This is a genomic window from Leifsonia sp. 466MF, assembly GCF_900100265.1.
Taxonomy (GTDB): Bacteria; Actinomycetota; Actinomycetes; order Actinomycetales; family Microbacteriaceae; genus Leifsonia.
Genome location: NZ_LT629696.1, coordinates 1,411,022 through 1,468,159, shown reverse-complemented (window position 1 = coordinate 1,468,159; position 57,138 = coordinate 1,411,022). Strand labels below are relative to the sequence as shown.

51 protein-coding genes and 4 tRNA genes (2 of these 55 only partly in view) are annotated in these 57,138 nt (G+C 69.9%); 23 read left to right on the top strand and 32 right to left on the bottom strand.

Going from position 1 to position 57,138, the window contains the following annotated elements; genetic code table 11:
• Positions 1-444, top strand: partial view of a GNAT family N-acetyltransferase gene (locus tag BLR91_RS06990; protein WP_089876147.1) — the 3' portion only. The gene continues 150 nt to the left of window position 1, outside the view; 444 of the gene's 594 nt are visible here — the last part of the coding sequence; the start codon falls outside the window, past its left edge; it ends in the stop codon at positions 442-444.
• 62 nt (positions 445-506) lie between these two features.
• Entirely contained in the window at positions 507-1,760 is a 1,254-nt protein-coding gene (locus BLR91_RS06985; protein WP_089876149.1) for an FAD-dependent oxidoreductase, read from the top strand.
• 758 nt (positions 1,761-2,518) lie between these two features.
• Here BLR91_RS06985 and BLR91_RS06975 read toward each other — a convergent pair.
• From BLR91_RS06975 to BLR91_RS06965, 3 genes are all read right to left on the bottom strand, one after another.
• Positions 2,519-2,590, bottom strand: a tRNA-Val gene (locus BLR91_RS06975).
• Between the two features lie 26 nt (positions 2,591-2,616).
• Positions 2,617-2,687, bottom strand: a tRNA-Cys gene (locus BLR91_RS06970).
• A gap of 67 nt (positions 2,688-2,754) precedes the next feature.
• Positions 2,755-2,827, bottom strand: a tRNA-Gly gene (locus BLR91_RS06965).
• A 169-nt stretch (positions 2,828-2,996) separates the two neighbouring features.
• Between BLR91_RS06965 and BLR91_RS06960 the strand changes: the two genes are divergently transcribed.
• Positions 2,997-3,072 (top strand) — tRNA-Val (locus BLR91_RS06960).
• 86 nt (positions 3,073-3,158) lie between these two features.
• Here BLR91_RS06960 and BLR91_RS06955 read toward each other — a convergent pair.
• On the bottom strand, positions 3,159-3,458 hold the full coding sequence (locus BLR91_RS06955) for a hypothetical protein (RefSeq protein WP_089876150.1): 300 nt from the start codon (positions 3,456-3,458) through the stop codon (positions 3,159-3,161).
• Positions 3,459-3,525: 67 nt separating this feature from the next.
• On the bottom strand, positions 3,526-3,912 hold the full coding sequence (locus tag BLR91_RS06950; RefSeq protein WP_157694652.1) for a hypothetical protein: 387 nt from the start codon (positions 3,910-3,912) through the stop codon (positions 3,526-3,528).
• Between the two features lie 85 nt (positions 3,913-3,997).
• On the opposite strand from BLR91_RS06950, the gene BLR91_RS06945 reads away from it, so the two are divergent.
• Both BLR91_RS06945 and BLR91_RS06940 read left to right on the top strand, forming a co-directional pair.
• Entirely contained in the window at positions 3,998-4,387 is a 390-nt protein-coding gene (locus tag BLR91_RS06945; protein ID WP_157694653.1) for a hypothetical protein, read from the top strand.
• A 47-nt stretch (positions 4,388-4,434) separates the two neighbouring features.
• Positions 4,435-4,782, top strand: coding sequence for a hypothetical protein (locus BLR91_RS06940; RefSeq protein WP_089876156.1), 348 nt, complete (start codon positions 4,435-4,437; stop codon positions 4,780-4,782).
• Positions 4,783-4,812: 30 nt separating this feature from the next.
• Here BLR91_RS06940 and BLR91_RS06935 read toward each other — a convergent pair whose 3' ends face one another.
• Genes BLR91_RS06935 through BLR91_RS06925 form a run of 3 tightly spaced genes read right to left on the bottom strand, consistent with a single transcriptional unit; the run spans position 4,813 to position 7,485 of the window.
• The gene (locus BLR91_RS06935) at positions 4,813-5,265 is read right to left on the bottom strand and encodes a hypothetical protein (protein WP_089876158.1); all 453 of its coding nucleotides are present in this window, start codon (positions 5,263-5,265) and stop codon (positions 4,813-4,815) included.
• A 49-nt stretch (positions 5,266-5,314) separates the two neighbouring features.
• The gene (locus BLR91_RS06930; RefSeq protein ID WP_089876160.1) at positions 5,315-5,989 is read right to left on the bottom strand and encodes a helix-turn-helix domain-containing protein; all 675 of its coding nucleotides are present in this window, start codon (positions 5,987-5,989) and stop codon (positions 5,315-5,317) included.
• On the bottom strand, positions 5,986-7,485 hold the full coding sequence (locus tag BLR91_RS06925) for an APC family permease (protein ID WP_231918839.1): 1,500 nt from the start codon (positions 7,483-7,485) through the stop codon (positions 5,986-5,988). The genes BLR91_RS06930 and BLR91_RS06925 overlap by 4 nt, the downstream gene beginning before the upstream one ends.
• A gap of 197 nt (positions 7,486-7,682) precedes the next feature.
• Here BLR91_RS06925 and BLR91_RS06920 point away from each other — a divergent pair, with 197 nt between their 5' ends.
• Genes BLR91_RS06920 through BLR91_RS20410 form a run of 3 tightly spaced genes read left to right on the top strand, consistent with a single transcriptional unit; the run spans position 7,683 to position 11,792 of the window.
• Positions 7,683-9,185, top strand: a complete 1,503-nt coding sequence (locus BLR91_RS06920; protein WP_089876163.1) for an APC family permease — start codon at positions 7,683-7,685, stop codon at positions 9,183-9,185.
• A gap of 10 nt (positions 9,186-9,195) precedes the next feature.
• The gene (locus BLR91_RS06915) at positions 9,196-11,238 is read left to right on the top strand and encodes a primary-amine oxidase (protein ID WP_089876165.1); all 2,043 of its coding nucleotides are present in this window, start codon (positions 9,196-9,198) and stop codon (positions 11,236-11,238) included.
• The gene (locus tag BLR91_RS20410; protein ID WP_089876167.1) at positions 11,235-11,792 is read left to right on the top strand and encodes a hypothetical protein; all 558 of its coding nucleotides are present in this window, start codon (positions 11,235-11,237) and stop codon (positions 11,790-11,792) included. Before BLR91_RS06915 ends, BLR91_RS20410 begins: the two co-directional genes overlap by 4 nt.
• A gap of 78 nt (positions 11,793-11,870) precedes the next feature.
• Here the strand turns inward: BLR91_RS20410 and BLR91_RS06905 are convergent, their stop codons facing one another.
• The gene (locus tag BLR91_RS06905) at positions 11,871-12,161 is read right to left on the bottom strand and encodes a hypothetical protein (RefSeq protein WP_089876169.1); all 291 of its coding nucleotides are present in this window, start codon (positions 12,159-12,161) and stop codon (positions 11,871-11,873) included.
• 35 nt (positions 12,162-12,196) lie between these two features.
• Positions 12,197-12,430 (bottom strand): PLDc N-terminal domain-containing protein, encoded by a 234-nt coding sequence (locus tag BLR91_RS06900; RefSeq protein ID WP_089876172.1) that lies wholly within the window; start codon positions 12,428-12,430, stop codon positions 12,197-12,199.
• Between the two features lie 126 nt (positions 12,431-12,556).
• Here BLR91_RS06900 and BLR91_RS06895 point away from each other — a divergent pair, with 126 nt between their 5' ends.
• Complete coding sequence (locus tag BLR91_RS06895; protein ID WP_089876174.1) at positions 12,557-12,904, top strand: hypothetical protein; 348 nt, start codon at positions 12,557-12,559, stop codon at positions 12,902-12,904.
• A gap of 10 nt (positions 12,905-12,914) precedes the next feature.
• Here the strand turns inward: BLR91_RS06895 and BLR91_RS06890 are convergent, their stop codons facing one another.
• From BLR91_RS06890 to BLR91_RS06870, 5 genes are all read right to left on the bottom strand, one after another.
• Positions 12,915-13,388, bottom strand: a complete 474-nt coding sequence (locus tag BLR91_RS06890) for a type II toxin-antitoxin system PemK/MazF family toxin (RefSeq protein ID WP_089876176.1) — start codon at positions 13,386-13,388, stop codon at positions 12,915-12,917.
• Positions 13,312-14,556, bottom strand: coding sequence for an ammonium transporter (locus BLR91_RS06885; protein WP_089876178.1), 1,245 nt, complete (start codon positions 14,554-14,556; stop codon positions 13,312-13,314). The genes BLR91_RS06890 and BLR91_RS06885 overlap by 77 nt, the downstream gene beginning before the upstream one ends.
• Positions 14,557-14,657: 101 nt before the next feature.
• Positions 14,658-15,941, bottom strand: coding sequence for an ammonium transporter (locus BLR91_RS06880; RefSeq protein WP_020077433.1), 1,284 nt, complete (start codon positions 15,939-15,941; stop codon positions 14,658-14,660).
• A 206-nt stretch (positions 15,942-16,147) separates the two neighbouring features.
• Complete coding sequence (locus BLR91_RS06875) at positions 16,148-16,582, bottom strand: SufE family protein (protein ID WP_018191273.1); 435 nt, start codon at positions 16,580-16,582, stop codon at positions 16,148-16,150.
• Between the two features lie 34 nt (positions 16,583-16,616).
• Entirely contained in the window at positions 16,617-17,516 is a 900-nt protein-coding gene (locus BLR91_RS06870) for a sulfurtransferase (protein ID WP_020077432.1), read from the bottom strand.
• 137 nt (positions 17,517-17,653) lie between these two features.
• On the opposite strand from BLR91_RS06870, the gene zapE reads away from it, so the two are divergent.
• Complete coding sequence (gene zapE / locus BLR91_RS06865; protein ID WP_089876180.1) at positions 17,654-18,706, top strand: cell division protein ZapE; 1,053 nt, start codon at positions 17,654-17,656, stop codon at positions 18,704-18,706.
• Here the strand turns inward: zapE and BLR91_RS06860 are convergent.
• Positions 18,703-19,926 (bottom strand): alpha/beta hydrolase family protein, encoded by a 1,224-nt coding sequence (locus BLR91_RS06860; protein ID WP_089876182.1) that lies wholly within the window; start codon positions 19,924-19,926, stop codon positions 18,703-18,705. The genes zapE and BLR91_RS06860 overlap by 4 nt on opposite strands.
• Before the next feature lie 100 nt (positions 19,927-20,026).
• On the opposite strand from BLR91_RS06860, the gene BLR91_RS06855 reads away from it, so the two are divergent.
• The 4 genes from BLR91_RS06855 (at position 20,027) to BLR91_RS06840 (ending at position 25,256) form a co-directional block, all read left to right on the top strand.
• The gene (locus tag BLR91_RS06855; RefSeq protein WP_020077430.1) at positions 20,027-20,638 is read left to right on the top strand and encodes a DUF3000 domain-containing protein; all 612 of its coding nucleotides are present in this window, start codon (positions 20,027-20,029) and stop codon (positions 20,636-20,638) included.
• Positions 20,631-21,827, top strand: a complete 1,197-nt coding sequence (locus BLR91_RS06850) for an HRDC domain-containing protein (protein WP_018191278.1) — start codon at positions 20,631-20,633, stop codon at positions 21,825-21,827. Before BLR91_RS06855 ends, BLR91_RS06850 begins: the two co-directional genes overlap by 8 nt.
• 74 nt (positions 21,828-21,901) lie before the next feature.
• The gene (locus BLR91_RS06845; RefSeq protein ID WP_089876184.1) at positions 21,902-23,110 is read left to right on the top strand and encodes a thiolase family protein; all 1,209 of its coding nucleotides are present in this window, start codon (positions 21,902-21,904) and stop codon (positions 23,108-23,110) included.
• Positions 23,111-23,117: 7 nt separating this feature from the next.
• Positions 23,118-25,256 (top strand): 3-hydroxyacyl-CoA dehydrogenase NAD-binding domain-containing protein, encoded by a 2,139-nt coding sequence (locus BLR91_RS06840; RefSeq protein WP_089876186.1) that lies wholly within the window; start codon positions 23,118-23,120, stop codon positions 25,254-25,256.
• A gap of 108 nt (positions 25,257-25,364) precedes the next feature.
• Here BLR91_RS06840 and BLR91_RS06835 read toward each other — a convergent pair whose 3' ends face one another.
• From BLR91_RS06835 to dut, 8 genes are all read right to left on the bottom strand, one after another.
• On the bottom strand, positions 25,365-26,345 hold the full coding sequence (locus tag BLR91_RS06835) for an aldo/keto reductase (RefSeq protein WP_089876188.1): 981 nt from the start codon (positions 26,343-26,345) through the stop codon (positions 25,365-25,367).
• Positions 26,342-26,743 (bottom strand): MerR family transcriptional regulator, encoded by a 402-nt coding sequence (locus tag BLR91_RS06830; protein WP_018191282.1) that lies wholly within the window; start codon positions 26,741-26,743, stop codon positions 26,342-26,344. The genes BLR91_RS06835 and BLR91_RS06830 overlap by 4 nt, the downstream gene beginning before the upstream one ends.
• 193 nt (positions 26,744-26,936) lie before the next feature.
• Complete coding sequence (gene dxs, locus BLR91_RS06825) at positions 26,937-28,892, bottom strand: 1-deoxy-D-xylulose-5-phosphate synthase (RefSeq protein ID WP_089876190.1); 1,956 nt, start codon at positions 28,890-28,892, stop codon at positions 26,937-26,939.
• A gap of 77 nt (positions 28,893-28,969) precedes the next feature.
• Positions 28,970-31,798 (bottom strand): aconitate hydratase AcnA, encoded by a 2,829-nt coding sequence (acnA, locus tag BLR91_RS06820; protein ID WP_089876191.1) that lies wholly within the window; start codon positions 31,796-31,798, stop codon positions 28,970-28,972.
• 139 nt (positions 31,799-31,937) lie between these two features.
• Positions 31,938-34,313 carry a cation-translocating P-type ATPase gene (locus BLR91_RS06815; protein ID WP_089876193.1) on the bottom strand — a complete coding sequence of 792 codons (2,376 nt, stop codon included), beginning with the start codon at positions 34,311-34,313 and terminating at the stop codon, positions 31,938-31,940.
• A gap of 37 nt (positions 34,314-34,350) precedes the next feature.
• Entirely contained in the window at positions 34,351-35,163 is an 813-nt protein-coding gene (locus BLR91_RS06810) for a DUF3159 domain-containing protein (RefSeq protein WP_089876195.1), read from the bottom strand.
• Between the two features lie 9 nt (positions 35,164-35,172).
• The gene (locus tag BLR91_RS06805) at positions 35,173-35,781 is read right to left on the bottom strand and encodes a DUF3710 domain-containing protein (protein WP_026307200.1); all 609 of its coding nucleotides are present in this window, start codon (positions 35,779-35,781) and stop codon (positions 35,173-35,175) included.
• Positions 35,782-35,846: 65 nt separating this feature from the next.
• Positions 35,847-36,305, bottom strand: coding sequence for a dUTP diphosphatase (gene dut / locus BLR91_RS06800; RefSeq protein WP_018191288.1), 459 nt, complete (start codon positions 36,303-36,305; stop codon positions 35,847-35,849).
• 40 nt (positions 36,306-36,345) lie between these two features.
• Here dut and BLR91_RS06795 point away from each other — a divergent pair, with 40 nt between their 5' ends.
• Positions 36,346-36,792 (top strand): DUF3093 domain-containing protein, encoded by a 447-nt coding sequence (locus BLR91_RS06795; RefSeq protein ID WP_089876197.1) that lies wholly within the window; start codon positions 36,346-36,348, stop codon positions 36,790-36,792.
• 11 nt (positions 36,793-36,803) lie between these two features.
• On the opposite strand, the gene BLR91_RS06790 is transcribed toward BLR91_RS06795, so the two are convergent.
• The gene (locus tag BLR91_RS06790; RefSeq protein ID WP_026307201.1) at positions 36,804-37,097 is read right to left on the bottom strand and encodes a DUF4193 domain-containing protein; all 294 of its coding nucleotides are present in this window, start codon (positions 37,095-37,097) and stop codon (positions 36,804-36,806) included.
• Positions 37,098-37,300: 203 nt separating this feature from the next.
• On the opposite strand from BLR91_RS06790, the gene sepH reads away from it, so the two are divergent.
• Positions 37,301-38,473, top strand: a complete 1,173-nt coding sequence (gene sepH / locus BLR91_RS06785; protein ID WP_089876199.1) for a septation protein SepH — start codon at positions 37,301-37,303, stop codon at positions 38,471-38,473.
• Here the strand turns inward: sepH and BLR91_RS06780 are convergent.
• A complete protein-coding gene (locus tag BLR91_RS06780; RefSeq protein WP_089876201.1) occupies positions 38,470-39,594 on the bottom strand; it encodes an alkaline phosphatase family protein in 1,125 nt (374 codons plus the stop codon). The genes sepH and BLR91_RS06780 overlap by 4 nt on opposite strands.
• A gap of 84 nt (positions 39,595-39,678) precedes the next feature.
• Between BLR91_RS06780 and BLR91_RS06775 the strand changes: the two genes are divergently transcribed.
• The gene (locus BLR91_RS06775; protein WP_089876204.1) at positions 39,679-42,165 is read left to right on the top strand and encodes a DNA gyrase/topoisomerase IV subunit A; all 2,487 of its coding nucleotides are present in this window, start codon (positions 39,679-39,681) and stop codon (positions 42,163-42,165) included.
• Positions 42,166-42,269: 104 nt separating this feature from the next.
• Here the strand turns inward: BLR91_RS06775 and BLR91_RS06770 are convergent, their stop codons facing one another.
• Positions 42,270-44,366 (bottom strand): DNA gyrase/topoisomerase IV subunit B, encoded by a 2,097-nt coding sequence (locus BLR91_RS06770; protein WP_089876206.1) that lies wholly within the window; start codon positions 44,364-44,366, stop codon positions 42,270-42,272.
• Between the two features lie 215 nt (positions 44,367-44,581).
• Here BLR91_RS06770 and BLR91_RS06765 point away from each other — a divergent pair, with 215 nt between their 5' ends.
• The 3 genes from BLR91_RS06765 to alr are packed head-to-tail and all read left to right on the top strand — an operon-like array spanning position 44,582 to position 46,650.
• Entirely contained in the window at positions 44,582-44,818 is a 237-nt protein-coding gene (locus tag BLR91_RS06765; RefSeq protein ID WP_018191296.1) for a DUF7455 domain-containing protein, read from the top strand.
• 54 nt (positions 44,819-44,872) lie between these two features.
• Positions 44,873-45,577, top strand: a complete 705-nt coding sequence (locus BLR91_RS06760) for an alanine racemase (RefSeq protein WP_089876208.1) — start codon at positions 44,873-44,875, stop codon at positions 45,575-45,577.
• The gene (gene alr, locus BLR91_RS06755) at positions 45,574-46,650 is read left to right on the top strand and encodes an alanine racemase (RefSeq protein WP_089876210.1); all 1,077 of its coding nucleotides are present in this window, start codon (positions 45,574-45,576) and stop codon (positions 46,648-46,650) included. Before BLR91_RS06760 ends, alr begins: the two co-directional genes overlap by 4 nt.
• A 77-nt stretch (positions 46,651-46,727) precedes the next feature.
• On the opposite strand, the gene BLR91_RS06750 is transcribed toward alr, so the two are convergent.
• The 5 genes from BLR91_RS06750 to BLR91_RS06730 all read right to left on the bottom strand — a co-directional run bounded on the left by BLR91_RS06750 (position 46,728) and on the right by BLR91_RS06730 (position 52,662).
• On the bottom strand, positions 46,728-47,444 hold the full coding sequence (locus BLR91_RS06750; RefSeq protein WP_089876212.1) for a type 1 glutamine amidotransferase: 717 nt from the start codon (positions 47,442-47,444) through the stop codon (positions 46,728-46,730).
• Positions 47,441-48,715, bottom strand: a complete 1,275-nt coding sequence (locus tag BLR91_RS06745; protein WP_089876214.1) for a MurT ligase domain-containing protein — start codon at positions 48,713-48,715, stop codon at positions 47,441-47,443. Before BLR91_RS06745 ends, BLR91_RS06750 begins: the two co-directional genes overlap by 4 nt.
• Before the next feature lie 4 nt (positions 48,716-48,719).
• The gene (locus tag BLR91_RS06740; RefSeq protein WP_018191301.1) at positions 48,720-50,093 is read right to left on the bottom strand and encodes an RNA polymerase sigma factor; all 1,374 of its coding nucleotides are present in this window, start codon (positions 50,091-50,093) and stop codon (positions 48,720-48,722) included.
• Between the two features lie 236 nt (positions 50,094-50,329).
• Positions 50,330-51,661, bottom strand: a complete 1,332-nt coding sequence (locus BLR91_RS06735; RefSeq protein ID WP_018191302.1) for an MFS transporter — start codon at positions 51,659-51,661, stop codon at positions 50,330-50,332.
• Positions 51,662-51,732: 71 nt separating this feature from the next.
• Positions 51,733-52,662, bottom strand: a complete 930-nt coding sequence (locus BLR91_RS06730; RefSeq protein ID WP_018191303.1) for a proteasome assembly chaperone family protein — start codon at positions 52,660-52,662, stop codon at positions 51,733-51,735.
• Positions 52,663-52,781: 119 nt separating this feature from the next.
• Between BLR91_RS06730 and BLR91_RS06725 the strand changes: the two genes are divergently transcribed.
• The 3 genes from BLR91_RS06725 to sucB form a co-directional block, all read left to right on the top strand.
• On the top strand, positions 52,782-54,266 hold the full coding sequence (locus BLR91_RS06725; RefSeq protein WP_089876217.1) for a leucyl aminopeptidase: 1,485 nt from the start codon (positions 52,782-52,784) through the stop codon (positions 54,264-54,266).
• 106 nt (positions 54,267-54,372) lie between these two features.
• Positions 54,373-55,746 (top strand): dihydrolipoyl dehydrogenase, encoded by a 1,374-nt coding sequence (lpdA, locus tag BLR91_RS06720; RefSeq protein WP_029043022.1) that lies wholly within the window; start codon positions 54,373-54,375, stop codon positions 55,744-55,746.
• A 79-nt stretch (positions 55,747-55,825) separates the two neighbouring features.
• Positions 55,826-57,138 carry the 5' portion of a 2-oxoglutarate dehydrogenase, E2 component, dihydrolipoamide succinyltransferase gene (sucB, locus tag BLR91_RS06715; RefSeq protein WP_089876219.1) on the top strand. The gene runs 262 nt beyond the window's last position, so the window shows 1,313 of its 1,575 coding nt (coding positions 1-1,313); it begins with the start codon at positions 55,826-55,828; its stop codon lies beyond the right edge, outside the window.

The window sequence follows — 57,138 nt, the reverse complement described above, 5'->3', positions numbered from 1 at the left end:
TACGACGGTCCGACCTTCAAGCATCGGCTCGTGGCGGAGGGCGTGGCCCACGCCGCGCTCGTCTTCGACGGCGACGATGCGATCGCCTGGTGCGAATACGGCAGTCCCGCCGAACTGCCGAACATCTACCACCGCAAGCAGTACGACGCCGGCGAGACCCGTCCTGCGCCGTGGCGCATCACGTGCTTCTTCGTCGACCGCGACCACCGTCGCGAGGGGGTGGCCCGGGAGGCACTGGATGGGGCGCTCGAGCTGATCGCGCAGGCCGGTGGCGGCGAGGTGGTCTCGTTCCCCAACGAGCTCGCCCCCGGGAAGCGGACATCGTCGTCGTTCCTCCACAACGGCACGAGGGCGATGTTCGAGAAGGCCGGATTCACCTTCGAGCGGCACATCGGCAAGAGCAAGACGGTGATGCGCATCACGGTCCCGCCGTCGGCGGACTGACACAGGCACCTGCGACGAGGTCTCTCCGCTCTCCGTCGATCGTGCGCTCGTACACTCGGCACATGCGGACGCATGACGTGATCGTGATCGGTGCCGGGTTGGCGGGTCTGCGCTGCGCCGCCGAACTGGCGGCCCGCGGTCGCGAGGTGGTCGTGCTCGAGGCAGCGGATCGGGTCGGCGGACGCCAACGGACCGACCACGTCGACGGCTTCACCCTCGACCGCGGCTTCCATGTGCTGAACACCGCCTATCCGGCGGTCCGCGCGGCGGTGGACGTCGACAGCCTCTCCGTCGCGGCGTTCCCGACAGCGGTCCGGGTACGTCGCACGGACGGCTCGATGGGCACTCTCGCGCATCCACTTCGGCACCCGGGTCTGATTCCGGCGACACTCGCCAGCGGTCTCGTCACACCGCGTGACCTCGTCGGCCTCGCCCGGTGGCTCGGTCCCCTGGTCCTGCGGCCGCGCGCGACGGTCTCCCGCCCCGACCGCACCGTCGGCCGGGGCTGGGACGAGGCCGGTCTGACCGGGGCACTCCGTACTCAGGTGTTGTCGCCGTTCTTCTCAGGTGTTCTCGCCGACTCCTCTGAAATGACGTCGGACACGTATGTCCGCCTGCTCGCACGATCGTTCCTTCCGGCTGCTGCGGGCCTCCCCCGCGAGGGCATCGCCGCGCTTCCGAACGCGCTCGCTTCGCGCGCTCGTGCGGCGGGTGCGGACATCCGGCTCGGCCGCGCGGTGAGTCGACTGCGCCGGCGCGACGGTCGATGGGATGTGGATGCGCTCGGGGAGGAAACCGTGCGGGCGCGCGACGTCGTCGTGGCGGTGGCTGCGGAGGCCCTCACGGGGCTCGTGGACGCGTCCGCCCCATCCACACGGGGCTTGCAGACGTGGTGGTTCGCGGCGGACGAAGCTGCGGTCTCCGGGTTGCTGACGATTGATGGGAGTCGCGAGGGCCCGATCGTCAATGCGCTGGCGATCTCCGCCACGATCCCGGAGGCGGCGCCGTCGGGCCGCCACCTCGTGCAGGCGACCTGTCTGTTGGACTCAGGTATCGGGGCGCGCGAGGGAGACGTGCGCGCCCACCTCGTCCGGCTGTACGGCCGGGCCGCGGCGTCGTGGCTGCTCCTCCGCCGCGACGACATCCCGCACGCGCTGCCCGCGTTGCCCCCGCCGATGCGACGCTCGTCTCCCGCTCGCGTCGGCCCTGGCCTGCATCTCGCGGGCGACCACCGCGAGTCGCCGTCGATCCAGGGCGCGCTTCAGTCGGGTCTGCACGCGGCACGGTCGGTGCTGGCCGGGCCGCTGCCGGTTTGACGCAGGAGACGTTCGAGTCCGCGGTTCGCCGACCGCGGGCTATGAACCGCGATGGTCGCCGGCACGAGCGCTAGCATCGCGCTGTGTCCTCCGTTCTGCCGCGATCATCGTGGCGGCAGCCGTACCGCTGGTGCTGCTTCTCCTGCCGAGGCGACCGCACGTGGACTCGAAGGAGCGGAACAGTGTCGTCAGCACGCTCCCATCGTGATCGTGGGGTCACGCGCATCCCGATCCGGCGCGCGCTGGCGGCGACCGTCGGCGTCCTGGCCACGACGCTCCTCGCTGGTTGCGCCCCGCTGTTCTCCGTGTGCTCCATGCCCGACATCCGACCGCCTCACATCACCGTCGACGCTGCGACCTGGCTCCGCCTGCATCCCGGTGGCACGGTTCACGCCTGCTACGCCGGCTCGTGCGACGACGAGGACGGAGTCAGACCGTCCTTCGAAATCGTGGTCCCTCGCACCGCGGATCTCCGGAAGCAGCATGACCTTGTGGTCACGTTGACCGATCGGACAACGACGACGACTCAGACGGCGCGGATGGCGCTCGAGCTGATCCCAGGGCAGAAGGGTGCCCCGTGTCCCATGCCGGACCAGTGGAGCCGCAGGGTCCTCGTCGGGACGGACGGGAAACTCCACGTGGGCGGGGCCGACGACGGCCGCCTCATCGTCCCCACCCCGGCGGAAACGGCCAGCCCGTGATCCGTCGGAACCATCCGGAAACGACGAAACCCCCGGGTCTCCGGGGGTTTCTCTCTGTGGGCGATACTGGGATCGAACCAGTGACCTCTTCCGTGTCAGGGAAGCGCGCTACCGCTGCGCCAATCGCCCGAGCCTGAACGCGAAGCTCAGGATCGAGGTGGATACGGGATTCGAACCCGTGTATACGGCTTTGCAGGCCGCTGCCTCGCCTCTCGGCCAATCCACCGAACGCCACAACACGGAAAAACCCGTACCGTACCTGAGAGGCCCGATCCGTAGACCGGGCCGACTCGAGCGGATGACGAGACTCGAACTCGCGACCCTCACCTTGGCAAGGTGATGCGCTACCAACTGCGCTACATCCGCATTTCGCCCCGCAGTTCCCTGCGGCACTTGAAAGACTCTAGCCGATCCGGAGGCGCAAGACAAAACCGGTTACGCCCGCCGGGTGTGTCGCCTGCGGCCGCGTTCGGGTGCCCCGGGTCGATGTGCATCGGGGCCCCGGAGTCGGCTAGTATCGAATCTCGCAGCACACGGGCGATTGGCGCAGTTGGTAGCGCGCTTCCTTCACACGGAAGAGGTCATCAGTTCGAGTCTGGTATCGCCCACCAGAGAGAACCCCCGGTCCGCCGGGGGTTTTTTGTTTCTTGTTCTGGGCCGAACCCGTAGAGCACGCGCGGCTGCCGGAACCGTGAAGTCAGGATCCCGTCTCCCTCGTCGGTGAGCCATCATCTCGGACCGTCGCATCATCGGCACCCTCCGGCGCTGCCGGCACTTCTGTCGCCGAGTGTCGGAGCACCCACACGAGCGAGATCCAAGCGATCGCAGCGGCCAAGACGAAGAACATCCCGATGAGTAACCACCACCAGTCGCCTCGGCGCAACGCGAGGAGCGGTTCGATGCAGGCGAGGGCGGTGTAGAAGATCGCCATCCACCACGAGCCCGCGCGCGAGGAGGTAAGGATCCACCACGGCTTCTTCGACGGCGCACCGGTCACGGATCGGACTCTATGCCTGGAGGGGATGAACGTCGACGGTGTCGGCGCCCGCCCCGCAGGTACTGAGTCACCCGGATGATGCCAGCGGTGGTGTGAGCAGCACCGCGACGACCGCGAGAATTGCCACCGTGACAATCACTCCGGTGAGAACCACCAGCCACACCCTTTGTCCGGCTGTGCGGGCTGCGAACCCGGAAGCAATAGCTGCTCCGGCGAGCACTACGAGTGACATGAGTCCCCAGATCTGCGCCTTCACAATCGTCTCGCCGCCGTTGGCCTCGGCGATGCTGCTCCGGTAGGGGCCGGGCCAGCCGTAGTGGAGCGCATGCTGCCACTCCCCGTACGCGGACACGGCCGGGACGACGAGGACGACGGCCGCAGCTCCGAAGATGAACGCGGCCGCGCGGGCACGGTTGAGTTCCGCGTTCGATCGACGTGAGGGCACGTTACTCATCGTCCAGACGCTATCGCTCGTCCCCGCGCCGGGCCATTCGTGTCTCCGCCCGCTACCCCGGTACTTTGTTCGAGGGGGGACATCGATGAGTGGATTGCGTGGCCGCCTCGGCGGGGCCTCTGTGCTTGCGGCGTCGCTCGCGTGTGCCCTCTCCGGATGCCAGATCGGCGACTACACCGCCGTTCCGCGCGACTGCGAAGCCATCGCCGAGCCCTTCGCCCGCTGGCTCTCCGACCAGCCGCTCGTGACCTCCGCGACCGTCGTCTCAGCGGAGGCGGTCCTTGACACGGACAGCTGCGACCTGACTTTGCGTGCCGTCGTCCCCGACAGCGCCACGAAAGCCCAATTCCTGCCGCTCGGCCGAGCGATCCAGCGGCACCTTCCGGCCCACGCCTCGACGACGGTCGAGATCGCCCACGGCGAGTCCACCGAATTCGTCGACTTCCGGACGGATCTGGACGACATCAGCTGGTGAAGCGGAGCGGTGGACGCGTGCAAACTTCTTCAGCAGGATGAGTCTCTATGGAGAGTCTGCCCGAGGTCGCCGCGATCGTCGGCTGCGCCTGGATCTGTCTGATCGCGACCGCGCTGATCGTCTTCCGCGTCCGGATTGTCACGCTCCTCGAGCGTGCCGTGCCGCCGAACGATCGCACCGAGACACAGCGCCGCGAGGCGAGAATCGGAGTGGTCCTCGTCGCCGTGTTCGCTCACGTGCTGGCCGCAACGGTGGCCGCGATGTCGCTCCTTCCGGCCGGCGACAAGGCGTGGCCACTCGCCATCGGACTGCCCGTCGCTGCACTCGTCAGCGTGCTGTACTGGCTTCGGTTCGCGAACGCCGGACTCTCCCTCACTGCGTGGCTGCGGCGGTGATCGCAGCGGCCAGACGGCGGAACGAGGCGACTACAGGTCGGCGGGAACCGCTGGGTTGAGGCGGTTCAGTGCCTGGAGCATCGGCGTGAAGTCCTGGCGCTGTGCGGAGACCACGACGGGTGGGTAGCCGCTCCCGCGTAGCACGCACGTGGACGGCGCACCGAAGAATCGGCCGGCGCGCTCGATCCCATCCACCGGGATGCTGCCGCTTCGGAGCGGCGCTCGCCAGTTGAGGGTGCGGCCGACGAGTTCGACCCGGTACGCGACTCGGAAAAGCCACCAGTACGTGCTCCAGCCGAGCGCAAGGATCCACAACGCGCCAAACCACACCGGTGGCCCGGGCTGCCCGCTGATGGTGCGAACCGCGAGGAAGATTCCGGCGATCACCAACACGGTCATCACGAACAGCGCAAAGGCGATCTGTAGGACCGGCTGGGACCAGGTCACGTCAGCGCTCTGGTGATCGGTATCGCGCGATGTCATGCTGCCTTCCCATCAGAAATCTGCTCCCGCAGGGTATCAGCGCCCCGCCTCACACCCGGCTGAGCAACGGCCCGAGCCGCACCGCTGTGTCGGCGACCAGCGACACCAGCCCGTCGCGGTCCGCCAGGCGCGCGGCCGGGAGCGCCAGCGCGAGGCCGGCGACCAGGCGCTGGTCGTCGCCGCGCACCGGGACGGCGAGGCAGCCGAAACCGGGGACGAGCTCGCCTTCCTGCGTCGTGAACCGGGTGGGTGACGGCACAGACCGCGCGGCCTGCTCCGCCAGGAGGAGCCGGCCGAGGGCGGAGACGCTGAGGTCCGATTGGATGCGCTTGGGGTCCGAGAGCGGGAAGTCCGGGTCCACGTCGACCGGCACCACTCGGTCGGCTCGGTAGACGGCCAGGTGGACGCCACCGCGGATGCGCCCGCGCAGGTCGGCGACTGCTTCCCGAGCGGTGGCGGCCGCATCCTGTGCCTGAGCGACATCGGCCAGCTCGGCGACCTTGCGGCCCAGGGCGAAGCCGCGGAGGTCGGGCATGCGCACGAGGTACTCGTCCTGCACCAGCAGATTCAGGATGCGGTACGCCGTCGCCCGCGGCAGGCCCAGGCGCGCGGACAACTGCTGCGCGGTGATTCCGGGCCCCGCGCGCGCGACCTCCTCCAGCACCGCGAACGCGCTGTGCACCGCGCCCGGCTGTCGTCCGCTCAGCTCCGGGATGGCGTTCATGGCGCCCCGCCGAGCACGTCCCCCATCGTCGGCTCGTCGTACAGGCCGATGCGGCGAAGCGCGTCCGGCCTCCGGCGTCGGCACACCGCCCACAGTCCGAACGCGACGGCCGCCACCCCGGCCAGCAGCAGGACGGCGAGGGCGCGGTCGCCCGTGACCTCGAGCCAGAGGTCGAGCGCGAGCGCTGCCACGAGACCCGCGGCCGCGACCGCAGCGGCGACGGCCGGACCGACGGTCAACTCCCCGATCCGGCGCAGGAAGAACGGCGTCGCGACGCAGACGAGCGCGTACGCGGTCATGTACCCGGCCGCCGCGCAGACGACCACGACGCCCATCGCCTGCCACGCCCCCATTCCGGCCAGCACGAGGACAGCGGGTACGGCGACCTCGACCGCGACGCCCACCGCCAGCGCGACGTGCGGGGTCCGGAAGCGGCGATGCGTGCGCCCGAGGGCGCGCGGCGCGATCCCCTCGCGGCCGAGGGAGAACAGGACGCGGGCGAGAGCCGTCGTCGAGGCAAGGGCGCAGGCCAGGAAGGAGCAGGCGAGCGCCGCATCCAGCAGCAGGCCGATCCACTCGACCCCCGCGCGCGCCGCCAGGTCGTTCACCGGGCTGTCGCTGGCCACCAGGTCGCCGCCGAGCGCCTCGAAACCCGCCAGCTGCGTGTATGCGGAGAGCAGGTACAGCAGTCCCGCCGCGATCACGGTCCAGCGGATGGTGCGCGGGATGGTCGCGAACGGCCGCCGCGACTCCACGCCGAGCGTCGCAGCGCTCTCGAAGCCGACGAAGGCGGTGACGGCGACGGTCGTGCCGGCAGCGAGTTCCGGGATGCCGACCGAGCGGGGCAGCGCGACCGCCGCGAACGACGAGCCGGGCACGCGGACGAGCAGCACCACGATCAGCACGAGGATGCCCACGATCGACAGCAGCTCGATGACGAGCGTGACCCGGGTCGACAGCCGGATGCCGCGCCACAGCACCAGCAGGCAGACGGCACCGAACCCGGCCAGCAGCAGGAGCACCAGCCCGCGCGAGCCGGTCACACCCGTGACGGCATGAGCGAGCAGCATCAGCCCGTAGTACGCGGCGCCCAGCAGGGCGAACATCGCGACGAATCCATAGCCGACGATCATCGCGGCACTGGTCGCGAACCCGGCCCGAACCCCCAGGCCGCGCGCGGCGAACGTGTAGAGGGAGCCGGTGGCGGCCATCCGCCGGGTGAACTGGTTGACGGCGTACGCGACGAGCGCCATCAGCACGCCCGCGAGAAGGAACGCGAGCAGCGTGCCCGATCCGGCACGCGCGGCGACGAGCACTGGGCAGGTGGCCGCGGCAGCGGAGGGGGCGACGGCGCCGACCGACTGGGCCAGCACATCCACGAAACCGAGGCTGCGCCGGTCGAGGCCGGCCATCGGCGAGCGCGCAGCCAGGCCGTCGACCGGTGTCGGGTCGGCGATCGCTCGGCTCAGGGCCGTCACGGGGGGCTGTGCTGTCACGGTGTGCTCCTCGCCCGCGAGGCTACGGCGGGCGTGTTGCGTCCGCGTTTCGTCGGCGTCACGGGCACGTGACCCCCGAATGCGACACGGTCCGTCCCATTCGGCGAGCGCCGACTCTTCACAGCGGCGGAACGACCGCGCAACACCGTCTCGCGAGACTGGCGGCACCCACCCTCTCACTCCCCCTGGAGGAACCCATGACGGCTGCACAGGAGCCCCAGGCTCTGCTCGGCGATCCGATCGCCATCCGTGGTCCCGGCGCCGCGCGCCAGCTCTCCGGCCGGCTCGGCGTCGGCTCGATCGTGTTCATGGTGGTCGCCGCTGCGGCGCCGCTCACCGTGATCGGCGGCGGCTTCCCGGTCGGCGTGCTGCTGGGCAACGGCGCCGGCGTGCCGAGCATGTTCGCGATCGGCGCCGTCATCCTGCTGTTCTTCGCCGTCGGGCTGAGCGCGATGAGCCGGTTCATCCCCCGCCCGGGCGCGTTCTTCACCTATGTCGGCTACGGGATGGGGCGCCCGCTCGGCCTCGCCGCCGCCTATCTGGCGCTCCTCACCTACACGACCGTCCAGGTGGCGGTGTACGGCTACCTCGGCGCGACGCTGGAATCGTCGGTCGTCGCGCTGCACGGCCCGGACATCCCCTGGTACGTCTACTCCCTCGCGATGATCGCGCTGGTCGGAGTCCTCGGCTACCGGCACATCGAGCTGAGCTCGCGCGTGCTCGGCATCCTGCTCATCGCGGAGGTCGGGATCGTCATCGTCCTGAGCTTCGTGATCATCGGGACGGGCGGCGCGGAGGGCCTGTCGCTCGTGCCGTTCGAGCCGAGCACCGTGCTTTCGGGCTCCCCCGGCATCGGACTCATGTTCGCCCTCGCCGGCTTCATCGGGTTCGAGTCGACGGCGATCTTCCGCGACGAGGCCAAGGAGCCGGAGAAGACCATCCCTCGGGCGACCTACATCGCAGTGATCGCCATCGGCGTCTTCTACACGTTCGCCTCGTGGGCGCTGGTGATGGGATGGGGCCCCGCGAAGATCGTGGATGTGGTCGCGGCCGACACCGGCGGCTTCATCGTGAACACTGCCATCCACTACCTCGGATCCGTCGGCGGGGTCATCGTCAACGTCCTCCTGATCACGAGCCTGTTCGCCTGCGTGCTCTCCTTCCACAACGTGGTCACGCGGTACCAGCACTCGATGTCGAACGCGTCGGTGTTCCCGGCGGCGATCGGGCGCGTCCACGGCAAGCACTCGTCTCCGTACGTGTCGTCGCTGGTGCAGACCGCGACCGCGGCGGTTCTGATCGTGGCGTTCGCGCTGTTCCGCCTCGACCCCGTGCTGCAGGTGTTCACCTGGTTCAGCGGCATCGCGACCCTCGCGATCGTCGTGCTCATGGCACTGACCTGCCTGGCCGTCATCGTCTACTTCGCCCGGAAGAAGACCGGTGCCGGTCTCTGGCGCACGGTGATCGCTCCCGTCATCGGCCTGCTCGGCCTGATCGGGGTGACACTCATCATCGTCGACAACTTCCCCCTGCTCATCGGCGATGTGGATGCGAAGGGCACCCCGGTGGTCGGCCCGCTGTCCATCGCCTTCTTCGCCGCCATGCTCGCCGTCCCCGTGATCGGCGTGGTGCAGGCACTCATCCTGCGCCGCAGCAAGCGCGCCGCCTACGAGAACATCATCGACACCATCAGCGCCTAGGAGACCTGACATGACGACCGAACTGCCCCTGACCCTTCCCGACGACGACACCACTACCCCCGGTCCGCTCTCCAGCCTGACGGCGGCCGAGATCGAAGCCGTGGCGCGCATCCTCCGTTCGGCCGGCGCCGTCACAGACACGACCCGCTTCGTCTACGTCGGGCTGCTGGAGCCCGACAAGGCGGATGTGCTGGCCGCGCTGGCGGGCGACGCACCGACGCCGGATCGCGAGGCGCGCATCCTGCTGCTCGACGTCGCCACCGGCGAGAGCGTCGACGCCGCCGTCTCCCTCACCCGCGACGAGGTCATCGCGCTCGTGCCGATCGACGGCTCGCGCGGCCAGGTGCCCATCCTCGAGGAGGAGTTCGAGGCGATCGGCGGCATCCTCGCCGCGGACGCCGGCTGGCTGGCGGCGCTCGAGAAACGCGGGCTGGTGAGCGAGCAGGTCGTCTACGCTCCGCTCTCCCCCGGCTCGTACGACATCCCCGGCGAGGAGGGCCGACGGATCATCCGCGTCTTCGCCTTCCGGATGGACCACGCCGAGGACCACCCCTGGGCGCACCCGGTGGACGGGCTGTGCGCGTACGTCGACGTCATCGCCCGCGAGGTCACCCAGGTGGTCGACGCGTTCGAACTCCCCGTCCCCGAGGAGCCGGGCAACTTCCACCTGGAGTCGGAGCGCCCCGCCCCGCTCGACACGCTCAAGCCGATCTCGATCACCCAGCCGGAGGGACCGAGCTTCGCGGTGGACGGAGACACGGTCACCTGGGCCAACTGGTCGTTCTCCCTCGGGTTCGACGCCCGGGAGGGACTCATCCTGCGGAACCTCGGTTTCGCCGACCCCGACCAGGGCGGCGAGGTGCGTCCGGTGGTCTACCGCGCATCCATCGCCGAAATGGTCGTGCCCTACGCGGACCCCTCGCCGACGCGGTACTGGCAGAACTACTTCGACACCGGCGAGTACCTGTTCGGCCGGTTCGCGAACTCGTTGACGCTCGGCTGCGACTGCCTCGGCGAGATCCGCTACTTCGACGCGGTGCTCTCGGACGAGTTCGGCCGTCCGAAGACGATCGAGAACGCGATCTGCATGCACGAAGAGGACTACGGGACGCTGTGGAAGCACACGGACCTGTTCACCTCGGCGAACGAGGTGCGACGGTCGCGGCGGCTCGTGATCTCGTTCTTCACCACGGTCGGCAACTACGACTACGGCTTCTACTGGTACCTGTACCTCGACGGCACGATCGAATGCGAGGCCAAGCTCACCGGCATCCTCTTCACGTCGTCCTACGTCGAGGGCTCGGCTACCGCGAGCGAGGTGGCGCCGGGACTCGGTGCGCCGTACCACCAGCACCTGTTCTCGGCACGGCTCGACATGATGGTGGACGGGTTGGCGAACGCCGTGGAGGAGGTGGATGCGGTGCGCCTGCCGGTCAGCGAGAGCAACCCGTACGGCAACGCCTTCACGAAGCGCGCCACGCGCATCCTGAGCGAGGCGGACGGCGCTCGGGAGGCGGACGCGTCCGTCGGCCGCACCTGGCACATCGTCAACACGGAGAAGTCCAACCGGCTCGGCCTGCCCACCGGGTACGTGCTCCACGCGGAGCAGAACCCGACGCTGATGGCCGACCCCTCCGCCACCGTCACCGCCCGGGCCGCGTTCACGACGAAGCAGCTGTGGGTGACGCAGTACGCCAGCGACGAGCGCTACCCCGCTGGCGAGTTCGTCAACCAGAACCCGGGAGGCGACGGCCTGCCCGCCTACATGGCGGCGGACCGCCCGCTCGACGGCGAGGACATCGTCCTCTGGCACACCTTCGGGCCGACCCACTTCCCGCGCCCGGAGGACTGGCCGGTCATGCCGGTCGACTACGCCAAGTTCACGCTCAAGCCGTATGGCTTCTTCGGCCGGAACCCCGCCCTCAACGTGCCGGCCGAGGCGCCTACGCACTGCGCGCCGGGGCACCACGGGCACGGGGACGCGCACGCGGGGCACGGCAGGCACGGCGACCACGCGCACGGCGATCACGGCGACCACGCGCACCACGGATGATCGAGGCTCTGCACCTCGGCAGCATGCTCCCGGCCACGCTGGGGGCATGCTGCGTCGCGGGGAGCGCCGATCGCCGCTCCCCGCTCGCGTGGTTCGGGATGCTGGCTATGCTCGCGGCGATGGCGGACACGATGCTGCTGCCGCATCCTGTCGTCGCCCCCGTGGTGTGGGCGGCGCTGCTGGTGGCGACGGGGGTCGCGACGGCGGTGGCGCTTCGGTTGCGGCCGGCGGGTCGGGGTGGTGCGGGGGACGCGCAGGCGGCGCATCCCGCGCATCCCGCGCATCCAGCCCGGACGATGGCGCTGCACCGCGCGCTGCAGGCGATCCTGATGGGCGGGCTGATCGTCGCGGCGGGGGCGCACCATGGCGCGGCGGGCGGCGGACACTCCGCGCACGGGGTGAACGTCATCGCTGCACTGGGAGTCGCCGCACTCGCCTTCGCGGTGGCGTCCGGGCTCCTGGCGTTCCGGCGGCGGCTCCCGCCGCTCCCGCGCGCCGAGGCGGCACTCGGGGCGGCCTCCGTCGCGCTGATGTCGCTGCCACTGCTCGCGTAGCGCCGCCCGCGCCACATTCGTGCCGAATGTGCGGAAAGGCGCCGCCAAAACGCACATTCGGCACGAATCTCGGCGCGCTCAGCTCCGCAGCGTCGGCCAGCGGCCGTCGTCGTCGAACGGTTCGAGCTCGACGAGCAGCGTGCCGTCCTGGGCCAGACACGGCGGCAGGTGCTTCACGTCGTCGTCCGCGGTCTGCTCCTCCGTTTCGCCGGTGCGACGGTCGTACCAGCCGTGCAGGTGGTCCCAGGTGGCGAAGAGGACGAGACGGTGGTCCGCCTCGTTGTCGACCCATGCGCGGGTGATCGTCGGGATGCCCGTCTCCCGTGCGATGCGGCGAGTGCTCTTAGCACTCAACGTCTGGATGCTCATAGCCGTCAGTGGGGAGCGTCTTATCGGTTCCCCACTCAGCCCGCCTGCGTCGGCGGTGTCTCCTGTCGCAGCGACCGTCGCCCGATCGTGAACCAGAGGATCGCTCCGAGGAGCGGCGCCAGCGTCACCAGGAGGAGCCACCCGACGGTCGGACCGGCGGCGGCGCGCATCGCGGCGATCTGGATCACGGCGATCAGCCACAGGACGAACGGGATGACGAACATCCCGAACAGGATCAACACATGCCATCCGGCGAGCCCACTGAACACGAATCCCCCGTTCGTTCGGTGACACGACACTACCGGACGACCGATTCTCGCAAACGCCCTCCCGCGACCCTGTGGAAAGCCGGGCGTTATCCACTACGCTGATCGCATCGACGATCGGGGGATATCGTGCCGACGCTTATCGAGGAGTACGACCGGGACCGCGCCATCCACCTGCGGGCCCGCTGGCTGATGGTGGGCGTCGTGGTGGCGATCGTCGGGGTATTCCTCACCGGACCTCTCGGTGTGCTCCGTCTGGTCGACGGCGACGGCCTCGGCTGGCTGCTCGTCGCAGCCGCGGTCGTGCTCACCGGGGCGGCCGTCCTGCTGTTCCGCGCCAGCCGCCGTGCCGTTCCCGCTCAGGGCTACCGCATCACCGCGGACGCCTCGCAGCAGCCGGATCCCGAGGGCGCCCCCATCTGGACCCGTAAGGAGATCGGCTGGTCGGCCAACGCCATCCGCCAGTGGAACCCCTGATCCGCGATCTTCACCGCCACCCGTAGCGCATGGCGAGAGCTCGGCGCACGGTGTCGAACCGCCGCGCGTCCAACGCGGCCCCCTCACGGCGCATGCCGCCCTGCTGCACCCGGAACACCCGGTCGACCCTGACGAAGCTAGGGCGGTGGCGTCCGTCCCACTCCCCCGATCCGATCGGCAGGTACTCCGGCCTGCCGGGATGCTCCTGACTGGTCAGCGCCACCGCGAGCACCGAACCGGACGGCTCGGTGGCGACCACGAGCACCGGACGGTCCTTGCCGCGGCCGTCCGCCTCCTCGTAGGGCACCCACGTCCACACGATCTCGCCGGGGTCGGCGTCGCCGTCGAGACTGGGGTTGTACGACGTCCGGATGCGGCCCAGCCGAGACGGATCGACCTGGATGGTCTCAGCCGGCCGGCTCGGAGTCCGATCCGCTCGCGACGGACGGAACAGTGCGCCCAGGGCCGACAGGACGCTTCTCACGGATGCCACGATCGGCACCATAGCGGACGCGCGTGAGCCCGACGGTGAACCGCAGCGCGAGGGCGAGCAGCAGGGAGACGGTCGTCGCGTACAGCAGCACGGACATCCCGGCGATCCCCTGCGCGATGAAGAGGTCGAAGTTCCCGCTGTCGACCATCCCGCTCCCGATCGCGAACAGACCGGGGAAGAGGAGTCCCACCAGGCTGCCGACGATCGTCACGACGGACAGCGTCAGGGCCGGCCCGAAGCGGGCGCGGGCCGCGAGGTCGACCATCGTGGCGCAGGCCAGAGCGGACAGCGCGCCGACGAGCATCGCCCAGCCGAGTGTGAGCACACCGGAGGCGGCGGTGGCTCCGACCAGACCGGCCAGTGCCCCGCAGGCGGCGCTCGTCAGGGTCGGCCGGCGCAGCACCACCGCATCCACAAGCATCCACATCAGGACGCCCGTCGCGGAGGCGAGGAAGCCGCCGAACGCCATCAACGGCGCGTACGCGTCGAGGGCGCCCTCCGAACCGACGATCAGCCCCAGCCAGCCCACCCACACCAGGGATACACCGATCGCGACCAGCGACGGCCGGCTGGCATGCGTCGGCAGGTGCTCGCCACGACCGCAGGCGAGCAGGATGCCGACAGCGCTCCCACCCGCAGCGAGCACCGCCAGGGACCCGCCGAAGTCGACGACTTTCAGCCCGGCGACCGCCCAGCCGTCGTCGAGGGCGAAGACGCCGTACGCCACCGGCACGATCACCACCGGGAACCAGAGCACCGTGAACACGATCCACGCCCGCACGGTCAGCCGCGAGGCGACGGCCACCCCGACGATCGCCGTGCACAGCACCAGAAGGGCCATCAGGTATCCGGCGCGGGCGAGTGGATAGGGTGACGCGTCGGCCGCGCCGGGGCCGGCCATCGACGCCAGCCCGACGTCCGGACGGCCGACCAGGTGCGGGATCAGCGGGTCGCCGACGATCATGCCGTACCCGCCAAGAACGGCGAGCAGCACGACGACGGCCGCGCCGACCAGCACGAACCGCAGCGCCCGGGCGGCCCGAGCGCGGCCGGCCATGCCGCCGGCGAAGAACGCCAGCCCGAACGCGGCCAGCAGCACCAGCGCGCCGCAGCAGAACAGCAGCAGCGCATCCACCTGATCCGGCGTGGCGTGTGCCATGGGCTCCCTCGGTCGAAATGCCTGCACTCACCCTAGCGACGACAGAACGGGGCGCCGCCTTCCGGCGACGCCCCGTCCGCTGCGGTCGAGTGACGGTCCGATCAGACCGTCTCGAGCGAGTAGCCCTCCTCGCCGTGCACGACGGTGTCGACACCGGCGAGCTCGTCCTCGTTCTTGATCCGGAAGCCCATGGTCTTCTGGATGACCCAGCCGATGGCGTAGGCCAGGACGAAGGAGTAGATCAGCACCGCGAAGGCACCGACGGCCTGGACGCCCAGCTGGTAGAAGCTGCCGCCGTACAGCAGGCTCGAGAACTGCGAGGTCGCCTCGCCCTTGCTGTTGTACATGTGGGTGAAGCCGAAGAAGCCGATCCACAGGGTACCGATGAGACCACCGACGAGGTGGATGCCGACCACGTCGAGCGAGTCGTCGAAGCCGAGGCGGAACTTCAGGTCGATCGCCAGGGCGCAGACCGCACCGGCCACGAGGCCGAGGAGGATGGCGAAGCCCGGGGTCAGGATGTTACAGGCCGGGGTGATCGCGACCAGACCGGCGACGGCTCCGGATGCGGCACCGATGGAGGTCGGCTTGCCGTCCTTCAGCTTCTCGACGATCAACCAGCCGATCGTGGCGGCGGCCGGGGCGGCGAGCGTGTTCACCCAGGCGATCGCAGCGACACCGTCGACCGCGGCCTCCGAGCCGGCGTTGAAGCCGAACCAGCCGAACCACAGCAGGGCGGCACCGAGGAGCGTGAGCGGCACGTTGTGCGGCTTGCTCATGCCCTTCTGGAATCCGACGCGCTTGCCGAGGACGAGCGCGAGGGCCAGACCCGCGGCACCGGCGTTGATGTGCACCGCGGTGCCACCGGCGAAGTCGTTCACGTGCAGGACGGCCGGCGCCCAGCCGTCAGCGAGGTTGAACACCCAGTACGCGACCGGGAAGTAGACGATGGTCACCCAGATGCCGGCGAACACCATCCACGAGCCGAACTTGGCGCGGTCGGCGATCGCGCCCGAGATCAGCGCGACGGTGATGATCGCGAAGGTGGCCTGGAAGCCGGCGAACGCGAGGCCGCCGAGGTCCGGGGTGATGCCGTCCTTGCCCATCAGGCTGGACAGGAACCAGTCGGGGGTTCCGAGGAAGTGAGGGATGGATGCGGGGCCGAACGCGAGACCGTAGCCGTAGAGCACCCAGAGGACGCCGACCAGGGCCATCGCGCCGAAGCTCATCATCATCATGCTGATGACGCTCTTGGCCCGAACCATGCCGCCGTAGAAGAAGGCGACACCGGGGGTCATCAGCAGGACGAGGGCTGCGGCGACAAGGAGCCAGAGGGCGTTGACCGTCCCTGCCTCCGCGTAGTCCGCTGCTGTGTGGAGCACCATGCGAATTGTCTACCTCTCTGTGCATAGCCCCGCGGGGTGACGCGATCCCGATCCGGGTGGGGGGCGCTTTCGGGGTGGAGCCAGTCTCGACGGGAGAGGTTTCGTGAGAGGGATGCTCGTGTTTCGCGAGTGTTACGCATCCCGGCGGTGTGTAAACACTGTGTTTCGGGATGCTGCCGATGTGCTCGGCGGGTGCTGCGACCCTCCTAGGCGGCGAGCTTCTGGCGCACCTGCCGCTTGGCGCGGCCGAGGAGGGCCGACATCCCGCGCAACCGCAGCGGCGAGACCGCCTGCGTGAGGCCGAGGGTCTGCGGGAAGTCGTCCGGCACCGCGAGGACCTCGTCGGCGGTCAGACCGGCGAGGCCCTGCACGAGGATGGAGGCGAAGCCGCGGGTCGTCGGAGCCTCCGCGGGCGCGGTGGCGTAGAGGTGCACGATCCCGTCGCCGTCGACCTCCACGAAGATGTAGACCGGCGCCTGGCACTCCTCGACGCGCTCCAGGAGGTCCGGGTGGTCGCGGTAGCGCTCGGGCAGGTCGGGAAGCTCGTCGGAGAACTCCAGCAGCAGCTGCAGCCGGTCGTTCTGCTCCAGCGCCTGGAAGTCGTCGCGGATCTCGGCGAGGGTTCCCGTCAGTTCGGTCATCCCTTAAGGCTACGTCCGATTGCGCCGCGCTCGGTCAGCGGGTCGGCACCTCGCCGGGCTCGGAGCCGGTGACGATCGGGACGCGCACGGCCGAGCCCCACTCCGTCCACGAGCCGTCGTAGTTCTTCACGTTCTCGAACCCGAGCAGGTGGGTGAGCACGAACCAGGTGTGGCTGGAACGCTCGCCGATGCGGCAGTAGGCGATCACGTCGTCGCCCGGCTTCAGGCCCGCACCGTCGAGGTAGACCTCCTCCAGCTCCGCCCGCCGCTTGAAGGTGGCGTCGGGAGCGGCAGCGCGGGCCCACGGCACCGACTTCGCCGACGGGATGTGCCCGGCGCGCAGGGCGCCCTCGGTCGGGTACCCGGGGATCTCGGTGCGCTCCCCGCTGTACTCCTCGGGCGAACGGACGTCGATCAGAGGCTGCCCGAAGTGGGCGAGCACGTCGTCCTTGAAGGCGCGCACGACGGTGTCGTCGCGCTCGACCACGGGGTACTCGACCGGGGTCGGCTGCGGCACCTCGCGGGTGAGCTCGCGGCCCTCGGCGATCCACTTGTCGCGGCCGCCGTCGAGCAGGCGCACGTCCTCGTGCCCGAAGAGGGTGAACACCCACAGCGCGTAGGCGGCCCACCAGTTGTTCTTGTCGCCGTAGATGACGACGGTGGTGTCGCGGGCGATGCCCTTCGAGCCGAGCAGCTCGGCGAAGCGCTCCGGGCTCACGTAGTCGCGGACCACCGGGTCGTTGAGGTCGGTGTGCCAGTCGATCTTGACCGAGCCCGGGATGTGCCCGGTGTCGTACAGCAGCACGTCCTCATCCGACTCCACCACGACGAGTCCCGGTTCGCCGAGGTGCGCGGCGAGCCAGTCGGTGCTCACGAGGCGCTCGGGGTGCGCGTAGCCGGCGAACTCGGGCGACGGGTCGGTCTCGATGGTCATGTCTGTGATGCCCTCCAGGGAATCGGTCGGTGGCGCAGGACTAGGCTGGGAAGCCTGCGACAGCTGGAATCTACGTCCAGCGTAAGCGGCTCGGAACAGCCGCGGTAAGACTTCGACACAAAGGTGCAGAACCCGTCATGACCCTCGAACAGACCGGCGCCCTCCCCCGTCTCGCCGACCGCTCGCCCGAGATCACGGGCGCCGAGATCGCCGAGAGCCTGGTGCCGCCGTCGCAGTTCGAGCACGCGACGTTCGACTCGTACCGTCCCGACCACGACTACCCCTCGCAGTCCGAGGCCGTCGCCACGCTGAAGGTGTTCGCCAAGACGTGGGAGCCGCAGCGACCGGCCGGCCTGTTCAGCCGCAGCCGCAAGAAGGTGGAGGCGATGAAGCCGGGCGTCTACCTCGACGGCGGCTTCGGCGTCGGCAAGACGCACCTCCTCGCGGCGCTCTGGCATGAGGCGCCCGGTCCGAAGTACTTCGGCACGTTCATCGAGTACACCGCCCTGGTCGGCGCGCTCGGCTACGCGGGCGCGGTCAACCTGCTGCGTGGGTCCACCTTGATCTGCATCGACGAGTTCGAGCTCGACGACCCGGGCGACACGATGATGATGACCCGGATGCTCGGCGAGCTGGTCGCCTCCGGCACCCGCATCGCCGCCACGAGCAACACCCCGCCGAACGCGCTCGGCGAGGGCCGGTTCGCGGCGAGCGACTTCCTGCGCGAGATCCAGTCGCTCTCGTCGAACTTCCAGACCGTCCGCATCGACGGCCTCGACTACCGCCGCCGCGACACCACCGGCAGCGCCATCACGGTGGAACCGGCGGAGTACGAGCGCGTCGTGACCGCGCTGGCCGGCCGCGGCGAGACCGTGACGAGCGACGGCTTCCAGGACCTCATCGCGCACCTCGCGACCGTCCACCCCTCGCGCTACATCAAGATCATCGACGGCGTGGATGTGATCGGCCTCCGGGATGTGGAGGTGCTGCACGACCAGATGGCCGCCCTGCGTCTGGTCGCGTTCATCGACCGCGTGTACGACGCCGAGATCCCGATCGTGCAGTCCGGCGTTCCGCTCAGCGACGTCTTCGACGACGAGATGCTCGGCGGCGGCTACCGCAAGAAGTACCTGCGCTCGACCTCGCGCATGATCGCCCTCACCGCGGGCGAGCTACCGCCGCACGACTAGTCAGCGCTGGATGCGGTAGCGGCGGCGGGAGCCTCGGCGGGGATGTTCGCGCCCAGCCACTCGGCGATGGCGCCCGTCCACTTGGCCTCGTCGTAGTTCCACAGCTTGGTGTGGAGCGCGACGTCGAACGGCACGAGCGTGACGATGTCGCTCCGCGCCTCGGCGAGCGCACGCGACCCTGTGGACGGCACGAACCCGTCGTCGTCGCTGTGCAGGATGAGCATCGGCAGACTGAGCTCGGAGGCCCGGGCGACGAAGTCCATGCTGCGGAGGTCGATCGGCGCGCCCTGACCGGTGATCGGGCCGCTCCACTCCGACTCGATGAGGCGCATGGCGGCGCGGGTCATCATGTCCGGGAGGTGCAGGAGGTTGCCCTGGTAGCCGAGGGTGTCGATCCAGTCGATGACGGGAGACTCGAGCACGATACCGGCGACGTGCCGCGCCGACGGCGACCGGGTGATCGTCTGGAGCACCACGGCGCCGCCCATCGACCAGCCCATGAGGACGACGGAGCGCGCGCCCTGCGACACCGCGTAGTCGATCGCGGCCTCGATGTCGCGCCACTCCGTCCCGCCGAGCCCGTAGCGGCGGTCGGCGCTCTCTGGCGCATCCCCGTCGTTGCGGTAGGAGGCGAGCAGGCAGGTGAAGCCGGCGTCGTGGAACACCCGCACGGCCCGGAGGCCCTCCTGGCGGCTGGCGCCCCAGCCGTGCACCTGGATGACCCAGCGCTCGTCGCCTGCGTCTTCGGGAGCCGGGAACACCCAGGCGGGCGCCTGGCCGAGCTCCGTGGAGATCTCGACGGACCTGACCGGCAGCCCGAGCTCGCCGGGCTGGAGGTAGTAGTACCCGCTGATGCGCGAGCGTCCCACCCGAAGGTCGCCGAACTCCACGCGCTCCAGCTCGCGCGTCACCGAGCCGTCTGCGCGCTCGATGAGCCCGCCGAGCTTGGCGTAGCCGGTGTCGCCGCCCCACCAGAGGCCGAGGCGGCCGGGCATCGTCGCGTCCGGGGTCTCGCGCAGGGTGACCGTTCCGACGCTCTCGTCGAACGAACGGATGGTCTGGTTCTGCGGGCGGCGCCGCACCGGCGTGATCACGGTGCGCGCGACGCGGGCGGTCGCCCATCCGGCGATCAGGGCGGTGCCGACGACCAGCCCTCCCGCGACGAACGCCGCCGTTCCGAGTGCCTTGCCCCATGCCGAATCCGAGCCGCCTGCCGCCATAACGGCAGCGTACCGGCGGCGGCCCGGACGCGGACTCAGGAGTTCCCCAGGCGGCGTGCCTTACTGCCGCCGGACGCCAAAGGCTTCTAGTGTTCGAAGCGTGCCGACACCGACATCCCCACCGCAGCACCCGGCGGAGTTCGCCACGGCGCTGCAGTCCATCCGCACCGCAGTGTCGCGTCCGGAGCTCGTGATCGAGGAGATCCCCGCGCCAGCGCAGCTGGCGCCGTACTCCGTCGCGCTCGCGGCCGACGTCCGGCCCGCACGGCACGGAAGCGACTCGGACCTCGGCACCGGCCGTTTCATCCTGCTCTACGACCCGGACGAGCCGGAGGCGTGGGGCGGCCCGTTCCGCATCGTCTGCTTCGCGCAGGCGCCGCTCGAGACCGACATCGGGCTCGACCCGTTCCTCGCCGACGTCGCCTGGTCGTGGCTGGTGGATGCGCTGGATGCGCGCCACGCGCGCTACACGGCCGCGAGCGGAACGGCCACCAAGATCATCTCCACCGGTTTCGGCGAGCTGGCCGCCCAGGGCGACGGCTCGCAGATCGAGCTGCGCGCCTCGTGGAGCCCGCTCGAGGCGGATGTCTCCGCCCACGTCGAGGGATGGGGTGAGCTGCTGTGCATGCTCGCCGGCCTCCCCCCGACCGGCGAGGGGGTGAGCCTGCTCAGCGCCCGGGCGGCCACGCCCAGGAAGGCGCCGCGTGGCTGAATACACGGTCATCGAGACCCGTGCCGACTACCTGGCGGCGGTCGAGCGCATCGCCGCAGGAACCGGCCCGGTCGCCGTCGACGCCGAGCGTGCCAGCGGCTTCCGGTATTCACAGAGGGCTTATCTCATCCAGGTCTTCCGGCGCGAGGCGGGCACGTTCCTCTTCGACCCGCCGGCCGTCGGACGCTTCGACGAGCTGAACGAGGCCATCCACGACGACGAGTGGGTGCTGCACGCGGCGACCCAGGACCTCACCTGCCTCCGCGAGGTGGGCCTCGACCCGTCGATCGTCTTCGACACGGAACTCGCCGCACGTCTGCTCGGAATGCCGCGCGTCGGGCTCGGGACGGTCGTGGAGGAGCTCCTCGGCATCCACTTGGCGAAGGAGCACAGCGCGGCCGACTGGTCGACGCGTCCGCTCCCCCAGCCGTGGCTGGACTACGCCGCTCTCGACGTCCAACTGCTGCCCGACCTGCGTGACGCCATCGCGGCGCTCCTCGACGAGGCCGGCAAGACCGACATCGCGCACCAGGAGTTCGCCGACGAGCTGGTCCGCGACCTCGTGCCCGTCCGCAACGAGCCGTGGCGGCGCCTGTCGGGCATCCACTCGATCCGCGGCATCCGCAACCTCGCCGTCGCGCGCGAGCTGTGGCAGGCGCGGGATGCGCTCGCCCGTGAGATCGACACCGCGCCCGGCCGCCTGGTGCCGGACGCCTCGCTGACCGCCGCCGCCAAGGCGATGCCGGAGTCGAAGCGCGCCCTCGCGGCGATGCGGGAGTTCACCGGCCGCGCGAGCCGCACCGAGATCGACCGCTGGTGGGCGGCCATCGAAGCCGGGCGAACCACCGACGACCTCCCCGTGCTGCGCGGCAACGGCGACACGCTGCCTCCGCCGCGGGCGTGGTCCGACCGAAACCCGGACGCCGACGCACGGCTCAAGGCCGCGCGGGCGGCGCTGACGGCGGTCTCAGAGGAGCGCAGCATCCCTCTGGAGAACCTGCTCACCCCCGACACGCTGCGGCGCGTCGCGTGGGCTCCGCCCGCCGAGATCACCCCCGAGAGCGTCGGCGAGGCCCTCGCGGCGCACGGTGCACGCCCGTGGCAGGTTGCCGCAACCTCACAGGTGATCGCCCAGGCATTTGTGGAAAGCAGCCAAAGCGCCGACGAGGGGTCCGAGCCCGCTTCGTAGGAAGGATCAAACGATTCTTTTCGTGCACAGCGGTGTACCTAGGATCGTTTCCGACCTTGATTTGGGAGGGCACTGTGGCCGATAGGAACGATGTCGTGTTCGTCGACGGAGTCCGTACTCCGTTCGGACGGGCCGGCGAAAAAGGGCAGTACTGGAACACCCGCGCGGACGACCTCGTCGTGAAGGCGATGATCGGACTCCTGGAGCGGAACCCCCAGGTGCCCAAGGACCGGATCGACGACGTGGCGATCGCCGCGACGACGCAGCAGGGCGACCAGGGCCTCACCCTCGGCCGCACCGCCGCCCTCCTCGCCGGACTGCCCAAGTCGGTCCCCGGATTCGCGATCGACCGGATGTGCGCCGGCGCCATGACCAGCGTCACCACCCTCGGGTCCGGCATCGCGTTCGGCGCGTACGACCTGGCGATCGCCGGCGGCGTCGAGCACATGGGCCGTCACCCGATGGGCTTCGGGGCCGACCCGAATCCGCGCTTCCTCTCCGAGAAGATGGTCGCGGAGGACGCGCTCAACATGGGCATGACCGCCGAGCGCATCCACGACCGGTTCCCGGCGCTCACCAAGGAGCGCTCCGACCGCTTCGCCATGCGCAGCCAGCACAAGGTGGCCGCGGCGTACGAGGCCGGCAGGATCCAGCCGGACCTGGTGCCGGTCGCGATCCGCTCCGAGTCCGGCTGGGGCCTCGCCACGCAGGACGAGGGGATGCGCCCCCAGACGAACATGGAGGGTCTCGCCACCCTCAAGACCCCGTTCCGGCCGCACGGCCGGGTCACCGCGGGCAATTCGTCGCCGCTGACCGACGGCGCCACCGCCTCCCTCCTCGCATCCACCGACGCGGTGAAGGAGCTCGGGCTCACCCCGAAGATGCGCATGGTGAGCTTCGCCTTCGCGGGCGTCGAGCCGGAGATCATGGGCCTCGGCCCCGTCCCGTCGACCGAGAAGGCGCTGCGCAAGGCCGGCCTCAGCATTGACGACATCGGGCTGTTCGAGCTGAACGAGGCGTTCGCCATCCAGGTGCTGTCGTTCCTCGACCACTTCGGCATCGACGACGACGACCCGCGCGTCAACCAGTGGGGTGGCGCGATCGCGATCGGTCACCCGCTCGCGGCGAGCGGGGTCCGCCTGATGATCCAGCTGGCCCGCCAGTTCGAGGAGCACCCGGAGGTGCGCTACGGCGTCACCGCGATGTGCGTCGGCCTCGGCCAGGGCGGCACCGTCATCTGGGAGAACCCGAACTACGACAAGCGCGCCGCACGGAAGGGCTGACACGCACGTGACCGACTACAGCAAGATCGACTTCTCCCCCCTCGCCGACCTCACCGACGACGAGGTCGTCACCCACTCCTTCGTTCGGGATGTGCCGCTCCCCAGCGGCAAGACCCTCGCCCTGGTCACTCTCGACAACGGCCGCGACCACACCCGCCCCAACACCATGGGACCGGCGACGCTGCTGGAGCTCGGGAAGACCTTCGACGAGCTGACCGAGCGGGCGAAGCGCGGCGAGATCGACGCGGTCGCCGTCACCGGCAAGCCGTTCATCCTCGCCGCCGGGGCCGACCTCAGCCGGGTGGACGCCATCCCGAGCGTCGAGGTGGCGAAGCTGCTCCCGCAGCTGGGCCACTACGTCCTCGGCAAGCAGGCGACGTTCGGCGTCCCGTCGTTCGTGTTCACGAACGGCCTGGCGCTGGGCGGCGGTGTCGAGATCGGCCTCAACGCCGACTACCGCACCATCGACCGCAACGCGGCCGCGTTCGCCCTCCCCGAGGTGTTCCTCGGTCTCATCCCCGGATGGGGCGGCGCGACGATCCTTCCGAACCTGATCGGCATCGAGAACGCCCTCAAGGTGGTCGTGGAGAACCCGCTGAAGCAGAACCGGATGCTGAAGCCGCAGGAGGTGTTCGACCTCGGCATCGCCGACGCGATCTTCGACTCGGCCAACTTCCTCGAGGACTCCCTCCGCTGGGCCGACAAGGTGCTCACCGGCGAGGTCGTCGTCAAGCGTCCGAACGAGCCGGGCAAAATCGAGCGGATGGTCAAGTGGGATGCCGCCATCGGCATCGCACGGAAGATGCTCGAGTCGCGCATCGGGACCGTCCCGAAGTCCCCGTACAAGGCGCTCGACCTCCTCAAGGCCGCGAAGTCGAACGACCGCGAGGCCGGGTTCGCCCTCGAGGACGACGCGCTCGCGGAGCTCATCGCCGGCGACCAGTTCCAGGCGAGCATCTACGCGTTCAACCTGGTGCAGAAGCGCGCGAAGCGCCCAGCCGGCGCCCCGGACAAGAAGCTCGCCAAGAAGGTCACCAAGATCGGCGTCATCGGCGCCGGGTACATGGCCAGCCAGTTCGCGCTGCTCTTCGTCCGCCGCCTCCGGGTGCCCGTGGTCATCACCGACCTCGACCAGGCTCACGTCGACAAGGGCGTCGCCTACATCCACGACGAGATCGGCAAGCTGCAGGAGAAGGGCCGCATCTCCCCCGACGAGGCCAACCGCCTGCGCGCGCTGGTCACCGGCACCACCGACAAGGCCGACTTCGCCGATTGCGACTGGGTCATCGAGGCGGTGTTCGAGGAGCTCGGCGTGAAGCAGGACGTCTTCGAGCAGGTGGAGCAGTTCATCTCCGACGAGGCGGTGCTCGCGACGAATACCTCGTCCCTGTCGGTGGAGCAGATCGGCGCGAAGCTGAAGCATCCCGAGCGACTGGTGGGCTTCCACTTCTTCACTCCGGTCGCGGTCATGCCGCTGATCGAGGTAGTGAACACGCCGCTCACGGATGAGGCGACGCTGTCGACCGCGATGGTGACGGCCGCCGCGCTCAAGAAGAACGCGGTCATCACGGCCGACACCCCCGGTTTCGTCGTGAACCGCATCCTCGCGAAGATCCTCGGCGACGCGATGCACGCGGTCGACGACGGGACGCCGTTCGACGTCGTCGACGAGGCCATCGCGCCGCTCGGCCTGCCGATGGCGCCGTCCGCCCTGCTCGACCTGGTCGGGCTCAAGGTCGGCGCGCACGTGCTCGACACCCACCACGCGGCCTTCCCCGACCGGTTCTACCGGTCGGAGAACCTCCACAAGCTCGCCGAGTACGGCACGCTGCTGGAGAAGGACGCCAAGGGCAAGGTGAAGGGCCTCGACAAGGGCGCGGCGAAGATCGTCTCCGGCGGCACGAACCCGTGGACGAAGGAGCAGATCCTCCGCACCCTCGAAGACGGCCTGGCCGACGAGATCCACCGCATGCTCGCCGACGACCACGTGGTCGAGGCGCCGGAGGACATCGACCTGTGCATGATCCTCGGCGCCGGCTTCCCCTTCCAGATGGGCGGCATCACCCCCTACCTGGATCGCGTCGGAGCCTCCGAGCGGGTGTTCGGAGACACGTTCCACCACCCGCCGGTCAAGGGCGTCGCCTAAGCACCGCCGAGTTGACACAACACGCCGTCCGCCTGATGTGGCGGACGGCGTGTTGCGTCAAGCAGCGTATTGCGTCAGGCAGCGTGCTGCGTCAGGCAGCGGGATGGGTCAGCGGTTGACCGTCGACATGTCCGGGTAGCGGTCGCCCACCGGGGCGGCCACCGCATCCAGGCGGGCGATCTGCTCGTCGCTCAGGTGCAGGTCGGCGGCGGCGACGTTCTGCTCCAGGTTCTCCACCTTCGTGGTGCCCGGGATCGGTGCGATGTCGTCGCCCTTCGCCAGCAGCCACGCCAAGGCCACCTGGCCGGGCTTCGCGCCCAGCTCGCGCGCGACCTCGTCGACCTGCTCGACGATCCGGATGTTCGACTCCAGGTTGTCGCCCTCGAAGCGCGGGTTGAACCGGCGGAAGTCGTCGTCCGACAGCTGATCGAGCGACCGGATCGTGCCGGTGAGGAAGCCGCGGCCGAGCGGCGAGTACGGCACGAAGCCGATCCCGAGCTCGCGGACCGTCGGCAGCACCTCCGCCTCCGGGTCACGCGTCCACAGCGAGTACTCCGTCTGGATCGCGGTCACCGGGTGCACGGCGTTGGCGCGGCGGATCGTCGCGGGCGCCGCCTCCGACAGCCCGTAGTGGCGGATCTTGCCCTCCTCGATCAGCTCCTTCAACGCCCCGACGGTCTCCTCGATGGGCGTGTCCGGGTCCATCCGGTGCTGGTAGTACAGGTCGATGTGGTCGGTCTGCAGCCGGCGCAGGGAGCCTTCGACCGACAGCCGCACGTTCTCGGCCGAGCCGTCCATCCCGCGCTCGTCGTTCTCGCGGTGCTTGATGGTGCCGAACTTCGTGGCGATGACGACGCGGTCGCGGCGGCCGTCGGCGAACGCCTTCGCGAGCAGCTCCTCGTTCTTGTAGGGGCCGTACATCTCGGCGGTGTCGAAGAACGTCACGCCGAGGTCCATCGCCCGGTGGATGGTGCGGATCGAGCCCTCCTCGTCGGCGCCCGCTCCGGTGTAGAACGCGGACATCCCCATGCAGCCGAGGCCCAGCTGCGAGACCTCCAGCTTCTCGGTTCCCAATGCGATCGTCTTCATGCGTCGTTCCCTTCTGTGACCTGGCCGACGCTCTGCCGGTACAGGTCGATCTTGTAGTCGATGGCCGCCAGACTCGCCGTCATCTCCTCCAGTTGCCGCACGACGGCCATCCGGTGCAGGAGCAGAAGCTCCAGCCGTTCCGCCTGCGTGCCATCGCCGTCGCGGGCGAGCACCACGTACTGGCGCATCGTCGCGATCGGCATGGCCGTCGAGCGCAGCTTCGTGAGGAACGTCACCCAGGTGACGTCCGCCTCGGTGTAGCGCCGATGGGTGGAGGATGCGCGCCCGACCGGGGTCAGCATCAGCCCTTCGCGCTCGTAGTAGCGCAGGGTGTGGGTGGTGAGCCCGGTCCGCTCGGCGACGTCGGAGATCGACATCGCCGTCCGTGTGTCGGTCATATCGCCACAGTAGAACTTCGAGCGCACTCCAAGTCAACCGATCCTCACCCACCGCGAAGATTTGCGCCAAAATCGTCGTTATGCGACGGCTATAACCGAGATTTGGCGCAAATCTCTCGCGAAGCGCGGGCGCGCGGGAGGGGCAGGCGCGCGGGAAGGGCGGGCGCGCGGGTCAGGGACGGGAGGGCGCGCGTCAGGCGCGGCGCTTTTTGGCGGGCGCCTCGGCATCGGCGGCGGCCTCGTCGTCGGGCAGCGGGCGCGCGATCGGGACGCGGCTGCCGAGCACCTGGGCGACCAGATCGCGCGCGATCTTCTGCGGCGTGAGCCCGGCATCCTCGAGGATCTGGTCGCGCGACGCGTGGTCGATGAAGGCGTCCGGCAGGCCCAGCTCGTCCACGGCCGTGTCGATGCCGGCCTCGCGGAGGTCCTGCCGCACGCGAGTGCCGATTCCGCCGACACGGATGCCGTCCTCGATCGTGACGACGATCCGGTGCTCCGCCGCGAGGGCGAGGATGCTCTTCGGCACCGGGACGACCCAGCGCGGGTCCACCACGGTCGCGCCGATCCCCTGCGCGGCCAGCCGGTCGGCGACTTTCAGCCCGAGGTCGGCCATCGGACCGACGGTGACCAGCAGGACGTCCTTGCGGTCGCCCTCGCGCAGCACGTCCACGCCGTCGTCCAGCCGGCGGAGCGCCTCGATATCGGGCTGCACGGAGCCCTTCGGGAAGCGCAGGACGGTCGGGGCGTCATCCACGGCCACGGCCTCCCCCAGCTCCTCCCGGAACCGCGTGCCGTCGCGCGGAGCGGCCAGCCGAATGTTGGGGACGACCTGCAGGATGGCGAGGTCCCAGATCCCGTGGTGGCTCGGCCCGTCCGGACCGGTCACACCGGCACGGTCGAGCACGAACGTGACGCCCGCCTTGTGGAGGCCCACATCCATCAGCACCTGGTCGAACGCGCGGTTCATGAACGTGGCGTAGATGGCGACGACGGGATGCAGCCCGCCGAACGCGAGGCCGGCGGCGCTGGTCGCCGCGTGCTGCTCCGCGATTCCGACGTCGTGGACGCGCTCGGGGAACCGCTCGGCGAACTTGTGGAGCCCGGTGGGACGCAGCATCGCGGCCGTGATACCGACGATCTTCGGGTTCTTTTCGGCCAGGCGGACGATCTCGTCGGCGAAGACGCCCGTCCAGGAGGGCTTGCTCGACCCCTCCATCGGCTCGCCGGTCTCGGGGTCGATCTGGCCGACCGAGTGGAACTGGTCGGCCGCGTCGCGCAGCGCCGGCTCGTACCCGCGGCCCTTCTGCGTGATGGCGTGAACGATGACGGGCGCGCCGTAGTTCTTCGCCTGGCGCAGCGCCTCCTCCATGGCCTCGATGTCATGGCCGTGGATGGGGCCGATGTACTTGATGTCGAGGTTCGAGTACAGCGCCTCGTTGTTGGAGAAGCGGCTCAGGAACCCGTGGAGGCCGCCGCGCACGCCGCGGTAGAACGAGCGCCCAGGGGTGCCGAGCTTGTCGAACGCCTTGCGCGACGTGAGGTACAGGTTGCGGTAGCTCTTGCGGGTCCGCACCGTGTTGAGGAACCGCGCCATTCCGCCGATCGTCGGCGCGTAGGAGCGCCCGTTGTCGTTGACGACGATGATCAGCTTGCGGTTGTTGTCGTCGGAGATGTTGTTGAGGGCCTCCCACGTCATCCCGCCGGTGAGCGCGCCGTCGCCGACGACGGCCACGACGTGCCGGTCCTGCTGGCCGGTCAACTCGAACGCCCGGGAGATGCCGTCCGCCCACGAGAGCGACGAGGAGGCGTGCGAGCTCTCGACGATGTCGTGCTCGGACTCCGACCGCTGCGGGTAACCCGCCATCCCGCCGCGCTGCCGCAGCTGCGAGAAGTCCTGACGGCCGGTGAGCAGCTTGTGCACGTACGACTGGTGTCCGGTGTCGAACACGACGGCGTCGTGCGGGGAGTCGAAGACGCGGTGGATGGCGATGGTCGTCTCGACGACACCCAGGTTCGGTCCGAGGTGCCCGCCGGTCTTCGCCACGTTGGCCACCAGGAACGCGCGCACCTCGGCGGCGAGCTGGACGAGCTCCCGCTCGGTCAGCCTGTCGAGGTCGCGGGGACCGTGGATGGTCTCGAGGATTCCCATGGATTCGAGTCTAGGCGCGCCATCGTCAAGAGAGGCTCGGAACGTGCGGTTCCGAGCCCCCCTTGACTTCCGCGTGCTTAGACGAGGCTCCGCAGCACGTACTGCAGGATGCCGCCGTTGCGGTAGTAGTCCGCCTCACCGGGGGTGTCGATGCGGACGACCGCGTCGAACTCGACGGTCTGCTTGCCCGCGGGCGAGTTCTCGCTCGGCTCGGCGACCACGTGCACCGTCTTGGGCGTGGTGCCCTCGTTGAGCGCCTCGAGGCCGGTGATCGAGAACACCTCGGTGCCGTCGAGGCCCAGCGAGTCGGCAGACTCGCCAGCCGGGAACTGCAGCGGCACGACGCCCATGCCGATCAGGTTCGAGCGGTGGATGCGCTCGAAGCTCTCGGTGATCACCGCGCGGACGCCGAGGAGGCTGGTGCCCTTCGCCGCCCAGTCGCGCGACGAGCCGGAGCCGTACTCCTTGCCGCCGAGGATGACGAGCGGGGTGCCCTGCGCCTGGTAGTTCTGCGACGCGTCGTAGATGAACGACTGCGGCGCGCCCTCCTGGGTGAAGTCGCGGGTGTAGCCGCCCTCGACGCCGTCGAGGAGCTGGTTGCGCAGGCGGATGTTGGCGAAGGTTCCGCGGATCATCACCTCGTGGTTGCCGCGGCGCGAGCCGTAGGAGTTGAAGTCCTTGCGGTCGATGCCGTGCTCGGTGAGGTACTGGCCGGCCGGGCTGTCCGCCTTGATGGAGCCGGCGGGCGAGATGTGGTCGGTGGTGACCGAGTCGCCCAGCTTGGCGAGCACGCGGGCGCCGACGATGTCGCTGACCGGGGTCGTGTCCAGAGTCATGCCCTCGAAGTACGGGGGCTTCCGCACGTAGGTCGACTTCTCGTCCCACTCGAAGACCGAGCCGGTCGGGGTCGGCAGCGACTTCCAGCGCTCGTCGCCCTCGAAGACGGACGCGTACTGGTGGACGAACATCCCCTCGTTGATCGACGAGTCGATGGTCTGCTGCACCTCGGCAGCGTCGGGCCAGATGTCCTTGAGGAAGACGTCGTTGCCCTCGGTGTCGGTGCCCAGCGGGTCGACCTCGAAGTCGAAGTTCATCGAGCCGGCGAGGGCGTACGCGATGACCAGCGGCGGGCTCGCCAGGTAGTTCATCTTGACGTCGGGGTTGATCCGGCCCTCGAAGTTGCGGTTGCCCGAGAGCACCGCGGTGACGGCGAGGTCGTTGTCGTTGACAGCCTGCGAGATCTCCTCGGGCAGCGGGCCCGAGTTTCCGATGCAGGTGGTGCAGCCGTAGCCGACCGTGTAGAAGCCCAGGGCCTCGAGGTCGTGCGTGAGGCCGGCCTTCTCGTAGTAGTCGGTGACGACCTTGGAGCCCGGCGCGAGGGTCGTCTTGACCCATGGCTTCGCCTTGAGGCCCTTCTTCGCCGCGTTGCGGGCGAGCAGGCCGGCGGCGAGCATGACCGACGGGTTGGAGGTGTTGGTGCACGACGTGATCGCCGCGATGGCGACGGCGCCGTGGTCGAGGATGAAGTCCTCGCCGTTCTCCGACAGACGCACGGGGGTCGGGTTGGATGCCGCCTTCGGTGCGTGGCTGTGGTGGCTGTGCTGGTGGGTGCTGCGCGCATCCTCCGGCTGGAGCTCCCCCGGGTCGGACGCCGGGAAGGACTCGGAGATGGTCAGGTCGACCAGGTCGTGGGAGACGTCGGCGTAGTCGACGAGGTCCTTCTCGAACTGGTCCTTCGCGTGGCTCAGCTCGATGCGGTCCTGCGGGCGCTTCGGGCCGGCGATCGACGGGACGACCGTCGACAGGTCGAGCTCGAGGTACTCGCTGAAGACCGGCTCCACCGAGGGGTCGTGCCACAGGCTCTGCGCCTTGGAGTACTCCTCGACCAGCTGGACCTGCTCCTCGCTGCGGCCGGTGAGACGCAGGTAGTCGAGGGTCACGTCGTCGATCGGGAACATCGCGGCGGTCGAGCCGAACTCGGGGCTCATGTTGCCGATGGTGGCGCGGTTCGCGAGCGGGACCTCGGCGACGCCCGCGCCGTAGAACTCGACGAACTTGCCGACGACGCCGTGCTTGCGCAGCATCTGCGTGATGGTCAGCACGACGTCGGTCGCGGTGACACCGGTCGGGATGGCGCCGGTCAGCTTGAAGCCGACGACCTTCGGGATGAGCATGGAGACCGGCTGGCCGAGCATGGCCGCCTCCGCCTCGATGCCGCCGACGCCCCAGCCGAGCACGCCGAGGCCGTTGACCATCGTGGTGTGCGAGTCGGTGCCGACGCAGGTGTCCGGGTAGGCGAGCAGCTCGCCGTTCACCTCGCGGGTCATGGTGACGCGCGCCAGGTACTCGATGTTGACCTGGTGGACGATGCCGGTGCCCGGCGGGACGACCTTGAAGTCGTCGAAGGCGGTCTGGCCCCAGCGGAGGAACTGGTACCGCTCGCCGTTGCGCTCGTACTCGAGGTCGGTGTTCCGCTCCAGCGCGTTCTCCGTGCCGAACAGGTCGGCGATGACGGAGTGGTCGATGACCATCTCGGCCGGGGCGAGCGGGTTGATCTTCTTGGGGTCGCCGCCGAGGGCGGAGACCGCCTCGCGCATGGTGGCGAGGTCGACGATGCAGGGGACGCCGGTGAAGTCCTGCATGATGACACGGGCCGGCGTGTACTGGATCTCGGTGTCCGGCTCGGCGGCCGGATCCCAGCCACCCAGAGCGCGGATGTGGTCGGCGGTGATGTTCGCGCCGTCCTCCGTGCGGAGCAGGTTCTCGAGCAGGATCTTGAGGCTGAACGGGAGCCGCTCGTACCCCTCGACCGTGTCGATACCGAAGATCGTGTAGTCCTTGGACCCGACCGTCAGTGTCCGCTTCGCACCGAAGCTGCCGTGTCCTGCGTTCTCGGTTGCAGTCACAATGCCCTCTCCTTCATCGGCAGGCGATGTCCACGCACGCCTCGTCCATCTTCCTCGTCCGTCGAAGCGCCTTTCCAGCAAGGTAACCCTAAATCGCCGAACCGGAAAGTATCTTGACGTCGAGATAAATCTAGCACGCTCAGAGGCGGTCGAAGACCAGCGAGCGGCGCTTCGCGAAGCGGTAGAAGAGCTCGACGCCGGCGGCCCCCACCGCGCCGACCGCGATGCCCCACGCCAGCGCCCCGTCCGCCTGCAGATGCATCTCGAAGAAGGATGCGGTGAACGGGATGAGGCACACCAGTGCGAACGCGGCGGCGACCGCGGCGAGGAGCAGCCACCGCATCCCGGTCAGCGGCCGCGTGAGCACGCACAGGATCCACAGCGACACGCAGAACAGGGCGACGGTGGTCACACTGCGGGCCTCGTGCAGCGGGATGGTGCTGTAGAGCGGCGCGTAGGCGACGATCGCCGTCACTCCGGCGATGAGGCCGGTCGGCACCGAGTACTTCAGCACCCGGCCGAGCACGCCGGGCGTGTAGATGCGCTTGTTGGGAGCGAGCGCGAGGAAGAAGGAGGGGATGCCGATGGCGAGCGTCGAGACGAGCGTCAGTTGCCGTGGGAGGAACGGGAACGGCCACAGGACGACAGCGCTGACGAGGGCGAGCAGGATGCCGTAGGTCGTCTTCGCGAGGAAGATGTTCGACACGCGCTCCACATTGGCGATCACGCGCCGTCCGGAGGCGAGCACATCGGGCAGCCGGTCGAAGCGGTCGTCGAGCAGCACGACCCGCGAGACGGCCTTCGTCGCGGCCGTGCCGGTGCCCATCGCGATGCCGAGGTCGGCATCCTTCACCGCCATCGCGTCGTTCACGCCGTCGCCGGTCATCGCGACCGTCCTGCCGCGCTCCTTGAGCAGCCGGACCGCCGTGCGCTTCTGGTCGGGGCTGACGCGGCCGAGAACGCTCGCGGTGTCCAGCGCCGCGGCGAGCGCTTCGTCGGTCGTCAACGTGGACGCATCCACAGCCTCGCCCTCCAGCTGGAGCTCGCGCGCGATGGCCGCGACGGTGACCGGATTGTCGCCCGACATCACCACGACGCGCACCGCCTGCTCGCGGAAGTAGCCGAGGGTGTCTCGCGCCTCCGGCCGCAGGGTCTCGGCGAGGAGCACGAGCAGCGCGGGCTCGACCCGCGTCCCGGTCAGCGGCCGATGGACGTCCGCGGGCAGCGGATCGACCGCCCGCGCCAGCGCAAGCGTCCGCAGCCCGGTGGCCGCCAGCTCCGTCGCGCGGGCCAGCGCCTCCGGGTGCTCCTCCAGCACACGCTCGGGGGCGCCGAGCACCCACGCGCTCTCGGCGCCGTCGACCGTCATCGCCACCGCACTGTACTTCGTGGCCGAGCTGAACGGGATGCGCCGGGTCACCCGGAACCGGTCGCTGCGGAACCGCGATCCGAGCAGCCCGGACGTCGCGTTGCCCGCCTCATCCGATCCGAACGCGGCGAGCGCCGTCTCGGCCAGCTCCACGACGGCCGCGTCGCCGATGACCTCCGTGCCGTGCAGGGAGAGTTCGCCGGTGGTCAGGGTGCCGGTCTTGTCGAGGCACAGCACATCCACGCGGGCGAGCACCTCGACGGCGGCGAGCTCCTGGACGAGCACCTTCTTGGTGGCGAGCTGGATGGCGGCGACGCCGAACGCGAGGCTCGTGAGCAGTACGAGCCCCTCCGGGATCATGCCGACGACCGCGGCGACGGCGTCAAGCAGCGCGCGCCGCCAGCGGTCGTCGACGAAGATCTCCGAGAACCCGCCGTAGGTGAGCACGCGCCCGATCACCGTCACGATGATGAGCGGGCCGAGGATCCACGACAGGTACACCAGGATGCGGTTGGTCGCCTCGCGCAGCTCCGACCGCACCAGCGAGTGCTTGCGGATCTCGCTGGTCAGCCGGCTGGCGTACGAGTCGGCCCCGACCGCCGTGACGAGCGCGAGTCCCGTGCCGGTGACGACGTGCGAGCCGGAGAGGAGCGGCGCCTCCGCATCCTTGAACACGGGGTCCGACTCCCCCGTCAGCATCGATTCGTCCAGCGACAGCCCCGTGCTCTCCACCACCACGGCGTCGGCGGGGATCTGATCGCCCGGGCGCAGCACGAGCAGGTCGTCGATCACGACGTCCTCCAGGGCGACCGTGGCGACCTCCCCGTCGCGGCGCACGCGGCTGTGCGGTGCGGCCAGCAGCGCCGCACGGTCGAGCACGCGCTTGGCGCGGTACTCCTGCACGATGCCGATCAGCGCGTTGACAACGACGATGCCGAAGAAGAACCCGTCACGCAGGTCGCCGAGCAGCACGACGGCGACGAAGCAGGCGGTGAGGATGCCGTTGAACAGCGTGAAGATGTTCTCGCGCAGGATGTCGCCCAGCGACCGCGAGCTCGGCTGCGTCTGCGTGTTCGCGCGACCCGCCGCGACCCGTTCCGCCACCTGGGCGGCCGTCAGCCCGGTCTGCGTCCCCGCGTCCAGCATCCGTCCCCCTCCGTCGCCCGCGAGCCTGCGACCGCCCCTAGCGGCCCGAGGCCGTGCGGCGCGGCGCGGCCGCCTTCTGCGGGAACTGCGCCTTGACCACGAACCACGTCACGAGCAGCAGCGGCGCGTACAGCGGGACGCCCATGAGGAGCTTGGTGAGGGCGAGCGCGCTGGTCGCTTCGTCCGTGTGCGCCAGATAGAGAGGTACCTGCACGACGAGCCGCGCGACGAAGAGCAGCAGCCACAGGAAGGTGAGCGCCTGCATCACGCGGAACTTCCGCTTGTCGCTCCGCCAGGCGACCCCGTCGCCCATCAGATAGCCGGCGGCGAGCCCGATGACCGGCCAGCGGACCAGCATCGAGATGAGGATGCCGGCGGCGTACGCGGCGTTGGTCCAGATCCCGAACAGGAAGTTGTCTTCGCCCCGCCCGGTGATGAGCGCGAGGATCGCCGAGATGCCCACACCGATCAGGCCGGCCAGCGCCTGCGTGAGCGGTGTCTTGCCGATCACGCGCAGCACGGTGAAGACGACCGCGACGGCGACCGAGCAGCCGATCGACAGTGGCACGTTCTGCGTGAAGGTGAAGAGGATGAGGAAGACGAGCCCGGGAAGGATCGTCTCGCACAACCCCCGGATGCCGCCGAGTGCGCCGAGGAGCGCCGCGCCGGTGGAGGCGTCGGTCTCCGCCAGCTGCCCGAGACCCGAGCGCCGCGCGGCCGCGGCGATGCTGTCGCCCAGGGCCGGAGCCGGCGCGTCTGTGCCTGTCCGGTCTGTGCCCGGCGCACCCTCCGCCGTGGCGGCCGGGTCGGCCGGCGTGCTCTTCCGGTCGGGCCGGTCCTGATCGGTCATGCGTGCGCCTTAGAGAGAGGAGTAGTCGTTCTCGTTGCCGGTCGTCGGCGCGGCCGGCATCCGCAGCGGGATGAGGTCACGCGGCGGCATCGGCACCGAGCCGCGGACCACGACGATGCTGCGGAACAGGTCTTCGACGAGCGCGGCCGCCTCCGGCTGCACCGCCGCGTCGCCCGCGATCACGCCGCGGAGGAACCAGCGCGGGCCGTCGACGCCGACGAAGCGCGCGACGCGCGTCTCCACCGGACCGCCGTCGGGCGCCGCAACGGGGATCTCGGCCACGAGCTCCGGACCGAACGCGCCGTCGCGCTCGGAGACCCGGCCGCCCTGGCGCTGGATCTGGTCGGTGATCTGCTCGCGGATCTCGTGCCACAGTCCGGTCGACCGCGGCGCCGCGAACGGCTGCACCTGCAGGGTGGACCCGGCGTAGTCCAGACCGACCGCGACGACGCGCTGGGTCTCCTCCTCGACCTCGAGGCGCAGGTGCAGACCCTCGCGCGGGAGGATCTTCACCCCGCCGAGGTCGACGTACGGGCGCACCGGGTTGGCCTCGCTCTCGTCGAGCGGCCCCTCGGTCTCGCGGTCCGGCGGGGCCGACTTCTCGAACTCCGCCTCCAGGCCGTCGTCCTGCTGCTCGAGCTCTGCGCCCTCCTCGGCTCCACGAGGGGTGTCGCTGATGTCGCTCACGCGTGTTCTCCTGACTCGGTCACGGTGTACCCGGACGAGCCGAAGCCCGCGGTGCCGCGGTGGCTGTCCGGGAGGGAGTCGACGGGGATGAACCGGGCCCGCGTGACCGGCATGACGATCAGCTGGGCGATCCGGTCGCCGACGGCGATATCGTACGGCATCGACCTGTCGGTGTTGAGAAGGGTCACCCGGATCTCGCCGCGGTATCCCGCATCCACCGTCCCCGGCGCGTTCACGATCGTGAGGCCGTGCCGCATGGCCAGGCCGCTGCGCGGGACGACGAACGCGGCGTAGCCGTCGGGGAGGGCGATGGACACGCCGGTCGGCATCGTGAAGCGCTCCCCCGGCCCCAGCGTCACCGCCTCCGCGGCGCACAGGTCGGCGCCGGCGTCGCCCGGGTGCGCGTACGCGGGCAGGGCGGAGGCGATGATCGGGACGTCGACGGTATCGGTCACGTGTCAGAGGCTAGTGCAGAAGTCTGATCGAATAGAGGTCATGGACCTGTACCGAGAGCGACTCTGGGCGACCCCCTGGCTGTTCATCTCCACCCTGCTCGTCATCCCCGCGGTCATGCTCGTCTTCGCGCCGATCAACTTCACCGTCGGTGTCGTCCTCGCGATCGCGATCTACGTCGCCTTCGCGATCTTCCTGGTCGCGACGGCGCCGGTCATCCGGGTGACGAAGGAGGAGCTGGTCGCCGGCCACGCGCGCATCCCGCTCGACCTGGTCGGCGAGCCGACGGCCTTCCGCGGCGACGACGCGACCCTGGAGCGCGGCCGCCGTCTCGACGCGCGGGCGTGGCTGCTCATCCGCGGCTGGATCAAGCCGGTCGTGAAGGTCCCGGTGGTGGATCAGGACGACCCGGCGCCCTACTGGCTCCTCTCAACAAGAAACCCGGACCAGCTGGTCCGGGTTCTCGATGAGGCTCGCCTCAGTTCCTAGTTCGTTCGACGTCAGGCGGCGCACTCCACGCAGATCGGTCCGAGCTTCGTCTCGTGATCGATCTGGGAGCGGTGCTTCACCAGGAAGCAGTTCACGCACGTGAACTCGTCCGCCTGAGGAGGCAGCACCACGACGTCGAGGTCGAGGTCGGAGAGGTCGGCACCGGGGAGCTCGTATCCACCGGGGTTGTCAGCATCTTCGACGTCGACGACCCCCGACATCTTGTCCGGGACACGCTCCTTGAGGGCCTCGATCGACTCGGAGTCGTCCTCGGTCTTCCGCGGTGCGTCGTAATCCGTTGCCATGCCCATCCACTTCTCGTCGTAACGGCCGATTCTCGCAATCGGCGGCCATAGTTTGCATCAATCGCCCCTGAATAGCAAAACCAAACAGGAGCCTCTCAGCATTGCTCGGTGTGCAACTTCCGGCACGCCCGCTGTATTCCCCGGAATGCCTTCTGCTCCGTGGCATCCTGGGGCCGTACGAACGAGCTCGGAAGGCAATCCACATGCAGGATTTGAAGGTCATCGGGGTCGAGAACGGCGCGTTGGTCGCCGTCGGCGACGACGGTGAGCGTTTCCGCATCGCCGTGGACGAGGCGTTGCAGTCGAAAGTGCGCCAGGTGCGGCAGGAGACGCCCGCCGACGCGCCCAAACTCTCACCGCGCGAAGTGCAGGCCCACATCCGTTCCGGCATGTCCGCCGAGGACGTCGCCGCGGTCACCGGAGCCCCGCTGGAGTACGTGCAGCGCTTCGAGGGACCGATCATCGCGGAGCGCGAGCACATCGTCGCGAGCGCCCTCAGCGTCCCCGTGCACACCTCGGACGCCGTCGACCCGCTCGGCGAAGCCGAGACGTTCGGCTCGGTCATCCGCGACCGCCTCGCATCGCTCGGTGTCGCGGGCGAGCGCTGGGCGAGCTGGAAGGACAGCGAGACCGGCTGGATCGTGAAGCTGGAGTTCACGGCGGACACGATCGACCACGACGCCCGCTGGTCGTACGACGCGCGCAAGCACGCCCTCGCACCGCTCAACTCGGAGGCGACCACGCTGTCGCAGGCCGGAGAGCTGCGCGGCGGCTCACTCATCCCCCGGCTGCGTGCCGTGCTCCCGCACGAGGGCGAGCCGGACAGCTCCCGCTTCGACAGCGGAGCCTTCACGTTCCCCGCCCCGGCCGCCGACCTGATGGGTCCGGAGATCACCGCGCCCATCGAGCCGCTGCCGCAGGGCCGAACGCCCGGCGCCAACAACTCGATCACCGTCTCGGCCATCAAGCGCGCCGACGACGGTGCCCCGCGCGACCTGCACCAGACCGCCGACCTGCTGGAGGCCTTGCGCCGCCGCCGCGGTGAGAGGGAGGCCGCCGGCTACGAGGACCGCCCGACGCCGACCGATGCGGCACCGCTGGATGTCGTGCCGACGGCGTCGACCGAGGCCCCGGTCACGCCGGCCCCGGCCGCGACGCCGTTCCGTCTCATCGACGAGCGTCCGCCCGCGGCCGAGCAGCCGCCGCTCCCCCTCGACGTTCCGGCGCCGCCGAGCGGTCCGTCCAACGGCGGCCCGTCGAACGGCGGCCCGTCGAACGACTCGGGCCCGCAGCCGTCGCGTAAGAAGGGCCGGGCAGCCATGCCGAGCTGGGACGAGATCGTCTTCGGCGCCCGAACGGACGACGACCTGGCCTAGCCTGCCGCTCCGAACCGCAGCAGCGGAACCCGTGTCTCCTCCGGCGTGAGCGAGCCGTGCTGGCCGACCATGTTGCGGCCGGTCCGCTGCGGGTCGCGGCCGTCGTAGTACGCGATGCGCTTGCGCGCAGCGACCAGCACATCCCCGATCCGCGGTGCGACCTCGGGGTCGACCCGCTCGCCGAACCAGCCGGCGTCGACCGCCTCGGCGCGCGTCGCCACCCACGACCGGTCGCCTTCGGCGTCGCGCCAGCGCTCGGCGACGGCCACCGGTGAGGCGCCGTCCTGGGCATAGAGGTGCAGCAGGCGCGGCTCGCCGGCGATGTCCGCCACGTCCTGCATCAGCTCGGGCGCTGTGTCGTACAGGATGTGGCCGCTTTCCGGCACATCCACCGCGCCGTGGTCGGCGGTCAGCAGCGCGCCGCGCCCCGGGCCGAGGCGGCGGGCGAAGTCGGCGACCAGCGCATCCAGGGTCTCCAGGGCGGCCGTCCACTCCGACGACTCCCAGCCGCGGGCGTGCGCCAGCTGGTCGAGCTCGGCGACGTAGAGATAGGTGAGGCCCGGCCCCGCAGTCGCCAACACGTCGGCCGCCGCGGCGAACCGGTCGGCCATCGACTGGACGCCGACGAACTCCGCCCCGCGCAGCACGGCTGCGGTGAAACCGGTGCCGGAGAACTTCGGGAGGGCGATCGCGCGCGGCGTGACGCCCCGCTCCGCGGCCTGCTCGAAAACCGTGCGCGACCGCTGCCAGCTCTGCGGATCCATCCGCTCGTCCCAGCCGGTCAGCTGGTTCGTCAGACGGCCGGCGCCGTCACGCACGCGGTAGCCGACCAGGCCGTGCTCGCCGGGCGTCGTCCCGGTCGTCAGGGTGGCGAGCGCTGCGGCCGTCGTCGTCGGGAACCCGGCGTCGATCGTGGTCGTCTTCCCGAGCAGCGGGGCGAGCGTCCTCGCATGCCCGGCGCGGGCACGGAGGGCCGCTGCGCCGAGCCCGTCGACCACGATGACGACGACGTGCTCCATCCGGGGAAGTCCGAGGTCGTTCGTCTCTCCCGAGAGCGCGGCGAGCGAACTCGGCAGAACCGTGGCGAGGCTCGCTCTCGTCGTGAACGCGGCCGGTAGCATGGGGGGCATCCGGCCCAGTCTGGCACAGCGATCCCGCCGCCCGACAAGCCGCCCCCGCCCCTTCGCACCGCACAGAATGCCCGAATGACACCTGCAGACGACAAGCCCGCCGCCGGAACGACGGAACGCATCGAAGACGTCGACGTCACGACCGAGATGCAGGGCTCGTTCCTCGAATACGCCTACTCGGTGATCTACTCGCGGGCCCTCCCCGACGCCCGCGACGGCCTCAAGCCCGTGCAGCGCCGCATCCTGTACATGATGACGGAGATGGGCCTCCGCCCCGACCGCGGCCACGTGAAGTCGGCGCGTGTCACCGGCGAGGTCATGGGAAAGCTGCACCCGCACGGCGACAGCGCCATCTACGACGCCCTGGTGCGGATGGCGCAGGACTTCACCCTCCGCGTCCCGCTGGTCGACGGGCACGGCAACTTCGGTTCGCTCGACGACGGCCCCGCGGCCGCCCGATACACCGAGGCACGCCTCGCCGCCGCCGCCCTCGCGATGACGGAGGACCTGGACGAGGACGTCGTCGACTTCGTCCCCAACTACGACAACCAGCTGATGCAGCCCGATGTGCTGCCGGCCGCCTTCCCCAACCTCCTCGTCAACGGCGCGAGCGGCATCGCCGTCGGCATGGCCACGAACATGGCGCCGCACAACCTCATCGAGGTCGTCGGGGCCGCCCGCCACCTCCTCGAGAACCCGGACGCCACCCTCGACGACCTGATGGAGTACGTCCCCGGCCCCGACCTCCCCGGCGGGGGCACGATCGCGGGCCTCGCCGGTGTGCGCGACGCCTACGCCACCGGTCGCGGCAGCTTCCGGATGCGCGCCAAGGTGACCGTCGAATCCATCACCGCGCGCAAGAGCGGCCTCGTCGTCACCGAGCTGCCCTACCTGGTGGGCCCCGAGAAGGTGATCGAGAAGATCAAGGACGGCGTCAACGCCAAGAAGCTCAACGGCATCTCCGACGTCACCGACCTCTCCGACCGCCAGAACGGCCTCCGGCTGGTCATCGGCCTCAAGACCGGGTTCAGCCCGGAGGCGGTGCTCGAGCAGCTGTACCGGTACACGCCGCTCGAAGAGGGCTTCGCGATCAACAACGTCGCCCTGGTCGCCGGCGGACCCCAGACGCTCGGCCTGCGCGACCTGCTGCAGGTGTACCTCGACCACCGCATCAGCGTGGTCACCCGCCGCTCGCAGTTCCGCCTCGCCCGCCGCAAAGAGCGGCTGCACCTGGTCGAAGGCTTGCTCATCGCCATCCTCGACATCGACGAGGTCATCCAGGTCATCCGCACGTCCGACGACACGGAGCAGGCGCGCGGCCGCCTGATGCAGGTGTTCGACCTCAGTACGCTGCAGGCCGACTACATCCTCGAGCTGCGGCTGCGCCGTCTCACCAAGTTCAGCCGGATCGAGCTCGAGACCGAGCGCGACCAACTCCGCCGCGAGATCGACGAGCTGGAGGCGCTGCTCGCGTCGCGCCAGGCCATCAACGACCTGGTGTCGGACGAGCTGGAGCGAGTGGCCGCCACGTTCGGCACCCCGCGCCGCACCCTGCTCACCGAGGCCAAGCCGTCGATCGCCGGCGCATCGCGCAGCAAGGCGGCAACTGTGCAGCTCGAGGTCGCCGACGTGCCCACGCGCGTGTTCCTGTCGACGACCGGGCGCATCCTGCGCGTGGATGCCGTCGCAGGCGCCGACGGAGCGGAGGACGGCCTCGACCGCATCCAGGCGCCGGCCCGCCGCAGCAAGCACGACGCCATCCTGTCGCAGCTGGACACGACCAGCCGCAGCGAGATCGGCGCCGTGACGAACCGCGGCCGGCTCATCCGCTTCTCCCCCGTCGACCTTCCCGCTGTGCCGGCCAACTCCATCCAGCTGGCCGCGGGGGTGAAAGTCGGCGACTACCTCGCGCTCGCGGACAAGAAGGAGCGCATCCTCGCCCTCGCCTCACTCGACTCGGAGCGCACGATCGCGCTCGGCACCGCCCAAGGCGTCGTGAAGCGTGTGGCCGCGGGCGACTGGGCGAACAAGCCGGAGTTCGAGATCATCTCGCTCAAGGACGGCGACGAGGTGGTCGGGGCCACGACGGTCACGGACGCGGACGAGTTCGTGTTCGTCTCCAGCGACGCCCAGCTGCTGCGGTTCGCCGCGTCGAGCGTGCGTCCGCAGGGCCGGGCGGCCGGCGGAATGGCGGGCATCAACCTCGGTGCGGGCGCGCGCGTCATCTACTTCGGTGCCGTCTCCGCCGAGGAGGCCGAGACAGCGGTCGTCGCGACCATCGCGGCCAGCGACGCCACGCTCCCCGGCGCCGACCCCGGCACGGCCAAGGTCAGCGACTTCGCGGAGTTCCCGGCGAAGGGACGCGCGACCGGCGGTGTGCGAGCGCAGCGGTTCCTCAAGGGCGAGAGCGAGCTCGTGCTCGCCTGGGCCGGCCCGGCACCCGCTCACGCGGTCGCGCCGGACGGTGCCGCGCGGAACCTCCCCGAGGGCGGCTCGCGTCGCGACGGCTCGGGCACCCCGCTCGACACCGTCGTCGGCTCCATCGGCCGCCGCATCGGCTGACCCCGCGCCCCTCCCCCGTCCCAAGCCAACAGCTCCTGAGTTTTTCGCTCGAAAAGCGGTCGAAAAGGCGAAAAACTCAGGAGCTGTTGGCTTGGAGGAGCGGGTCAGGCGTCGATGCGGGCTCGGCTGAGGTCGTCGGCGCCCGCGATGATGAACTCCTTGCGGGGGGCGACGTCGTTGCCCATCAGCAGCTCGAAGACGCGGTTCGCCGCCTCGGCGTCGGGGACGCGCACGCGCCGCAGCGTCCGGTGCGCCCGATCCATCGTCGTTGTCGCCAACTGGTCCGCATCCATCTCGCCGAGTCCCTTGTACCGCTGGATCGGCTCCTGGTACTTCTTGCCGCGCTTCTTGAGGTCGGCGAGCACGGCCTGCAGCTCCGCCTCCGAGTACGTATAGATCGTCTCGTTCGGCTTCGACCCGGGGTTGACGACCACGACGCGATGCAGCGGCGGCACCGCGGCGAACACCCGGCCTTCCTCGATCATCGGCCGCATGTAACGGAAGAACAGCGTCAGCAGCAGCGTGCGGATGTGCGCACCGTCGACATCCGCATCCGACATGATGATGACCTTGCCGTACCGGGCGACCGACAGGTCGAAGCTGCGGCCGGAGCCGGCGCCGATGACCTGGATGATCGCCGCGCACTCGGCGTTCGACAGCATGTCCGAGATGGACGCCTTCTGTACGTTCAGGATCTTGCCGCGGATGGGCAGCAGCGCCTGGTACTCGCTGTCGCGCGCCCGCCGGGCGGTGCCGAGCGCCGAATCGCCCTCGACGATGAACAGCTCGCTGTTGGCGACGTCGTTGGAGCGGCAGTCGACCAGCTTCGCAGGGAGGGAGGAGGTCTCGAGCGCATTCTTCCTGCGCTGCGTCTCCTTGTGAGCGCGCGCCGAGATCCGGGACTTCATCTCGGCGACGACCTTGTCGAGGACGAGCGCCGACTGCGCCTTGTCGTCGCGCTTCGACGACCCGAACCGCTCGGCCATGGCCTTCTGGACGACGTTGGCGACGATGGCACGCACGGCGGGCGTCCCGAGGATCTCCTTGGTCTGACCCTCGAACTGCGGCTCCGGAAGGCGGACGGTGAGGACGGCGGTGAGACCGGCCATGACGTCGTCCTTCTCGAGCTTGTCGTTCCCCGCCTTCAGCCGCCGCGCGTTCTGCTCCACCTGCTGGCGGAGGAACTTCAGCATCCCCTGGTCGAATCCGGCCTGGTGGCTGCCGCCCTTCGGCGTCGCGATGATGTTGACGAAGCTGCGCATGACCGTGTCATACCCGGTGCCCCAGCGCAGTGCGATGTCGACCTGGCAGTCGCGCCTCAGCTCGGTGGGCAGCATGGCGCCGGTCTCCGACAGCACGGGGACGGTCTCGGTGAAGTGCCCCTCACCCGTGAGCCGCCACGTGTCCGTGATGGGGCTGTCCGGCGCGAGGAAGTCGACGAACTCCGAGATGCCGCCCTCGTAGCGGAAGGTGGTTCGGCCCGTCTCCGCACCGTCCGCTCCCGGGCGCTTGTCGTCGATGGAGATGGAGAGGCCGGGAACGAGGAACGCCGTCTGCCGGGCGCGACCGACGAGGTCGTCCGTCGAGAACTCGGCGCCCTTCGTGAAGATCTGGCGGTCGGCCCAGTAGCGGATGCGCGTACCGGTGACGCCCTTCGCCACCTTGCCGACGACCCGCAGCTCACTTCCGCTGACGAACGGGGTGAACGGGCTGTCGGGGCCGGGCTCGCCCTTCTTGTCGTCGAAGATGCCGGGCTCGCCGCGGTGGAAGGACATGGCCCACGTCTTGCCGTCGCGGTCGACCTCGACGTCGAGGCGCTCCGACAGAGCGTTCACGACGGAGGCGCCGACGCCGTGCAGGCCACCGGAGGCCGCGTACGACCCGCTGCCGAACTTGCCGCCGGCGTGCAGCTTGGTGAAGACGACCTCGACACCCGAGAGGCCCGTCTTCGGCTCGATGTCGACGGGGATGCCGCGGGCGCGGTCGCGCACCTCGACGCTGTCGTCGGCATGCAGGATGACCTCGATGTCGGACCCGTGACCGGCAAGGGCCTCGTCCACCGAGTTGTCGATGATCTCCCACAGGCAGTGCATCAGACCGCGGGAGTCGGTGGAGCCGATGTACATGCCCGGGCGCTTGCGCACGGCCTCCAGCCCCTCGAGCACCGAGAGGTGCCTGGCCGAATAGTCCGAACTCGCCACGGGTGCTCCTTGTGGTTCCGGTGCGCCCATCCGGGTGCGGACGCACGTGCCTCTCCAGAGTAAGCGCCGGGCGGCGCAGCCTACGTCACCGACACGAGTCGGGCGCCGAGGCTACGCGTTGAGCGAAATAGCAGCCAATGCGCGCCTGATTGCCCGGCATCCGTGGTTCTATAGACGTACCGAGTTCAAGCGGTTGCGACGGAAAGGAGCATCACATGTCGACACTCACCTCGGAGAACGGGGCGGTTGACGAGCTCGCATCGGGGCCGCAGTTGACGGCCGCGGACCGTTGCGACAGCTGCGGAGCGCAGGCGTACATCCGTGTCGTTGTCAATAACGGCGAACTTCTCTTCTGCGCCCACCACGGCAAGAAGCACCAGGAGAAGCTGTCTCAGATCGCCCACAGCTGGCACGACGAGACCGCTCGCCTGTTCGAAGAGCAGCGCGCGTAACGCGGCCGCATCGCGAATCGCGAGGCTGACCGGAGGATGACACCAGGAACGGGTGTGCGCAGACGCGCCCACATCGACCTCTCCGTCATCCGCTCGACGGCAGCCGCCGCCATCGCATCGCTCCCCGACTGCACCGCCGATCTCCGCGCCGACGCGTACGGACACGGGCTCATCCCCGTGGCTCGTGCGCTGACGGATGCGGGGGTCGGCGGTTTTCTCGTCTCCCGGGTCGAGGATGCCGCGGCCATCGCCGACGAGGGTCTGCCCGTCGAGGCGACCGTCGGCAGCCGCCGGCCCGCATCCACGCCCGCAGGCGCTCTCCTCGGCCCTCAGCTCTTCGGGCTCGACGCCGACCGCCCGTCCGCCCCGGCCATGCGCCTCGAAGGCGAGATCATCGCCGTCAAGCGCGTCCCCGCCGATCGCGGCGTCTCCTACGGCTACACGTACCGCACCGCTCGGCCCAGCACCCTCGTGCTGGTCGCGCTCGGCTACGCCGACGGCATCCTGCGCGTCGCCTCCAACAAGGCGCCCGTGAAGGTCGGCGACACCGTCGGCCGCATCACCGGACGGATCGCCATGGACCAGTTCGTCGTCGACATCGGCGACGACTCCGCCGCGCCCGGCGACCCCGTCATCCTGTTCGGCGACCCGGACCGCGGAGAACCGACCGTGCGGGACTGGGCGGATGCGCTGGGCGTCGCGGCTCCGGTCATCACGAGCCGGCTGGGCCGGCGCATCGAGAGGACGTACAGCGCGTGACCATCGTGGACGCCGTCGCCGAGCCGCTCCCCCGCGCCGTCATCGACCTCGCCGCCGTGCGGCACAACGTCGCCCACCTGACGCGGCTCATCGCGCCGGCGCAGACCATGCTCGCCGTAAAAGCGGACGCCTACGGCCACGGACTCCTCCCGGTCGCCGAGGCGGGCCTGGAGGCCGGAGCGACCTCGCTCGCCGTGCTCGAGATCCCGGCCGGGCTCGTCCTCCGGCATGCGGGCGTCACCGTCCCCCTCCTCGCCTGGCTGCACGGTCAGGACACCGACTGGCGCGCGGGCATCGAGGCGGACATCGAACTCGGCATCTCGGCGCTCTGGCAGCTGGAGGCCATCGCCGCGGCCGGTGCCGACCGTCCCGCCGTCGTGCACCTCAAAGTGGACACCGGCCTCAGCCGCAACGGCGCCACTCGCGAGGAGTGGCCCGGTCTGATCCGTGCCGCCCTCGACCTGCAGGAGCGCGGCGTCATCCGCATCCGTGCCGCCTGGTCGCACCTGGCCGACGCCTCGCTCGCCGACGACGAGGCGGCCCTTGCCGAGTTCCGCTCCGCGGTCGTCCAGGCGGAGCGCCTGGGAGCATCGTTCCAGGTGCTGCACCTGGCCGCGAGCTCCGCCGGCATCCGAATGCCGGCGGCGCGATTCGATTTCGTGCGGTTCGGCATCGCCGCGTACGGCTTCTCCCCGTTCGACGACTCGACCGGCGGCGAGCTGGGCCTCATCCCCGCGATGCGGCTGGAGGCTCCCGTCACCGAGGTGCACGTCGGCGGTACGACGCACGCCCGGCTCGGGATCGGCTACGCAGACGGCGTTCCGACGCTGGGAATCGCCAAGACATCCATTCAGCTGAACGGCCGCCGCTGCCCCGTCATCGAGGTCGCCGCCGACAGCATGCTGGTGGACGCGGGCGCGCACCGCGTCGAGGTCGGCGACACCGCCATCCTGTTCGGACCGGGCACGGACGGCGAGCCCACCGCCGAGAAATACGCCGACTGGGCGGAGACGATCGCCGACGAGATGATCACCGGCGTCGCGACCCGGGTCCCCCGCGTCTACGTCAACTGACCCCAGCCAACCGCTCCTGAGTTTTTCGGCCGACACGCCGGCACGGGCGCGAAAAAGTCCGGAGCTGTCGGCGTGAGTCAGAGGGAGACGCCGAGGCGGTCCGCGATCGCGCGCCGCGCGTTGGTCGCGTAGCGGTCGACGCGCTCCGTCTGCGGCACCGGCGGCAGCTCGCCGCGCAGGGCCGTGCTGAGCAGCCGGTCGGCCAGGACGGGATTCATCGGCAGCAACGGACCGTGCAGGTGGGTGCCGATCGAGGATCCGACCAGGACGCCCTCCACCGAGCCGTCGTTGCCCGTGCCGCGCACGACGCGGCCGAGCGGCTCGGCGCCGTCGAGAACGGTACGGGCCGAGTGGTTCTCGAAGCCGGCGATGGTCGTGCCGTCCGCCAGCCGCACCACGATCTCGCCGACGTGCCTCTTGCCACCGAGAGCGGCGCGCGTCGGGAAGACCGCGGCACCGGCGAGCACCTCGCCCTCCGGGGTCTCGAGCTGGGTTCCGAGCAGCTGCCAGCCTCCGGCGATCGCCACGAACGGCACCCCGGCATCCCGCCACTGGCGCAGCTGCGGCGCGATCCGGAGAACGTCGTCGTGAACGGCGCGCTGCGCCGACAGCGGACCCGAACCGATGTGGACGAGGTCCACGGCGGCGGGAAGCTCGGCGCCGGGCGCGTGATCGACGACGTCGACGTCGACTCCGCGCCAACGAGCCCGCTCGGCCAGCGCGAGCACGTTGCCCGCGTCGCCGTTGATCCCGAGTTCGGCCGGGTACAGGTGCAGGATGCGCAGCACGGTCATCGCTCGCCGCCCTCCAGGTCGAGGAAGCCGAGCTGCTTGCGGATGAGCATCATCTGCTCGTAGTTCACGATCATCGTCTTGGTGCCGCGCGACGGCTTCGGCAGCGCCAGGAACGCCTGCAGCGCGGGCTTCAGCTCCGGCACGACCTGGTCGACGTCGATGCCCGCGTAGGCGAAGCGCGTCGCGAACTGCCACGCCTTCGTGCCGGACACCACATCCACGTGGGTCAGCTTCGACAAGTCGATGTCGTACACCCACGACGGGTCGGGCGTGCCCTCGTCGACCGAGACGAACACCTGCTCCGGAGACTCGCTCAGGTAGTCGAGGTTCAGCTGGAGGCTCGGCGGGTTCTTCATCATGATGATCTCGATGTCCTCGTCGCCGACGTGCAGCGTCTCCCCACGGCCGTAGACCGTGCGGAGGGCCGCCATGGCGGCGACGACGGCGTTCGGCTGGAAGCGGTCGCCGAGCAGCCGGCGCGCCATCGCGGTCGCGCCCGCCGCATCCACCGCGTAGTGCAGGCCGCGCGCGGGCAGGCCGATGCGGACGTTCTCGCCGCCGATGGTCAGCTGAGCGCTCTGCACTTCGAGCTTGCTGACGAACACCGACGGGATGGGCAGAGCGCCGGCGGCCGCGCCCGAGAGGTCCTTGACGTTGGCCAGCCCATTGGGCGACGACTCGATGATGGACGGCGCGACGGCGAACGTGGAGACGTCGCGCCCCTGCGCGGCCAGCTCGGCGCCCACCCGGGCGAGGCTGTCGTCGTCCGCGTTCACGACCACGAACTCCGAGGAGCCCTCGGCGATGGAACGCAGCATGCCGATCACGCGGGTCGGCTCGAAGAAGCGGTTCAGCTGGTCGATCTGGACGTTGAGCAGCAGCGAGCCGCGCGGCTTCAGCACGCGCGCAAGGTCGACGCCGTAGGCCTCATCCACCTCGATCACACCGACGTCGCCTCGGACGTAGCCGTCGAGCGGCACGTCGGCGAGCAGCGCGGACGCGATGCCCTGCGGGAGGTTGCCGCCGGACGGGTTCGTGAACACGTCGAGACCGTGCTCCCGCAGGATCGCGGTGAGCATGTTCGTCGTCGTGGATTTGCCGTTCGAGCCGGACACGAAGACGACGCCGAGCGGAAGGCGGCTGACCGCACGCTCCAGGAACTTCGGTGCGATGGCCAGCGCGACACGGCCGGGGACCGCGGAGCCGCCTCCCCGCAGGCGCAGAAGCCAGCGGGCGAGGCGGCCGGCGATGACCGCCAGTCGGTAGCGCACCGGTTTACTCGAGGTAGTCGCGCAGCGACTGCGAGCGCGACGGGTGACGCAGTTTCGCCATCGTCTTCGACTCGATCTGGCGGATGCGCTCACGCGTCACACCGAATGTGTCGCCGATCTGGTCGAGCGTCTTCGGCATCCCGTCGCCGAGGCCGAAGCGCATGCGGATGACGCCCGCCTCGCGCTCGGAGAGCGAGTCGAGCAGGCTCTCCAGCTGCTTCTGCAGCATCGTGAAGCCCACCGCGTCGGCCGGGACGACCGCCTCGGTGTCCTCGATCAGGTCGCCGAACTCACTGTCGCCGTCCTCACCCAGCGGGGTGTGGAGCGAGATGGGCTCGCGGCCGTACTTCTGCACCTCGATGACCTTCTCCGGGGTCATGTCGAGTTCCTTCGACAGCTCCTCGGGGGTGGGCTCGCGGCCCAGGTCCTGCAGCATCTGGCGCTGCACGCGGGCCAGCTTGTTGATGACCTCCACCATGTGGACCGGGATGCGGATGGTCCGCGCCTGGTCCGCCATCGCGCGGGTGATCGCCTGACGGATCCACCACGTCGCGTAGGTCGAGAACTTGAAGCCCTTCGTGTAGTCGAACTTCTCGACGGCACGGATGAGGCCCAGGTTGCCCTCCTGGATGAGGTCGAGGAACTGCATGCCGCGACCGGTGTAGCGCTTGGCGAGGCTCACCACGAGGCGCAGGTTCGCGCCGAGCAGGTGGCTCTTCGCGCGCTGGCCGTCGCGGGCGACCCACTTCAGCTCGCGCTCCAGCTCCTTGCTCAGGTTCGGGGTGTTCGCGAGCTTGTCCTCGGCGAACAGACCGGCCTCGATGCGCATGGCGAGCTCGACCTCTTCGGCCGCGTTCAGCAGCGGCACCTTACCGATCTGCTTCAGGTAGTCCTTGACCGGGTCGGCCGTCGCGCCGGTGATCGTCGAGGAGTAGACGGGGATGTCGTCGTCCTCGTCGACGGCGCGCAGAACGAGCGCGTCCGTCGGCAGCGGGATGTCGCCGACCGGGATGGTGATCGCGGGCGTCTTGCCCTCGGTCTCGTCGCCATCGGCGTCGTCGGAGTCGGCCTCGTCGGTCGTCTCCGCGTCGTCGGTGTCGTCCGCCGCCGCGTCGTCGTCCGCGACGACGGCCACGTCCTCCACGTCGATCTCGACCTCGGCGTCGTCGTCGATCTCGTCGTCGTCGTCCGCCGCGCTGCCCTTCGCCTTGCTCGACGCGGTCTGCTTCTTCGCAGCCGTCTTCGTCGCAGCCTTCTTCGGAGCCGCCTTCGTGGCGGTCTTCCTGGCGGGCTTCGCCGTCTCGTCCGCGGCGACGGTCACGGTCTCTTCGACCTCGACCTCCGCATCGCGGGTCTTCGTTGCTGCACGGGTTGCCATGTGAACACCTTTCATACCAAGCAGAGGGGCCGGGATCCTGACGGCCGAGCCTGGCTCAGGGTTTGCGTGCGGACACTACTAAGACCCATGTCAAGTCCTGGGTGATTGCGCCGGGCATCGTCGAATGCTCCGGCCCAGGGACATGAACGGGTCCAGACGTCAATTATTGCACGTTCCACGTGAGCCCCCGACCACGTACGGCCATATCGGATCGAATCGGGACGCCGCCTGCGCCCCTACAGCGCTTCGCGCCCGCCGCGCCTCCTCCACGCTCCGACGAGTGCAACCCACAGAGGGGCCACTTCTATTCCCTCGTCGTCCTTCAATCTGCGTCGTGTGCGGCGTCGTGCGTGCACCAGGAAACCCACCCCGATGCCGACGATCACGTACTGGATGGCGAACGCCCAGCGGAAGTGGTCCAGCTGGTAGAGCTCCGCATCCCCGCCCGCTCCGTGCGCCTGCACGTCGAGCGACACGCCGATCAGGAACATCATCACGAAGCTCGCGAGGAAGCCGCCGACGTTGACGATCCCGTTGGCGGACCCGAGGCTGTGCAGCGGGTTGAAGGTGCGCGCGAAGTCGAAGCCGATGAGCGATCCGGGGCCGCCGATGCCGATCGCCGCGATCAGGACGATCACCGTCCAGAGCGGGGGCTTCCCTGGCCAGAGCAGGACGAGCGTCCAGGCGGCGGCCATCAGGGCGACGATCCCGAGCACCAGGTTGCTGCGGCGCATCGGGAAGCGGGCGGTGAGGATGCCGAGGATCGGCCCGGAGATGAGGCCGGCGCCGACGAGCACGGTGAGCAGGGCGGACGCCTCCGCCGGCTCGATGCCGATCGCGAAGACGAGGAACGGGATGCCCCACATGAGGCTGAACACCGTGCCGGAGGACTGCGTGACGAAGTGGGACCAGAACCCGAGCTGCGTGCCGGGGCGCGCCAGGCTGATCCGCAGCTGCCGCAGGGAGTCCGACCAGGAGACCGGCCTGGGGCCCTCGCTCGCCCCCACCGGCCGGTCGGTGACCGCGGCCACGATGCCCACCAACGCGATCACGGAGAGGCCGGCCGCGGTGAGGAACGCGACCGTCCAGCCGGAGAGGTGCAGCAGCAGCGCGAAGGGAACCGCCGACAGCACCTGTCCCAGCTGGCCGACATTGCCGATCCATTGCGACAGCTGCGGCACGATCTTCCCGCGGAACCAGGAGTTGGTGAGCCGCATCAGCGACGTGAAGACGGTCGCGTCACCCGCCCCGACCAGGATGCGTCCGACGATCGCGATGGCGATGCTCGGCGCGAGTGCGACGGCGACCTGCCCGACCACCATGAGTGCGGTTCCCGCGATCATCAGGACGCGCGACCCGATCCGGTCGATGAGCACACCGACCGGGACCTGCATCCCGGCGTAGACGATCAGCTGGACGACCGCGAGCGTCGACAGGACGGACGCGGAGACGTGGAAGCGGTCGGTCGCGGCCACACCGGCGACGCCGATGGTCGTGCGCTGCATGACCGCGATCAGGTAGGCGAAGACACCGATCCCGTAGACGACCCAGGAGCGACGCGAATTCACCGAATGATCCTATGCCCGCGGTCCGGAGGGGCTCCTCCGGGGCGACGCGGCTGCCACTCGGGCGTGTGCGCTCAGCGCTCGCCGCGCCCGTTCTCCTCGTCGCCGTGGCGGCGGAAGGCGAGGAAGTTCTCGAGTTCGGCTGCGATCTCGTCTGCGCTCGGGAGCTCGCCGTCGCTGTCGGTCAGCGGCGAGCGCAGCTGCGTGTCCTCCATATAGGAGTCGTGCCGCTCCTCCAGCGTTCCCACCAGGCGGCCGAGCTCGGCGTTGCCGGCGACCTGCTCGTCGATGTTCGCGACGAACTCCCGGTCCTCCTGCCGCAGGCGGTCGGTCGGGAAGATGAGCCCCGTCGCCGCGCTGATCGAGTCGAGCGCGGCGATGGCCGCGGCCGGGTACTCGGTGTCGGCGAGGTAGTGCGGGATGAGCAGGATGAACCCGGCGATCGGGTACGACAACTGCTGCAGGCGGTACTCGAGCAGGTGCAGGGCGTTCGCGGGGACCTGAGTGTGCGGCTTCCAGATGGACATCGAGTCGATCAGGTCGGTTCTGTTGCCGCTCACCGTCACGCCGATCGGCCGGGTGTGCGGCACGGGCATCGGGATGGAGTGGACCCAGGTCACGCTCTTCACCTTGTAGCGCTCGATGAGACCGAGCACGGCCTCCGTGAAGGCCTCCCAACGGAAGTCCGGCTCGAACCCGGAGAGCAGGAGGAACGGCTGACGCAGCTCGTCGTAGGCGAGGTACAGCTTGAGAGTCGCCGGCTGGTAGTCGGTCAGGTGGTCCTGATCGAAGTAGATGATGGGGCGACGGGCACGGTAGTCGAGAAGGATGTCGGCGTCGAAGGTGGCGACCACCTCGCTGTCGAGCGTGCCGAGCAGGTAGGTGCCCAGCTGGCTCACGCCGGAGCCCGCGTCGGCGAAGCCGGTCAGCCCCGCGACGAGCGGCAATCCCTCCGGCACGGCCAGTGCCGGGTTGAGCTCGAACAGTTCGCCGGGGTCACGCATACCTCAACTCTAGAGCGGACCCCGGCGAGGGGAGCCGGGTCCGCGCCGGGTGCGGGAACGCCCACAGCGAACACGGCCGGCGGCCGGGACGGTACGCGCGTGCGCGTTAGGGTCGAGGCATGACCGTTCCTGCGCTGACCGTGACCGACGCATCCACCCCTTCCGGCCCCGCCGACGTGCTCGTCGTCGCCGCGCGAGTCGCCGGCGACAGCGTGACCGTGCTGTCGGGCGCCGACCGCGACCAGCTCGCGCAGCACTTGCGGGATGTCGGATTCAGTGGAGGCAAGGACGAGCTGGTCCGGCTGCCCGGGCAGGGCTCCGGTCCGTCGCTCGCGGTGATCGGGCTGCCCGAGGGCGGAGAGGACGCACTCCGCTACGCCGCGGGGAGTGCCGTGCGGCAGCTGGCGGGCACCGCCGCGGTCGCGCTCGATCTCCCCGCCGAGGGCGATGCACAGCTCGGCGCCGTGCTCGAGGGCGCGGCGCTCGGCGCCTACGCCTTCACGGAGTACCGGGAGAAGAGCCGTGCGGCGACCAAGGATCCCGTCGGGTCCGTCGAGGTGCTCGGCGCCGCGTCGGACAGCGGAGCACTGATCGCCCGCGCTACCGCCGTCGCCGAGGCTGCTGCGCTCGTCAAGGATCTGGTGAACACTCCCCCGCTCGACCTCTACCCCGAGACGTTCGCCGAGCGTGCGCAGGCGGCGTCGTCGGACCTCCCCGTGACGGTGACCGTCTGGGACGAGGAGCAGCTCGCGGTCGAGGGATTCGGCGGCATCCTCGGGGTCGGACAGGGCTCGACCCGGCCGCCGCGGCTGGTCAAGGTCGCCTACTCCCCCGACGGCGCCGAGCGGCACCTCGCGCTGGTGGGCAAGGGCATCACGTTCGACTCCGGCGGCCTGTCGCTGAAGCCGGCGACCGGGATGGTCGGGATGAAGTACGACATGACCGGCGCCGCGACGGTGCTCGGCGTCGTGCTCGCCGCCGCCCGCCTCGCGCTCCCGGTGCGCGTGACGGCGTGGCTGTGCCTGGCGGAGAACATGCCGTCCGGATCGGCGATCCGACCGAACGACGTGCTGCGCATCCGCGGCGGACGCACCGTCGAGGTGCTCAACACCGACGCCGAGGGCCGGCTCGTGCTCGCGGACGGCCTGGTCGCCGCCAGCGAGGAGCAGCCCGACGCGATCGTCGACGTCGCCACGCTGACGGGCGCGGCGATGGTCGCCCTCGGCACCCGGTACGCCGCCGTGATGGGCTCCGACGACCTCGTCGACCAGGTGCTCACCGCGGGCAAGGAGAGCGGCGAGCTGCTCTGGCCGATGCCGCTCCCCGGCGAACTGCGCGCGACGATCAACTCGGATGTGGCCGACATCGCGAACGCCAACCCGGGCAACACGGCGGGCGGCGCTCTGCTCGCGGGAGTGTTCCTGCAGGAGTTCGTCGGACGCACCGGCGACGCGGACGACGCCCCGCGCATCCCGTGGGCGCACCTCGACATCGCGGGCCCGGCGAAGAGCCCTGCGGCGCCGTACGGATTCACCGGAAAGGGACCGTCCGCCGTCAGCGTAAGGGCGCTCATCCGTCTGGCCGAGAGCTTTTCCCGGAAGTAGTAGGGTCGTATGGGCGGGAAATCCCGCCCATCAACACGTCTCCCGGAGCCACCCCTCTGGGCGGCAAATCGTGTCACATGATCCTGATGCGCGAGGGAGTAGCTGGGTGTCTGAGCAGAACTTTGACATTGTGGTGCTCGGCGGTGGGAGTGGAGGCTACGCAGCAGCGCTGCGTGCGGCCGAGCTCGGTTTCACCGTCGGCATGATCGAGAAGGACAAGGTCGGCGGCACCTGCCTGCACCGCGGCTGCGTCCCCACGAAGGCGCTGCTCCACGCGGCCGAGGTGGCCGACTACTCACGGGAGTCGTCGAAGTACGGCATCGTGACTCAGCTGCAGGGCGTCGACATCAACGGGGTGAGCGAGTACCGCAAGGGAATCGTCGCCAAGAAGTACAAGGGCCTGCAGGGCCTGGTGAAGGCGCGCGGCATCACCGTCATCGAGGGCGAGGGTCGTCTGACCTCCCCGACCACCGTGCAGGTGGGCGACGACACGATCGTCGGCAAGAACGTCATCCTGGCCACCGGCTCCTACTCGCGCTCGCTTCCGGGCCTCGAGATCGGCGGCCGCGTGATCACCAGCGAGCAGGCTCTCGAGCTCGACTTCGTGCCCCGCAAGGTGGCCGTGCTCGGCGGCGGCGTCATCGGCGTCGAGTTCGCCAGCGTGTGGAAGTCGTTCGGCTCCGAGGTCACCATCATCGAGGCGCTGCCGCACCTCGTCCCGAACGAGGACGAGTCGATCAGCAAGTCGCTGGAGCGCGCGTTCCGCCGCCGTGGCATCGACTACCGTCTCGGCATCCGCTTCCAGGGCGTCACCCAGGACGAGAACGGCGTCGTCGTCACCCTCGAGAACGGCGACACCGTCGAGGCGGACGTCCTGCTCGTCGCGGTTGGCCGCGGCCCGCTGACCCAGGGTCTCGGCTTCGAGGAGGTCGGGGTCACCATGGACCGCGGCTTCGTCATCACCGACGAGCGCCTGCACACGAACATCCCCGGCGTCTACGCGGTCGGCGACATCGTCCCCGGCCTGCAGCTCGCGCACCGCGGCTTCCAGCAGGGCATCTTCGTGGCCGAGGAGATCGCGGGCCTCAACCCGATCGTCATCCCCGACGTCAACATCCCCAAGGTCACCTACTGCGACCCGGAGGTCGCCTCGATCGGCCTCACCGAGGCCAAGGCGGCCGAGAAGTACGGTGCCGACAGCGTCAGCAGCTACGACTACAGCCTGGCGGGCAACGCCAAGAGCGAGATCATCGGCACGAACGGCAGCGTCAAGGTCGTCCGTGTCAACGACGGCCCCGTGGTCGGCGTGCACATGATCGGCGCGCGCGTCGGAGAGCTCATCGGCGAGGCGCAGTTGGCGGTGAACTGGGAGGCGTACCCGGAGGACATCGCTCCTCTCATCCACGCGCACCCCACGCAGAACGAGTCCCTCGGCGAGGCGTTCCTGTACCTCGCGGGCAAGCCGCTGCACACCCTCTAGGACGACCAGCCGGGTCCGCGCCGCGCGGACCCGGCTGCAATAAGCTACTGAACGATCAGGTTTTGAAGGAGAGAAGCTCATGAGCGAATCCGTCAGCCTCCCGGCGCTCGGCGAGAGCGTCACGGAAGGCACGGTCACCCGCTGGCTGAAGAACGTTGGCGACCGTGTCGAGGTGGACGAGCCCCTGCTCGAAGTCTCGACCGACAAGGTCGACACCGAGATCCCGTCGCCGGTCGCCGGCGTCATCGAGGAGATCCTGGTGCAGGAGGACGAGACGGTCGAGGTGGGCACTGCGCTCGTGACGATCGGTGACGGCTCCGGTGCAGGCGCTGAGGCGCCCGCTGCTCCGGCAGCCGAGGCCGCTCCTGCGGAGGCCGCCCCGGCCGAGGCGGCTCCGGCCGAGCAGGCTGCTCCCGCGGAGGCCGCTCCCGCGGAGGCTGCACCGGCTCCCGCCGAGCAGGCCGCACCCGCCGCCGAGCAGGCCGCGCCCGCACCGCAGGCTGCTCCCGCGGAGGCAGCTCCTGCCCAGCAGGCTGCTCCCGCCCAGCAGGCCCCCGCCGCGGCCGCTCCCGCGGCTCCGGCCCCGGCTGCTCCCGTCGCTCCTGCCCAGCAGGCGGCACCCGCCCAGGCTGCCCCCGCCCCGCAGGCGGCTCCTGCCGCTCCCGCGGCACCGGCCGCTCCGGCTCAGGCCGCCCCCGCGCAGGAGGCCCCCGCGGCCGCCGGCGGCTCGTCATCGGGCGCCCACGCCGGCAACGCCGGCTACGTGACCCCGATCGTCCGCAAGCTCGCGAACGAGCAGGGCGTCGACCTCTCCACCGTCACCGGAACCGGTGTCGGCGGTCGCATCCGCAAGGAGGACATCCTCTCGGCTGCTGCCCCGGCCGCGGCTCAGGGCGGCGCGCCCGCTGCTGAGGCGGCTCCGGCTCCCGAGGTCTCGCCGCTCCGCGGCACGACCCAGCCGATGTCGCGTCTCCGCAAGGTCGTCGCCGAGCGCGCCGTCGTCTCGATGCAGTCGACCGCGCAGCTCACCAGCGTCGTCGAGGTCGACGTCACGAAGGTCGCCGCTCTCCGCGACCGCGTGAAGGGCGACTTCCTCGCCAAGACCGGTGTGAAGCTCTCCTTCCTGCCCTTCTTCGCCCTGGCCGCGGCCGAGGCGCTGAAGACGTATCCCGTCATCAACGCGACGGTGGACGGCGACAGCATCGTGTACCCGGACCACGAGAACATGTCGATCGCGGTCGACACCGAGCGCGGCCTGCTCACCCCGGTGGTGCGCAACGCCTCGGAGCTCGACATCGCGGGTCTCGCGAAGGAGATCACCGACCTGGCCGAGCGCACCCGCGACAACCGGCTCAAGCCGGACGAGCTCGCCGGTGGCACCTTCACGCTCAC

Coding starts and splice junctions, on each gene's coding strand:
- BLR91_RS06815 (WP_089876193.1), bottom strand. CDS start 34,313: ATGCTGGACGCGGGGACGCAGACCGGGCTGACGGCCGCCCAGGTGGCG.
- BLR91_RS06750 (WP_089876212.1), bottom strand. CDS start 47,444: ATGACCGTGCTGCGCATCCTGCACCTGTACCCGGCCGAACTCGGGATC.
- dxs (WP_089876190.1), bottom strand. CDS start 28,892: ATGGGAATCCTCGAGACCATCCACGGTCCCCGCGACCTCGACAGGCTG.
- BLR91_RS06810 (WP_089876195.1), bottom strand. CDS start 35,163: ATGACCGATCAGGACCGGCCCGACCGGAAGAGCACGCCGGCCGACCCG.
- BLR91_RS06905 (WP_089876169.1), bottom strand. CDS start 12,161: ATGAGCATCCAGACGTTGAGTGCTAAGAGCACTCGCCGCATCGCACGG.
- BLR91_RS06740 (WP_018191301.1), bottom strand. CDS start 50,093: ATGGCAACCCGTGCAGCAACGAAGACCCGCGATGCGGAGGTCGAGGTC.
- BLR91_RS06765 (WP_018191296.1), top strand. CDS start 44,582: ATGTCGACACTCACCTCGGAGAACGGGGCGGTTGACGAGCTCGCATCG.
- BLR91_RS06930 (WP_089876160.1), bottom strand. CDS start 5,989: ATGAACGCCATCCCGGAGCTGAGCGGACGACAGCCGGGCGCGGTGCAC.
- BLR91_RS06875 (WP_018191273.1), bottom strand. CDS start 16,582: ATGACCGAACTGACGGGAACCCTCGCCGAGATCCGCGACGACTTCCAG.
- BLR91_RS06880 (WP_020077433.1), bottom strand. CDS start 15,941: ATGGTGCTCCACACAGCAGCGGACTACGCGGAGGCAGGGACGGTCAAC.
- sepH (WP_089876199.1), top strand. CDS start 37,301: ATGCAGGATTTGAAGGTCATCGGGGTCGAGAACGGCGCGTTGGTCGCC.
- BLR91_RS06870 (WP_020077432.1), bottom strand. CDS start 17,516: ATGACCATCGAGACCGACCCGTCGCCCGAGTTCGCCGGCTACGCGCAC.
- BLR91_RS06795 (WP_089876197.1), top strand. CDS start 36,346: ATGGACCTGTACCGAGAGCGACTCTGGGCGACCCCCTGGCTGTTCATC.
- BLR91_RS06985 (WP_089876149.1), top strand. CDS start 507: ATGCGGACGCATGACGTGATCGTGATCGGTGCCGGGTTGGCGGGTCTG.
- BLR91_RS06885 (WP_089876178.1), bottom strand. CDS start 14,556: ATGGCACACGCCACGCCGGATCAGGTGGATGCGCTGCTGCTGTTCTGC.
- BLR91_RS06945 (WP_157694653.1), top strand. CDS start 3,998: ATGAGTGGATTGCGTGGCCGCCTCGGCGGGGCCTCTGTGCTTGCGGCG.
- BLR91_RS06860 (WP_089876182.1), bottom strand. CDS start 19,926: ATGGCGGCAGGCGGCTCGGATTCGGCATGGGGCAAGGCACTCGGAACG.
- BLR91_RS06940 (WP_089876156.1), top strand. CDS start 4,435: ATGGAGAGTCTGCCCGAGGTCGCCGCGATCGTCGGCTGCGCCTGGATC.
- BLR91_RS06730 (WP_018191303.1), bottom strand. CDS start 52,662: ATGCGTGACCCCGGCGAACTGTTCGAGCTCAACCCGGCACTGGCCGTG.
- zapE (WP_089876180.1), top strand. CDS start 17,654: ATGACCCTCGAACAGACCGGCGCCCTCCCCCGTCTCGCCGACCGCTCG.
- BLR91_RS06790 (WP_026307201.1), bottom strand. CDS start 37,097: ATGGCAACGGATTACGACGCACCGCGGAAGACCGAGGACGACTCCGAG.
- BLR91_RS06775 (WP_089876204.1), top strand. CDS start 39,679: ATGACACCTGCAGACGACAAGCCCGCCGCCGGAACGACGGAACGCATC.
- BLR91_RS06725 (WP_089876217.1), top strand. CDS start 52,782: ATGACCGTTCCTGCGCTGACCGTGACCGACGCATCCACCCCTTCCGGC.
- BLR91_RS06920 (WP_089876163.1), top strand. CDS start 7,683: ATGACGGCTGCACAGGAGCCCCAGGCTCTGCTCGGCGATCCGATCGCC.
- BLR91_RS06950 (WP_157694652.1), bottom strand. CDS start 3,912: ATGAGTAACGTGCCCTCACGTCGATCGAACGCGGAACTCAACCGTGCC.
- BLR91_RS06935 (WP_089876158.1), bottom strand. CDS start 5,265: ATGACATCGCGCGATACCGATCACCAGAGCGCTGACGTGACCTGGTCC.
- BLR91_RS06780 (WP_089876201.1), bottom strand. CDS start 39,594: ATGCTACCGGCCGCGTTCACGACGAGAGCGAGCCTCGCCACGGTTCTG.
- BLR91_RS06835 (WP_089876188.1), bottom strand. CDS start 26,345: ATGAAGACGATCGCATTGGGAACCGAGAAGCTGGAGGTCTCGCAGCTG.
- BLR91_RS06830 (WP_018191282.1), bottom strand. CDS start 26,743: ATGACCGACACACGGACGGCGATGTCGATCTCCGACGTCGCCGAGCGG.
- BLR91_RS20410 (WP_089876167.1), top strand. CDS start 11,235: ATGATCGAGGCTCTGCACCTCGGCAGCATGCTCCCGGCCACGCTGGGG.
- BLR91_RS06915 (WP_089876165.1), top strand. CDS start 9,196: ATGACGACCGAACTGCCCCTGACCCTTCCCGACGACGACACCACTACC.